Origin of the sequence: Stenomitos frigidus ULC18 (genome assembly GCF_003003795.1) — a bacterium.
Lineage (GTDB): Bacteria > Cyanobacteriota > Cyanobacteriia > Leptolyngbyales > Leptolyngbyaceae > Stenomitos > Stenomitos frigidus_A.
Window position 1 is genome coordinate 1 of the sequence record NZ_PVWK01000101.1, and the last position, 46,008, is coordinate 46,008.

Genomic DNA, 46,008 nt, shown 5'->3' on the forward strand with positions numbered 1-46,008 from the left:
AAAGGGGCGTCCTGGCATGACCCATGACCTCAAAGGGGACTCCTTTAGTTTGGCGCAACTTCATATTTAATTGGTATTAGGAGCTTTCTAGCAAACAAAAGATCCGTAGAGGCAGGTTTGATACCAACGCCAAACGATCGCACTACAGATGACTGTGTGTAGGGACGGACGGCCATACACTCCTACGAGGATATGTCAACGGAATTGAGCGAATGGGTATGACACCAAAGTGATCGGCTGGAGGTAAAGACGCTGGCAAAACCTGCACTCTACCAAGCGGTACCTTTTTTCTCGGAATCACCTTACAGCCGTTTTCATTTGCATTCACCACACCCGACACCCGACACCCCACACCCGTCTTGATCGAACTGTGGCTTACTCGATTGAGAACCGCTGTAATTGACAGTTCCGAGTCAGCGCGTACAAAGCGAGGGCGATCCGATACAATGCGTTTGCAATCCCTGACATTGCCATTGTTCGTGTTCACCATGCCATTGCGCCTCGATCGACTACCATTGTCAGGGCTCATCATTGGCTTGTGACCCATCACAATGCTATATTCCTGACTCCCATGCCATTGCGACCCATCACAATGCGATTGCCAGTGCTCTACATCGCATGGCGCTCTGATCCATTGGCCTCGCAACGGGTTGCGCTGCATCAAGCTTGATACGCCGTTCCAACGTAGTTAATGAAACGACTCTTCTCCCCATTCCCCACTCCCTACTCCCTACTGCCCCTCTGCAGCATCATGGCCTGTATCGTCGCTGCCGCACCGACCCATGCCGCACAGCCGCTGTATGTCTCCTATCCGCCAGCAAAGCATGAGACGGTGGCCGATCGCATCTTTCTCATCGGGACTGCGCCACCGGGAGGAACGGTCTTGGTGAATGGGCAGGCGATCGTGCGGAACACGGCCGGACATTTCGCACCCAGTTTTCCGCTGCACGTTGGGGAGAATCGGTTTGCCTTACGCTACGGCAAGCAAGCGGTCACGCTGACAGTCACACGCTTAGCAGCAACAGCCGCACTACCAACGGGCTTGGCGTTTGGCAAAGACTCGCTTAGCCCTGCTGTTGATATGGCGCGGTTGCCTGATGAGTTGATCTGCTTTACGGCGATCGCGCCGCCCACGGCCAGAGTGTCTGTCAAACTGGCTGAGCAAATCATGCCGCTGGTGCCACGTCCGCAGCAAATCGAACTACCGGGAAATGCGTCTGTCCTAACTCAGCAAAACCGTCCTGTCGCGATCGCCGGACGGTTTGAAGGCTGCGCTCATACGGTACTGTTGGGCGATCTCGGTAAACCGGAATTCCAGCTCGCTCAGGATGGACAAACCATCAAGCAGTCTGGGTTTGGCAGCATCAAAATTTTGTCGCCCACACGTCTAGAAACCGCCGTCGTGACCGCAGAAACCGGCACTGCTCGCACAGGCCCTAGTACCGATTATTCGCGTCTCACCCCTTTGCCCAAAGGGACGCAAGCACTCGTAACAGGCTACGAAGGCGATTGGGCACGACTCGATTACGGTGCCTGGATCAAGCGCAGTGAGGTGCAAATTCTACCAACTGGCGCACCACCAAAATCAATTATTCGCAGCATCAAAGCCAGGCAGGTAGGTGACTGGACAGAGATTGTCTTTCCGCTTCAAGTGCCTGTCCCCGTGAGCATACAGCAGGGCGATCGCACCTTCACGCTCACCCTTTACAACACCACCGCTCAGACCGATATTATTCACCTGGATGACGATCCGCTGATTGAACGCTTGGACTGGCAGCAAAATAATCCAGGGCAGATCCAGTACACCTTTAACCTCAAGTCCAGCCAGCAATGGGGCTATAAGTTGCGGTATGAAGGGACAACGTTAGTGCTGTCGTTAAAGCATCCGCCGGGAGTGAGGGGAGAGGGGGGAGGGGATGAGGGAAAAAGTGCGAAGCAAGGGACGATCGCAGACTTGGAAAAGGCTCAAGCTCAAAACTCCAGACCTCAAGCTGAAACAGTCTCAGCCCTCCGCACTGCGACAGCCTTAGCTGGCATCAAAATTCTTCTCGATCCTGGACATGGTGGGCCAGAAGATTTAGGTTCCAGAGGGCCAACGGGCTATCCTGAAAAAACGGTAGCGTTGGTCATCACAAAACTGGTGCGCGATCGACTCCAGCAACGAGGCGCAACGGTCTATCTCACCCGCGAAACCGATGTTGATGTGCCGTTGCAAGACCGGGTTGCGCTGATCGATAAAGTGCAGCCCACGCTGGCTCTCAGTCTGCATTACAACGCACTACCTGACGATGGGGATGCCATCAAAACGAAGGGCGTTTCTGCCTTCTGGTACAACACACAGGCACATAGTCTGGCAGTGTTTTTGCACAACTACCTGACCAAGACCTTGAAGCGATCGTCCTATGGCGTGTTCTGGGACAACCTGGCGCTAACTCGTCCCACGACCGCACCGTCAGTGCTCTTGGAACTTGGTTTCATGATTAACCCCGATGAGTTTGAGTGGATTACTAATCCAAAAGAACAGCAGCGATTAGCCACCGCGATCGCGGATGGTATTACAAGATGGCTACAAAAAAGCCAACCTTAAGGATCGTGGCATAAATAAAATCGACAATTTTTTTTCCCGTAGGGGCGCACGACCGTGCGCCCCTACGGGAAATGATGGATTCATTCAATTTGTGTTCCTAAACTTTACCCCTCACTTCTGCCACCTGCCGCCTCACCGCCAGCGCTCGCTCTTGTGATTTGGCTTTGCATCCTGTAACGCGTTACCGATGCCTTTAATAATGCCGCGACCAATGAGCCCGATACCGCGACCAATGACTTCTGTCAGCACATAAACAACGCCTCTACCTAAGAATGAAACTGCTGCACGGACACGAGGGACGATCGCGTCTCGTACTTCGAGTAGCAACGTCACCAGAAAAGGAAGACCCGATAGTGCTGCTAGCTCCTCATTGCGAGGCGCATAAATTGTTGTTCTACTGATGCCGTTGCCTGTTAGAGTCAGCAAACTATACTGACTTTCAAAAATAGCGGCGGGTTCTGTAAACACACGATTAGTCCGATACTTCCAGGACAAATCATTGCGAAAACGCTCAACTTCACGGCTGGAAAGTAACCGCTTATCGTAAAAGGTTTGCTTGATCTCAGTCACATTGCCAAACCGATTAAGGAGGGGTTGTATGACAGCATTGGCGACTTGAAGCATCACATTTTGTAGCAGCAGTTCCATCTGTGCCATTGCCTCTACGGTGCCAGCCGCGTAGGTCGCATCTTCAACCGTTAAGGGTGTTTGAAAAAGCAGATGAGCCAAAAACTCTGTAAACAAAGGGATTTTGTCAAGAATTTCGGCCTCAATAAGGTCTACATCCTGTAGCAAAACTGAGACAACCTCGATCGGCTGCATATCAACTTGCACCGTGTAATATTTACCCAAAAAATCCGTTACGGTTGTCTGCCACAAATCTTGCAAAATCACATTACGCTTTTTTTTAAGCTGGTCTAAGGACAGTTGCGATCGCAAAGTATCCAAAATAGCTTGCAGTTGTCGCAATACAAGCTGAAGCAATGCTCGTTTTTTTGCGTCCTTTAAAATGTCGATTTCGAGCGGAGTGGCAGTGAGATTTTGCAGGTTTCCTTGCAGTTGAGTAAACGTTGCCAAAAAGAGCGCCGCTTGGGGTGATTGGATGCTGCCTGCAATCGTCTCTGTTAACGCAGTCGAGCTCTCGTTTGAGGCTGTTTCTAACGTCGCTCCCGTAAAATCTGCCGAGGTTGGTTGGCGACGATCGGCACCCAATGCCCGTCTCGTCTCCAGCGGCTGGGCTGGCAATGTCGGTTGGGCTGGTTCGTTGGAAGCGGCTAACAGGCGATTGACCAACCAACGTGCCGTGCGTAGCTCGCGGCGCTGCCCTGCCAAAATTAACTGATCGATGACTGACCGTTCGGCTTGCAGTTGGCTCTCTAGCTCTGCGATCGCCCGCTCAATTTGCCGTACCCCAGACAACCGTAGATTACGTCGCCAAATTGCTAGCCAACCGTCGTTAGTTTGGGTCAGGGACGTTTTGCTGCTTGGGCGACTGGTTGCAGTTGCGTCAACACTCGATTGCCGAGTTAGTTGCGTCCCCGGTCGTGCAATTGCCTGAATGCCCTCCGCCCAATACGACTGCCCAGACGCGACCTGCCGGATCGCAGTCACCAACTCCGCAACGCCCGTTCCTTTGAGGCAGTAGCCGCCCGCACCAGACTGAAATGCGGCTGCCAATCGCGTTAGCTCTAGCGTAGACCCCAACAGCAGCAAGGGAAATTGAGTATACTCCATTCTTAGCTGCTGGCAGAGCGCCAACCCAAGGCCCTGGCTTGCTCCTTGCCCCAAATCTAGATTGAGAATGATTAAATCGGGCGATCGCTCCGTCCCATTAGCAGCCTCGTGGGCGATCGACGGGTTGGCGATCGTCTCTGCCGAAGTAGACAACGCTTGCAGTACTTGTAACGCTCTAGTGGCAGAATCAGCCTCTTGAACAAGCTGCAAATCAGGAAACGGTTCTAAGCACGCCGCTAGACCCAGGCGAAAGACTGGATCATCCTCAATCAGCATGAGTTTGAGTACTCGATTTTGCTGGCGTGCCTCACGCGCATAGCTCATGCAATCCTCCGACCAACCCAAACCGAAATACATTCATCCTGACAAGATACAAGGTAAACGGCAGAAGTCAAAGGGCAGAGGGCAAGAGGCAGGAGGCAGAGGGGCAGGAGCGGCGGAAGAAGCAGAGGGGGCTAAAGACTAAAGCTGACTCTTTCTAACCCCCTTCTTACGGCGGCGGCAACTCTGGCGGCAGGGATGGCGTGCTCACTGGCGGTTCATTGTAGGGTTCTGGAGTGGGACGATACGGTTCTGGTACGGACGGCGCTTCATAACCGGGGAAGGAGCGGCGGGGTCTCAGTCGCTCACTGCGTTGAGCCGACCAACGGGCGATCGCCTGTTGCGCCTCGCCATATAGCGCTCGTCCCGCACCAATTTTGGAGGCAAGATTGATGGCATCGGACAGGCTCCCCCGGTCTGCCAGCGCTCTGGCTTCATCCAGTAGCGGTTGATCTTCGGCAAGCTGAAGTTGAGCTGTCCAATTGTTGATCAAGACCTGAGTCTCTTTGTAAAGCGCCCGTCCTGCGCGAATTTTGGTTGCTGACTGGATGGCTTCTTTCAGCTTTTTCGCTTTAGCAAAGGCTTGCGCCTGGGTCAGCAGCGGTTGATCTTCAATGGTTTGTATTTGGCGAGTCCATTTGGCGATCGCGCTTTGAGCCTCTAGTCGTAGTGCTCGTCCAGGGGCGATTTGCTGTGCCTGAGCGATCGCGGCCTTGAGTTTAGGGATCGTGCCAGTGGCTGCTAGCTGCCGTGCTTGCGCAAGGTATGGTTGATCTTCAAGCTGTTGGATCTCTTTACGCCACTGGGCAATCAACGTTTGAGCATAGAGTCGCTGGGGGTGATCGGGCGTTAAGGTTTGCATCAGTGCGATCGCGGCTTGAAGTGTTGGCATTTGCTTCAGCCGGGCAACAGACGTAGCCATTTGGATTTGCAGTAAATCCTGTGACTGCTGCTCTAGCCGCAAAAGGAGCGGTTTTGTTTGAGAATAGAGGGGGCTGTCGGCTCGAATCTGCTTCACCTGCGCTAGGGCAACCCAGAGTTGCCTAAACTGCTCATCGGGTGAGCGGGTCAACAGACGATTGGCCGCTAGCGGTTGAGCCCGACTGACCCACACCAAATCGCGGGCGACAGAAGGCAACGGCAGACTGAGCGGTAGTGCCCCAGCCGTCGCGATCGCACCCGGCAGGTCAGACTGCCCTAGCTGTTCTGTCAGACGGTTGAGCAGCAGTTGACCCCAGGCTTGCATGTCATTTTGGGCGTCCACATGGGCATAGGTACGAGCATCAATCTGCTCAGCCAGGGCGATCGCGCGTCCGATAATGGTCACATTTCCAGGGGCACTCTCCGCGACCTGACGCGCTTGCTGGAGCTGCTGACGGGCGGCACGCTCTGTAACCAGTTGCTGCCGCAAGCGGCTGATGTTCTGTTGCGCGTACTGGTCATCTAAACCTACAAGCGCCTGGAGTTTCTCGGTTGCTGTCTGCCAATCTTGCTGCTGGAACGCAGTTTGGATCACAGCCTCGATCGCCTGCCCACGATTGGCACCTTTCTGCCAGTCCAGCAGGGCCGTTTGAACTTCGGCATGGATTGAACTGTTTGCAGGAATTTTCTTTGCCAGAGCGATCGCACCCGCGAGATCACCCCGATCTGCTTTGGTGCGTGCGATCGTCAGGAGCGCCTTCGACCACTCTTTGACAGCACGGTTAGCGCGAATGTGCAGCGGATGATCAGCCGACCAATTTTTTACCAGCGCTAGCCCTGCTAAGAGCGCTTCCACTTTGCCCGATCGCGCGGCTTGCTCAGCACAGTAAAGCTTATCGGTATCGGCAGATGCAGGGATCAGTTTTTGACAGTTGGCGACGGGTGGCAACGTTGTGAGCCAGAGAAACGCGGCGACACCTGTACCACCACAAAACGCCAGGAGACAAAGCCAAATGAGCGGTGCCGCCAAAAGCCGTAAGCCTCGCGTCACTTTGCCAGGCACACGGCTGCGTCGCAATGGGTTAACGGCTTTAGACTCCGCCTGGCTGTGCGCGCGATCGCCATTCTCCCCCTTGCCAGGCTTGACAGCGAGCACAGTCGGCACTCCCACTGTTGGCGCTTGGGCCGCCCGGTCGGGAGCGCGCCTGTCCGTAACGTTAGAGCTTCTGGCTGTCTGTTGAAAGCGAAATTTAAAGGCTTGTGCCCGCGCCCGATTCACTGATTTTCCTGCCATAACACTAGCTTCCGCAATATAAAAATCTAGCGGTTAGCCCAGCACCCCTACTAGAACCAACACCTACGGCTCAAACAGCCAATGGCTGTTTGATAGCCATTGGTTAACAACTGCCGTGATCGCCCATGTTGAGTCTGAAACTGACTCCATTCACGCTCCATCGAAGCCGATGCCACAGAGCTGTCATTGACCTGCGGCTCTGTGGCACTGTGCCGATATTGTATTAGCTTCGACCTGTTTTGCAGCGATCAGGCAAAAATCTTGTGCAGATTTGCCACAATTGAGACGATCGCCAGCACATGGAAAATTCTGCGATGCATAATTCTGCTGCTATATCCATTCCGAGCCATCAACTGCAGGCCACATCGAGCAAAATGGCCTTTGCACTGAATTGGGTCGATGAGTCGATCGCCTGGACAGACGAGTGTGGGCGCATGCAGTGGTGCAACTCAGCCTTTGAGCAGCTGGTACACCAACCAGCAGCAGACATGGCAGAGCGGCTGTTGACAGAGTTAATGCCCTTAACGTTAGAAGGCGAACCGCTGCCACTGTCCCTGCATCCTGTGTATGGGGCACTGACAACCAACCAACAACAAAATGGGGCATATGGCTTTCAGGCGCACGATCGCAGCTTGATGCTTGCCGTTACTGTTGTGCCGCTGCCAGGCATGGAAGATAATCACACGGCAAACGGCGTGATGCTAGTAGTGCGCGCTTCGACGACGCAGCGCTTGTCACCACGATCGCAGCAAAACGTGTCATTAGAAGAAAAAGTAACCGTCAATGACCACACCGCTGCACCGAGCGAGCCTAGCCAATGGACGACAGCTCAATTCGAACAAATCAACCAGCAGCTAAGGAACGAGATCGCAGAGCATAAACAGACCGAGGCGGCCTTACGTAAAAGTAAAGAGCGATTTTGTTGCATTTTTGACAATGCCCCCATTGCCATTAGCCTTGCTGATGCTCACACCTATCACATTGTTGAAACCAACTACGCCCATCGAGCGTTACTTGGCTACAGCAGCGACGAACTAGCCAAGATGACCCATGTTGATATCACCCACCCCGATGACGTTGGTAACAATCTAGAGCAGATTAAGCAACTGCTTGATGGCGCCATTCCTCAGTTCCAAATTGAAAAGCGCTTTGTGAAGAAAAATGGGGATTGGATTTGGGCCACCCTGACGGTTAGCATCATCCGCGATCCGGATGGTCGTACTTACAGTCTGGGGATGATTGAAGACATTACCGATCGTAAGCAAGCCGAAGAGGCCTTGCTCGAAAACCAGCAATTATTGCAACTGGTGATCGATAGCGTACCCACTGCCATTTTTTGGAAAGACAGAGCCTTACGCTACCTGGGTTGCAATCATCGGTTTGCGATCGACGCAGGCTTAGCAACGCCCAAAGACATTATTGGTAAAGATGACTTTGAACTTCCTTGGGCTATTTACGCAGAACGCAGCCAAGTCGAAGATCGGCAGGTGATTACGTCAAAGCAACCCAAACTCGGCAGAGAAGGACTTTTACTGAGGGCAAGGGGAGAACAATGCTGGATCAAAACCAGCAAGGTGCCGTTATATGACAATAGGGGCGCGGTCGTCGGTGTTTTGGGCACTTATGAGGATATCACTAAGCGCAGACAAGCCGAGAAGTCACTCAGACTCACTCAGTTTTCCATCGATCGTGCGACTGATCCCATGTGGTGGGTCAAACCGGATGGGTCAATCTATTACGTTAATGATGCCGCCTGCCGCGATCTGGGTGATAACCGTGAGTCGATTATCGGTAAGCAGGTTTCTGACTTTAGTCCAGACTTAACTGCAGCAGAGTGGGACGCTTATTGGCTACGGATTAAGGCAGAAGGTTCAAGTACGTTTGAAACACTCCTTCAAGCTAAAGATGGCTCCATTTTCCCAATTGAGGTAACGGCCAATTATATTAAGTTGAACGATCAAGAATACCAATGTAGCTTTGTTCGCAATATTACCGATCGCAAGCAAACTGAAGATCAGCTTCGGTCATCTCTGAAAGAGAAAGAAGTTCTTTTAAAAGAAGTTCACCATCGGGTTAAAAACAATCTGCAGATGGTGTACAGCTTACTGAATTTGCAAGCGAATGCTATTAGCGATCCCAACATATTGGCTCCATTTAGAGATAGCCAACATCGTATTAAAGCGATGGCCTTACTTCACGAAAAGCTCTACCAATCTGAGAGTTTAGCCAAAATCGACTTCTCTGACTATGTTCATAATTTAGTAACGGATTTACTCCATTCTTACAGTGCTAAGCCTGCTAAGATTAGCCTGAAGCTTGAGATCGCTGAACGAGAGCTAGCGGTTGACGTGGTGATTCCCTGCGGTTTTATGATCAATGAGCTAGTGACTAATGCATTGAAGTATGCGTTCCCAGGTGATCGCACGGGTGAAATTCAAATCTGCTTCTTTTCATTGGCGAACAATCAATGTCTCTTAGTCATTGCGGATAATGGTATCGGCATGCCAACGTCAATCGCTTGGTCTCACACAAATAGTTTGCCCGCTCTAAATTCACTTGGTCTCCAGCTTGTCCATGCTTTTGCCCATCAGCTAAGAGGCACATTAACGCTCGATCGCACCCACGGCAGTAGATTTGAGCTTTTATTCCCAACCCAAGGTAGAAGCAATGAGCGCTAAAATTCTCGTTGTGGAAGACGAGCCCATTATTGCCTTAGATATTCAACGACAGTTGATTCAATTGGGTTATACCGTAGTGGCAATTGCTGACTGTGCCGCCGTAGCCCTAAAAGCGGTTGAGCGCTGGCGGCCTGATCTCGCCTTAATGGATATTCGCCTTCGAGGAGACAAAACGGGCATTGAAACGGCAGTTCAAATACGCCAGCAACATCCCATTCCGATCGTCTTTCTCACGGCCCATGCCGATCGGGCAACCATTGAGCAAGTGAAGGCTGCACAGCCCTATGGCTACATTGTTAAACCCTTTGAAACCCATAATCTCATCACTGCCATTGAAGTGGCCCTCAATAAACACCAGGCAGAAATGGTCACCCAGGCGGGGCTAGAAAAAGAAAAAAAACTCAACGAGATGAAGTCCAACTTTATCGCAACTGTCTCTCATGAGTTTCGCAACCCGTTGAGTACGATTCTCTTGTCGCTTGATTTGCTAGAACGCGGCGGTGAGCAGTTAACGCCAGCCAAAAAGCGGCTCTTTTTGCAACGAGCCAGGGTCTCAGTCGATCGCATGGAGCAACTGCTTGAAGAAGTGCTGCTCATTGGTACCGTTGAAGCAGGCGAGTTGCAATGCCATCTAGCACCGGTTGATAGCGTCGAATTTTGTCGCCAATTAGTGGCGGAATTTCAACACAACGGCTGCACGACCACTGACCCTCAGCACGTGCTTGTCTTGACTCAAGCGGAAATGGCGATCGACTCCACAAGGTTCTATGATCTGGATGAAAAACTGCTGCGCCATATTCTGACGAATCTCCTGTCAAACGCGATTAAATACTCTCCAGACGGTGGCAAAGTGCAGCTTGATTTGAAATGTACACCCGATGGCGTAACATTCCAGGTCTGCGATGATGGCATTGGCATTCCTCCAGATGACTACGCCCAATTGTACGATCGCTTCCATCGTGCCAGTAATGTCAAAATGATCCCTGGTAGTGGCTTAGGGCTATCGATCGCCAAACAGTGCGTAGACCTTCATGGTGGCACCATCACCTTTAAGAGTGCTGTTGGCATTGGCACAACGTTCACAGTTAGCCTTCCTGCAACCCTGAGCCCGAACAACTCTCAATAAGAAGTCCAAGCAAGAAATGACCCTTGGTGAGGGACAGGTTTTGCCGGAGTCTTGACAGCCAGCCGCGAATCATGTGGTTGAAGCGGCCCCTACGAGTCTTTGGTTTGCGAGCAATCTCCGTCGGACTAGGGAGTGTTTTAAAGTCTTTTGGTCATTATACCGACTGATGCTGATCCCCCTCAATCCCCCTTCAAAAGGGGGGCTTTGGATGGTTTGGCTCCTTCGTAAAAAAGCAGGACTTTGTCGCTGCTGATCACTACACTCCTTCAAAAGAGGGACTTTGGATAGTTCGGCTCCCTCCTTTTTGAGGAGAACTGGGAGGATCGAAGGGCTTTCAAACACGACTTAGTAGTGAAGCGTGTCTTCTGGAGCGGCTGTTTGGGCAATCATCTCTTTTGTCACAAAGCCCGTTGTCTGAATGATGCGCGCTATACAGCCTGTCCAACCTGTTTGATGGCTGGCACCAATGCCGGCACCATTGTCACCGTGGAAGTACTCGTAGAAAAGGATCAAATCTTGCCAATATGGATCGGTCTGAAACTTCTCGGCACTCCTATAAATGGGGCGTCGTCCCAACTCATCTTTCAAGAAAATTTGGGTAATTCGATCGCTCACTGCTTGCCACACATCAAACAGCGTCTTTTGTTGACCTGAGCCTGTTGGGTACTCGATCGTGAACGCATCGCCATAATAGCCATAGAGATAGATCAGTGCTCGTAGCAGCAGGAAGTTGACTGGCATCCAAATGGGGCCGCGCCAGTTGGAATTACCACCAAACATGCCCGTGTTGGAATCACCTGGCAAATAGTCAACGCGGAACTCCTGCCCGGCGTGGTGGAAGATAAAAGGATGGTCGTGATGGTGGCGGGACAGCGCTCGAATACCATAGTCACTGAGAAACTCAGCCTCATCCAACATTCTGGATAAAACCCGGCGTAGCTTCTGCTCATTCATGATGGCAAGCATTAGCCGTCCATTAACACCTGGAGTCGTGGGTAAATGAATATTGGCGGTTAGTTCAGGATGCCTCATGAGAAACGATTGCGCCCGTTCTTTGAATTTAGGTAGTTTCTCAAACACGTGCGATGGAAACACTGCGATCGCCATGAGTGGCAACAAGCCCACCATCGATCGCACCTTCAATCGCTGGCAGTCGCCATTGGGCAAGCGCAGCAAATCATAGAAAAAACCATCTTCTTCATCCCAGAGTTCATCGCAGTTTTCGCCAATCCGATCCATCGCTCCGGCAATCCACAGTGTATGTTCAAAGAACTTGCTTGCTAGGTCTTCATAAAGCGGATCGTGGATAGCCAACTCCACAGCAATTTGCAGCATCCGTTGACTGAAAAACACCATCCAGGCAGTGCCATCAGCCTGTTCTAGAATGCCGCCTGTGGGTAACGGCGCACTGCGATCGAACACACCGATGTTATCCAACCCCAAAAAGCCACCTTCAAAGACGTTGTTGCCAATGGTGTCTTTGCGGTTCACCCACCAGGTAAAGTTAATCAGCAGTTTGGAAAAGGCATATTTCAGGAAGTTAACGTCGCCTACACCCTTGTTTTGTTCACGATCGCGCGTATAGATTTCCCAGGTTGCCCAGGCATGAACGGGTGGATTCACATCACCAAAGTTCCACTCATAGGCAGGCATCTGACCGTTGGGATGCATGTAGTCTTCCTGCAACATTAGCTCCAACTGGCGCTTGGCAAAGTCTGGGTCAACGATGCTCAAGGGAATCATATGGAAGGCTAAATCCCAGGCAGCAAACCAGGGATATTCCCATTTGTCAGGCATGGAAATCACATCATCGTTATACATATGGTGCCAATCGCTGTTGCGTACATGCTGCCGTTGATCAGGACGCATATAGGGGTTGACGTTGTGCTCCTCTAGCCATTTGTCTACGTCATAGTAAAAGTATTGTTTTGACCACAACATTCCTGCCAGTGCCTGCCGCATCACATTGGCGCGATCGTGGTCAGCCTTGACTGCTGCTGGTGTAAGCGCCGCATAGAATTCATTGGCTTCCTGCTGGCGATCGATTAACACCTGGTCAAACGCATCAAATGGGTTACCCATCTGATTGGGGTGAGTGGCCGCAAGGCGTAAGCGGACAGTCTGTGTTCCTCCCGCTTCTACTGTGACCTGGTAATGAGGAGCAACCTTCGTTCCCATGGCTGCTGGATTGACCGCTTCAGTTTGACCATGCACCACGTAGTGATGAATCGCATCCTTAACGTAAGGGCTGTCGTTGTCAGTGCCAAACAGCCGCTCATTGTTGGTTTCGTTCTCCGTAAAGAGTAGCGGCACCACCTGATCGCAATAGAGATAGTAATCTCCTAGCTTTTCTTTGAAGAGTGGGTTGGTGTGATAAGCATGCACAACGCTATACCCTGTGCCTTCATACTTTTGCAGGATGGGTTTAGAGCCACCATCTTGCCAACTCCAGGTATTGCGGAACCAGAGCGTTGGCAACAGGTGCAGAGATGCAGCTTCGGCACCACGATTGCAAATTTTAATTTGGATCAGAATGTCGTCAGCGCTTGCTTTGGCATATTCGACAAACACATCAAAGTAGCGATCGTCATCAAAGATGCCGGTATCCAGCAGTTCATATTCCAACTCATCACGGCTACGACTGCGGTTCGTCTCCAACAGATCGGCGTACGGAAACTCGGTGTGGGGATACTTGTAGAGGTACTTCATGTAGGAATGAGTCGGCGTACTGTCTAGATAGAAGTAGTACTCCTTGACATCCTCGCCGTGATTGCCTTCACTGTTGTTGAGCCCAAACAACCGCTCCTTGAGAATGGGGTCGTTGCCATTCCACAAGGCTAGAGCAAAACAGAGCAGATTATTGGCATCAGAAATGCCGCCCAACCCATCTTCGCCCCAGCGATACGCCCGCGATCGAGACTGGTCATGCGTCAAATAATTCCAGGCATCGCCGTTATCGCTATAGTCTTCTCGCACCGTACCCCACTGCCGCTCACTCAGATAGGGACCCCAATGTTTCCATGCTGTGCCATCACGACAGTCCTGCAAGCGTTGGTTCTCTGAAGTCATTATGGCTTCTCCTGAATTTTGGTTTGGATGCAACGCACTCAGTATCATTTATAGCTGTTGCCACAACTCTTAGGAAGGCGAATTTAATCAGGTGCAATTCTTGCTGTAGGGACGTGATATGGAACGTCCCTTGTCGCTTCAGCGGTCGGTAACCGGTCGTCCCTAAGGGCATCAAACACGGCTCTGTGGGTGCCTGTATTTTTAAGAAGCGCGTGGCCATCCAGTTCGCCCCAGGGACACCGTTTGGTAGCGTTTGGCGCCACGCGCATAGGCCCATGAGGCCAACTCGAACGATCGCTAGAGCGCGTGCGAGCGCACCTGTGCAAGGACGCGTTGTCAAAGGGCCACCCCAAGCGACCGCCGCCGAAACGCTGCTTGGAGAAAAAACAGGGGTTGGTATTGATGTTTGTCCCGCCCGTTTGGATGTGTACCTGCGGCCCCAAGGGCCAACCTTAAAAGTGCCCCACACCGAAGCTGGCGTCCGCACCCTGCTGGGGCAACGCCAACCAACGCCACCCCCTCGGCGCTCAACCGATTTTTCCATTCCCCTTGACTCCCAAGACAATCGCTACAAAAGGCGCAGATAATCTAGAACAGACCCCAGTTAAGGATGGATATCATTCAATTGGCATAAGCTTACTCGTTCCCAAACGGGCAAATCGTCTGGTCGATCGACATCGGTAAGCGTTGGAAGATTGGTCAGAGACAGATTCAAGTTGCTGGCAATGTCTACGGTTTGCTGAAACACGCGATCGGTGCTCCAGGCGATTGTTTTGAATAACTCAGGTACAAACAGTCGCAGCCCAATCAAATAATAACCACCGTCTGTAGCCGGACCCAACACCAAATCAGTTTGCTGTAACGCTTGAAAGGCTTGTTCTAATACTGCGCCAGTCAACTCTGGACAATCTGTGCCGATGATCACCGTCGCCTTTACGCCGCTCTCCAGCGCTATTTGGAATGCTTGCGCCATGCGATCGCCCAGATCCCCTTCCGGCTGCGGTTGATAGGTTAGATCGTCACCTAACCAGGTTTGCATTTGGGCACGATCGCCACCCACAAACCAGACTTCCACGGTCAATGGACGATTTTGCTGTAGTGGTTTGACCTGAGCCAGCGTGTGTTCAGTCATGTGGCGATGGATATCTGCCGCTGCCTCAGCTCCTAGCGCTGGGATCAGTCGGGTCTTTGCCTTTCCTGGCTCTGGGTAACGAGTAAAAATGATGAGGCGATCGCTCACGAGCTTATCTTTGTAGGTACCGTTGTCAGCATACTCTGAAACTTTTTGAGCCGAGTAACCGTATGGAAACCACCGTGCGCGACCAGTACAACCAGATGGCAGAGGCCTACGATCGCCGCTGGAGTCGTTATTTGTCTAGAACGCTGTCGTTGCTCAAACAATGGGCAGAGCTTGCACCAGAAAGCACGGTGCTTGATATTGCATGTGGCACTGGCGAATTTGAACGCCTGGTATTGTTGGAGCAGCCGACACAAGCGATCGTTGGCATTGATCTTTCAGAAAAAATGTTGGAAATCGCTCAACAAAAGTGTCGCGACTATCCTCATGTTTCGTTTCAAAAGGCCTCTGTAGCCGCCTTACCCTTTGCCGATCGCAGCTTTGATGTGGTGGTGTCTGCTAGTGCGTTGCACTACTTTGACGACCCGATCGCGGCCCTCATCGAAGTGAAGCGGGTACTCAAGCCGGATGGTGAACTAGTGATTCTCGATTGGTGCAAAGATGACTGGCTGTGTCAGCTCTACGACTGGGTCTTGAAGCGGCTCGATCCAGCGTATCAACAGTGCTACACCCAAGCCGCGTTTCACAGTTTTCTAAGCGCAACAGGCTTTACAATTCAGCGTGCTACCAGAGTTCGCATCAGCCTGGCATGGGAAATGATGATCGCGACTGCGAGACCCGCTTGAGTTTTGAGTAGCGCTTCGCGCCTCTACGCTAGAGAGTTTTGAGTTTTGGGTTTGAGCCCTCATCCCTCATCCTCCAGACCTCATCTCCCATCCAAGCCCTGCTTTATGGATTGATTGCCTGGACAGACCAATCTGCACCATCGCGTTGATGCAGCCAGCGATTTTGGGGATTGCCACGAAGCTCCAGATGGTCTACTTCATGAGGGTCAAGCAGCAAAAGACAAAAATGGGGCAGAGGCGTTGTGGCATCAGGGACGGGTACGTTGAAGCCGTCCTTGTCAGTTTGAGGCTTACCAGGATGAGCCCAAGCAAACTGAGTCCGGGCGGCGTCCGACAGTGCCTGCCATACAGCTTGCCTAGCGGTCTGTAGTGTTGGATCGGTGTGTTCAGTTCTCACCAAAAGCAACGCACCTGCCAGACGGAACTGTTCGCGCGTTTTCGGAAAATACCAGCAGGCTTCACCCCAGGGGCGGTGATCAATCTGGTCTGCCTTCGCATTGCGAGCATCGGTAACAAATTGCAGTTGGTTTGTGCCGTCGAGAAACCCCCGAAACACGATCGTTCGGTTGGCAGGGCGTTGATCCACACTTACGGTTGCAAGCTGAAGATAACGGGCATAAGCCAGAGAGCGATTGCGATGGAGGGCATGGGAAAGCGGCGATCGCCAGGTAGCCAAAGACATAGAGGAAAGGCTAAAGGCTAAATGATAAAGGATAAAAGAGGCCGTCAGCAGAGCGACTTCTCTTTTCATGTCCGACTTTAGCCTTTAGCCTTTTCCTTACGCTTCCATCCACAGCGGCACATGGTAGCGTGCGTCTCGTAGACCCGCATCAAGCTTCTGATAGGCAGGTTCATAGTGAGCGACTAACGACCAGAAGGCTGCCGAATGATTTAAATGCACTGTATGGCACAGTTCGTGAATGAAGACGTAGCGCACCAACTCGCTCGGCAGAAACAGTAATTTGCAGTTAAGGCTAATTGTTTTGCGGCTAGAACAACTGCCCCAGCGAGTTTTTTGCACTCGCACAGACGCAGTTTCGAACGGTAACTCTACTTCTTGGCTCACTGTTCGCAGCCACGGGAGGAGATGTTTGTGAGCCTGAGCGATCACCCACTGTCGCAGAGTCGCAGTACAGGCGTTTTGGTCAGTAGTCTGTCCAAAAAGGGTCAGCTTTAAGTCGGCTTGCTCGACTGCCCGCAGTCCTGGTAAAGGAGTTGGGCAATAAGCGATCTGCCAATCTTGTTCGATCGCGCGCAGGCAAAGTTGCCCTGGTAGCTGATCGGCTGGTTCTGCTCCTACTAACGCTTGACGCGTCTCAACCTGTTGTGTCACTCGGTTAATCCAGCGCTGTTTACGCTGCAAGATTGCAGGAATGGCTGTCTGATCGTATCCCTGAGGCACGACAACCTCCAGACTACCTGCCACTGAGACCTTGAGAGAGACATGCTTTGCTTTGAGGCTTTCTCGCACGGTATAGGTCGGTAGCATGAGCACCATCGGTTCGCTGTCTGTGTTTCGACATTCCCATTAACGCACTCTATTGCCAAAGTGTCACCCCTCCGAATAGCAAAGACTCATACCCTTTTCATGGTTTGGAACGCTTATAATCGACGAAGCCTTTTAAACTTGAGGCAATCTGCGATCGGTTCACCAAGATTTGAGCCACAAGGACGATTCAGCGATCGGACTGTCTGACTGATTCTCTGCTTTAGAGGACTGAACTTTAAGCTTAGGTTTGCTCGAAAGGTGCCTCAAAGGAAATGACCAATGCCAGCCGCACTGGTTCGTCATTGTAGCCAACATCGGTATACTGAGTGACGGATAGAGCCTAGACATGTTAGTGCAACAGTTCTCACAAAATATCACTCTACGTCCAGCGATCGCTGACGACGTGGCTTGGGCTGCCCCACTGTTTTTCTCGGCAGGGCCAGCGGTATTCAGCTATATCTTTGCCTCCCCCTTTGAGGAATCAAAGGCCATTTTTTGTCAGGCGTTTGCCTATCCTCAACATGCCCTCAGCTACGAACATGCTCAGGTTGTTGAAGTGCTCAACCAGCCGGCTGGCGTCATGATTAGTTATCCGGGCTCTTTAAAACGCCAAGCCGATGAAAAAGTGCATCAAGTGATGGCACGCATTCTGCCACTCCGCAAGCTACCCAAGATTTTGGTCAATTTGGCAGACCTGACTCGGATCAAACAGGATGTTTCGGTTCAGGACTATTACATCTTGGGTCTCAGCGTCTTCCCAGAGTTTCGCAGTCAAGGTTTGGGCACCTACTTACTTGACCAGGCAGAAAAGCAGGCGCTGTCCCATCGCTGTCAGGCAATTTCGCTCGACGTGACCTATAACAATACGCCTGCCAGAGAGTTATTTGAGCATCTTGGCTATCGAGTCACCTGTAGTAAGTCAACCCAGCGTTTTGAGCAGTTGACTCGTTCGGGTGGCTTACATCGCATGGTCAAAAGCTTAGATCAAAGTCCGCCAATCGATTGATTTCGCTGACGCTTTCTAGCACTTCACGTTAGGCTCAAACTATCGACTGTGCTTATTGCTGGTGCTATATGAATTTTCCAGAGCTTGATACTGAAACGATCGATCGCATTCTCGAAATGGCGTGGGAAGACCGTACACCGTTTGAGGCGATCGAACGGCAGTTTGGTTTGCTAGAAAAACAGGTCATTGCGCTCATGCGTCGAGAGATGCAAGCATCGAGCTTCAAAATGTGGCGCCAGCGAGTGAGTGGACGCCAAACCAAACATCTCAAAGAGCGCGAATTCGTCGCTGGACGCTTTCGATCGCAGAACCAGAAGGGCTCTTAAACGTTTTAGCTTTAGAGCTCTCAGCGGTCAGCCATCAGCCATCAGCTTTTTACGGACTACCGACCACTAACGACTAACTTCTCTGCTGACCGCTGACTGCTGACTCCTAGCTCCCCGGCTGCCTGCGCCCCTTAACCCACACGTGATGCCTCTCGACACCCAAATTAAGCAAAAGGCTCTGGAACTAGGCTTTCACAAGGTTGGGATTGCCGCGATCGCACCTGACGCAGCTGCACCAGAAACCCACCTGCAAACCTGGCTAAACAACGGCTATAACGCCGATATGACCTGGATGGAGAATCCCAAACGACAGGATCTCCGACAGATTATGCCCGATGTCCAGTCGGTGATTTGTGTGGCGCTCAACTACTACACGCCTGCGTCACGGCCTGACAGTCATACAACGGCGAAAATTGCTCGCTATGGCTGGGGGCGCGACTACCATAAGGTGCTGCACAAGAAACTGAAAGCGCTTACTGTCTGGCTATGCCATCAGGGAGAAGCGATACAGGCTCGTTATTATGCTGATACGGGTCCCGTGCAAGATAAAGTTTGGGCGCAACGAGCAGGCATTGGTTGGATCGCCAAAAACGGTAATGTCATTACGCGAGAATACGGTTCGTGGGTGTTTTTGGGTGAAGTGCTGACGAATCTAGCGCTGCCGCCCGATCGTCCACACACCGCACACTGTGGCACCTGCACACGTTGCATGGAGGCTTGTCCTACCAATGCTATTCCAACGCCGTACGTGGTCGATGCCAATCGCTGCATTGCTTACCACACGATCGAAAATCGGGCAGCAACCTTACCAGAGGCGATCGCTCCTCATCTCCACGGTTGGGTCGCAGGCTGTGACATTTGTCAGGATGTTTGCCCCTGGAATCAACGGTTTGCCCAGCCTACCAATGTGGCTGATTTTCAGCCACACCCCTGGAATCTTACCTCAACTCTCCCAGCCTTAGCCACGATTACAGAGGAAGACTACGATCGACAATTTACAGGTTCTGCTCTGAGGCGCATTAAACCCTGGATGCTACGACGGAACGCTCAGGCGAATTTGGAAAGCCTTCAGTAGCAGCAGCTTGTTTGTCAACCTCAAAGGGCGTCAATGACATTAAAAAAACGGTAAATCCGTTACCTTTCTTAACAAGACAGGTTATAACTGTCACTAGAAGCACCATTTTTCGGGACGGTATGCCCCAAGCACACGCTGCTACTCAGAGCCAATCCAGTACGCTACAGCAATTGCAGCTCGAAAGTGAGCAGCTAAGCAAACATCTAGTCGCTCAAAAAGCGGTGATCGCCTCACTCGAGAGACGCGTTGGGCGATCGTTGGAGGCCCTAGATGTTCACCTACAGTCGTTAGTCAGTGTTCGTCAAGCAGTGCCGGTTTGGTATCACCATTTGTATGCCATGCAGAACGAGGTCAACAGCCTTTGTGACTTGATTTCAGACACCATGTTGCTGCAAAAGCTAGAGGCTGGCAAAGTAGAAGTAAAGCTAGAGCCGTTGACACTGGAGCCGCTCCTGGTCGGCGTAAGCCGCCATCTGCTTGATCCCAAAGACGGCAGCCCTACTCGTTTGATGTGTGAAATTGAAGCAGCGCTGCCACCGACCTTAGCGGATCAAGAGTTGATGGAAGCTGTGCTGACTGACCTTTTAGCCAGGGGGTTGAAGTATTCTGATGCTGCTTCACCCGTCATTTTAGGTGCGTCGCGTCGAGCCGATCGCGTCGTGCTACACATTACAGCGCAACGGTTTGCCCCGATCGGTAATCGAGATTTTGCCACCGAAATCGTCCTTTGCTGTCGCCGTATTGAAGTACAGCGAGGCGAAGTAACGTGTCAGCAGCGTGCCGATGGGTTGCAGATCGTGACGATCGCGCTTCATCTTGCCTCTTGATCCACTGCTTGAATGGAGAAAAGTACCTCTGAGGTAGAACGATCTCTCCAGATCAAAGGGGTTTGGTAAGTTGCTTGAATTTTTGGCTGCCGTAAGTTTAAAGATTTGATAGGCATTGGGCTGCAAGAGTAGAAGTAACAGTATGGTTCTGGTACTTTGGGCTGCATTGCTTCCCTGAAAGTGGTTGCTCGATCGTTTTAGTGGCAAAGACAACGAAAAATAATGTGACCTTTGCCAACCTGCTCTTTGCCAACCATAGAATTCTTGGCAAGTGAGTCAGTCACAATATTTTCTAGCTAGGCCAGCGATGAATCTTACACACCTGTTTTTTCTTACTTCTGGCTAGAGCGTACGATCGGAAAATGCTTCCCTTCTCAAGCAGTTAGAAAATCGCCTCGGAACGACTGGGTACTTTATTTAGAACAGCGATGCATCTTTACTCCAGTACTACTATCAATCCCTATTTCACCGACGAACAGAAGCCATTAGAACGACTGCCACATCCGGTTTACTTCGTCACTAAAGAGCCGAAATGGCAAGGTTTGATCAGCAATCCTGAGCAGCCGATCGACAGCGCTCTTTACGAACAGTGCGTGGTCTCGGAAGATATCTGGTCAGCACAGACGTTCATGAATCTGAAAAAACGGGGCTTGAACGTACATCTGGTACCAAAGCTTGTGCCTGGGAGTATTTGTATCGTTCCGTTTGATTATATTTACCTGTCGGATCTCTCCTACCGTAGCTATGTAGTAGTGGTTCAATACGATCGCCCGCACCCTGAAATTTGTGAGCAACGTATTGTCTTAAACAAAGTGGGCGCGATCGATCCAACACACCACTTTATGCCGCACTGGCCTCAACCAAACTTAGAGCCACGTGATCCGTTGCGGGGCACGCGAGTTGAAAACATGACCTTTAAAGGCAATAGCTATAATTTGACTGAAGAATTTAGGGACGCAGCCTTTTTAGAGTCGTTAAAGGCGCTGCAGATGAAGCTTGTTCTCAGCTCAGAAGAGGTAGGCTTTAACGGCTGGCGTGATTACAAGACAGCCGATGTTGTGATTGCGGTGCGAAATATTACAAAATACGACAGCACACTCAAACCAGCCTTGAAGTTAACGAATGCCTGGTTTGCTGGTTGTCCAGCCATTCTTAGCCCTGAGCCAGCTTACCAGGCGTTACGGCAATCTGAGCTCGATTACATTGAAGTCAAGACGGCCGAAGAAGCGATCGCCGCCCTTAAGCGGTTGCAAGATGAGCCAAAACTATACGCTGCTATGGTTGAAAATGGCTTTCGACGTGCCAGCGAATTTACAGAAGCTAAGGTGGCACTTTACCTGCGTCATTTGCTGGCCGATCCCATCGCTCAGGGTTACGAGCAGTGGCTGCGTCAATCCCCGCTCCAAAAATTTGTTGGACGACCCCTTCAACATGTTGGCCGTATTCTTAAACAGCGGCAGGAGCGTGACTATTACCGCACGCATATTTACAACGGCCCTCGCTTACTCGATCGCGATTAACGATTCTGGTAGGGCCATGACATTGCCATGCCCCTACCGGAGTTTGCCTTCTTGAAATGATTGAATCAGCGTTGAATGGTTTTGGCTGACTGGTTAAACAGCAGCTCTCGCGACTGATCGGGACTAATGGCCTGGTCTTTAAAGGCCTCAGCCTTGGCGTATGCACGAATAGTTGCAGGGCGAGATTGAATTGCTTCAAACCAGCGTTTTAGGTTAGGAAAGTGGTCGAGGTTTTGCCCCTGCCGTTCGTAGGGCACAACCCACGGATAGGAGGCAATATCCGCGATCGAATACTCGCCGGCTAGAAATTCGCGATCGCTGAGTCGCTTATCCAACACGGCATAGAGTCGTCCGGTTTCGTTGACATAGCGATTGATAGCATAGGGAATTTTTTCGGGTGCGTACTGGCTGAAATGATGGTTTTGCCCTGCCATTGGCCCCAAGCCACCCATTTGCCAGAACAGCCATTGCAGTACGTCAGCCCGTCCTTGCAAATCGGTTGGGATCAGTTTGCCAGTTTTTTCTGCCAGATACAGCAAGATTGCGCCGGACTCAAAGATTGAAATGGGTTTACTGCCTGTCGCTGGATCGTGGTCAACGATAGCGGGAATGCGATTGTTCGGCGCGATTTTCAGAAATTCTGGTTTGAACTGATCGCCAGCACCAATATTGATGGGAATCACGGTGTAAGGCAAACCGACTTCTTCCAAAAAGATCGTAATTTTGTGACCGTTGGGCGTTGTCCAGTAGTAGAGATCGATCATGGTTTTAAAAGGGGAGTGGGGACGGAGAGTTTTGAGTTTTGAGTTGGGAAAGAGGGATGAGGGCCGTGTTGGAAGGGATGAGAGAGGCATGAGTTGACAGCGCACGGTTGGCAATAGGTTAGTCGTAGGCGGCACCGTTGACTAAGCCGATTTTGAGGTGAGTGAGATCGGCAGCTTCGAGGCAGGCGACGTTAATGCGATATTTTTCGGGCGCGATACGAGGGCGATGGAAAGTGTAGATGCCGCAGACGTTGCAGAAGTAGTGCTTTGCCGTTTGCGTGTGGAACTGATAGAGGGTCAGGAAAGCTTCGTCAGTCAGCAACTTGAAACGATCGGCAGTCACGCTGTGCATGATGGCACCTCGCCGGGAGCAGAAGGAACAGTTGCAGCGATCGCCCCGATCAAGCACCGTGGTCACTTCAAACTGCACCTTACCGCAATGGCACTGCCCCCGATAGGTCTTCATCTCATCCATATTGAATTACCGACTACTGACAGCTGACTACCGATTACTGACTATTCACCTAACCACCGATCGCTCCTATCACTGCCCCTTCAAAAGCAGTATCAATGCTGACCTGTTTCCAGGCATCAAGTTCGGTTTTAACAGATTCGAGCTTGGCCGCGATCGTCTCTACAGCATCGGCTCCTAACGCCAGTCTCAAAGGTGGATTGTCGCTTTCCACAACTTGAATCATGGCAGCAGCAGCTTTGTCAGGATCACCTGGTTGCTTGCCGTCCATGTCTTTAAGCCATTGGAGCATCGCACCACTGGTGGAGGCGTACTCATCCATGAGGGTAGCGGGTGCTGCCAACGATCGTCCGTTGAAATCAGTCCGAAAGGCACCGGGTTCAATAATTGTGACCTTGATACCCAAGGACTCAACTTCTTTTGACAGCGCCTCAGAGATTGCTTCTAGCGCAAACTTTGTGGCGCAATAAATGCCAGATGCCGGGAAGGATACGAAGCCCCCAACAGACGAAATGTTGAGGATGTGACCACTGCGCTGTTGCCGGAAGGTGGGCAGCAAGGCCCGTGTTAAATCGAGCGCACCGAAAACATTGGTGTCGAACTGGCGGCGAATATCGGTATCGCTCACCTCTTCGATCGCGCCCACTGCTCCATAGCCAGCATTGTTCACCAGCACATCAATCTGCCCAAACCTATCAAGAGCCACCTTAATGACATCACGCACGTCCTGTGGGTCGGTGACATCCAGTCGGACGGCTTTCGCAGTTTGGGGATATTGCCTCAGCAAAGCATCGAGTTGTTCGGGCTTACGAGCAGTGGCAACGACGCGATCGCCATGGTTGAGTACCGCTTCGGTGAGCGATCGCCCAAAGCCAGTCGAGCTACCTGTAATGAACCAAACTTTAGAGTGTTTGTCAGACATAGGAACCTCTGTTTACGACGAGATCTAATTAGCCTGCGTAAGGATTACTGACACGAGCAACAAAGACGTTGTAGTGAAAGTTCTCAGGTGAATCAAAGCCTAGAGAAGATCAAAGACTAGAGAATGGAGCGGATCACACCGCCATCAACCCGAAGTGCAGCACCATTAGTAGCGGATGATAAGGGACTAGACACATACGTCACCAGGGCAGCGACCTCTTCAGACGTGGCAAAACGCTTGATGAGTGAGGAAGGACGCACGGACTCAAAAAACTCTTTTTCGACTTGCGCGACATCGACCCCGCGATCGCTAGCCATCTTTTCCACAAAATCGCCCACCCCTTCCGAGCGAGTGGGGCCTGGTAGCACCGAATTGACCGTCACGCCTGTACTAACCGTCATTTCAGCCAGACCACGGGCGATCGCCAACTGCGCGGTTTTAGTCATGCCGTAGTGGATCATCTCTACCGGAATTTGGACGGCGGATTCGCTAGAAATAAAGATAATCCTTCCCCAGTCTTGCTTCAGCATGGCGGGCAAATACTGACGGCTCAGGCGCACACCACTTAAAACATTGGCCTCAAAAATCTTGAGCCAGTCCTCGTCTGAGATATCGCCAAACGCTTTTGGCTCGTAAACGCCCAGATTGTTCACCAAAATATCCACAGCAGGTAGTTGCTGAAAGAGCTGTTCAGTACCTTCACGAGTGGACAAGTCGAGAGCAATGCCGGATGGTTTACTCTTTGGAGCCAGTGCATTGATTTTATCGATCGCCTGCTTGACCCGTTCCTCCGATCGCCCGTTGATGATCACCGAAGCACCCTCTTGGGCAAGTGACTGGGCAATCGCAAAGCCGATGCCACCGGTAGAGCCGCTGACTAAGGCTGATTTTCCTGCTAACTTCAAGTCCATCGTCAATCGTCTCCAAAAATATGGGAAGGAGACAGAAGACAGAATGCAGGAGTCAGAAGGGGGTGTATATTCTGGCTCCTGACTCCTGACTCCTAACTCCGAGCCTGTCTTCGTACTCCAATTACTGACTGACCGACTGCAGCTCAAGTGCTGGATAGTCGGTATAGCCCTTTTCATCGCCCCCGTAAAAGGTAGAGACATCAGGCTCATTCAACGGGGTATTCAACCAGAAGCGCTCTGGCAAATCGGGATTGGCGATGAAAAGCTTGCCAAATGACACCAGATCAGCATTACCACGAGCGATCGCAGCGTTGGCTTTGTCGCGATCGTAGTCCCAGTTCGTCATGAACAATCCCTTGAAAATGGGACGGAAATAAGCGGTGGGAATGAGCGTACCGCCATAGCGTTCATCGGCCTCGCTAGGCTCTAGCAGATGTAGGTACGCCAGCCCAAAGCGGTTGAGCGCATTGATGGCGTAACCAAACGTCACTTTGGGATCAGAGTCAGACATGCTGTTGAAGGTGCTGCTGGGCGAGAGGCGAACCCCCACTCGAGCGGCTTCCCAGACACCAATAACGGCTTCGGTTACTTCTAGCAGCAAACGCGCGCGATTCTCGATGCTGCCACCATAAGCATCGGTACGCTTGTTCGTACCATCGCGCAAAAACTGATCGAGCAAGTAGCCGTTTGCACCGTGGATTTCAACCCCATCAAAGCCTGCTGCCAGAGCATTTTCGGCACCTTTGCGATACGCTTCGACAATGCCTGGAATTTCATCGCTTTCCAGGGCACGTGGTGTGACATAGGGCTTGGCACCTTCATAGGTTGAAGCTTCTCCAGCAGTAGGCGCGATCGCGCTGGGCGCAACCGGCAAGGCCCCATCAGGAAGCAACGAGGGATGCGAAATCCGTCCTACGTGCCAAAGCTGCAGGAAGATGCGACCACCACGGGCGTGTACCGCTTCAGTGACTCGTTTCCAGCCCTCAACTTGCTCCGGTGAGTGGATACCCGGAGTAGCGGGATAGCCCTGCCCATACGGTGTTACCTGAGTTGCCTCTGTAATCAGCAGTCCTGCCGATGCACGTTGAGTGTAGTACGTCGCATTTAACTCAGTGGGAACATTGCCTGCACCAGCGCGGTTGCGAGTTAGAGGTGCCATCACAATCCGATTTGGTAGTGTGTAGGGACCCACTTGAAGCGGCGAGAAAAGATTCACATCAAGACCCATAGTATATTCTCTCCAGAAGCAATGAATCGTTTAGACAACCATCAACCCAATCAGTGACTCAATCAGCGAGCCTTGAGGGAGGTAGCAAGCGCACAAAATAAATTTAGGAATCGACAGGGGTTGCCATAAATGACTGAACGACGCCTTTAGCTAATAGTTCGAACTCCTCGAACTATTAAACTATACAGTGGGAGATTCGATCGCGCAAGTAGTTTGAGGCTCTCCTCGCTTTGAAGAGTGCCAGACGCTTTTCATCAATAGAAGGCAGTAGTGATTGCACTCAAGCAGGCTTGGGTAATTGACACGTTCGGCTTCTGCAGTCAACGGAGAATAACGGCGCAATCGCATCTAAACGTTGAAATCTTTGTAGTCAGGGCGCTGTTCAGTAGTTTGGCGGACTCGCTGCCACAACACCTCATCCTTTTGGTAGAGGCTGAGTGCCGCGATCGCATCCTTTGCGTCTGGTGATCGACCTTCTGCGATGAGTGATAGCAGAAAGTTGAGCGGTTCGTCTTGGCGCAGCATCGCGATCGCCAACAAAGCCGTTTTGCGTTGTTCAGGATCGCGCGATCGTTCCCACCAGTGTTGCAAGGGCTTGAAGGCTTCTGGTAACCGTGATTCACCCAGCGCTAGAGCAACTGTGGACGCACGTTCTGCGGCTGACGATAGCGGTTGCGACGGCTCAAGAAAGCGTGTTGCCAGTGGTAAAGCTTGCCCTGGAGTGAGTTTGAGCAACGCCAGCAAACATTCGGAGAAAACTGGCAGGTCATCGTCGATTTGGACTCGCAAACGCAGTAGTGGTGCAGCGGCAGGGTTGTTGGTATAAGTGATCGCCCGTACGGCTCCAATGCGTGCCTCCGCTTCAGGATCAGCGAGTAAATCAGCCAGTTCGCTCAGCACCAGTGAATAGTTCATGCGAACTAAGCTCAGTGCACAGACACTTCGCAGTGCTGGTGCGGTATCCTGTTTGCCGCCCCAGGCAGACTCCCTTTGGACATGCCGAATGCCAGCAAGAAAGAGTCCTTCCTCGCTATATTCCAGATGATAGAGCGCTTCCGCAATCGCCGTTTTGGCAAGGCAGCCTGGGTCAGTCGTTTCAGGCTTGACCATACAGCGCTCAAACGCAGCAACAAGATCAGGCATCAACGCCTGGATCTCAGCCTTGCGAATCAGGCGACTTGCTTGGGCAATGGCGATCCCCTCTTTGCTTGCCAATACTTTTTGCAGCGTCGCGATCGCAGCGTCAGAGGTGGGGTCAGCAATCTGATTGAGTGCCGCGAGGGTCTCTTCTAGCTTGCGTGATTTTGCCATCAATCATTCACCTCAAAACTCTGCGGATGTACCGGAACCAACTTCCACGGTTGGTCTGGTGCTAGCTGGCTTGACTAATGATTAGCACAAACGGTAACGGCAGCGATCGGCAAACTAAGCGTTGAACCTACGATCAGCAGAGAGGCGATCGCTGAAAAGACGATCGCCCCTCTGCTTTCTGATCTTTTGGATTATTGATTCAGATTGCCTGTTTCAGTTGACAATCCTACTGTCTGGGCGCTCGGAATCCAGCTTTTTCAGCCGTTGCTGTGTCCTTGAAACAAATTTCAGGTTTGACTCTGGCAAAGTCAGGCTCTTTGGCAACGTGATAGATGTTGCCCCGTTTCTTTGTTACCTTGCCTTTGACAGGTGCATTTGAAGGACAGGTCGTTTCATTGCTTGGCTTGACGCCCAGAGTTGATGCATTCGCTGAAAGCGTTGGTGCTGCCTGTGGTGCCATGCTTGACATTGCAGATGGAGAGGCGGCAGGAGTATTAGCTACAGTGCTTGGAGTCGCCGACATCGCCGGAGACGGTGCTGTTGCGATCTCGTCTGGCTTTTTGGAGCAACTGGAAAGCGCTATCGCTACTGAAAACGCAACGAAGATCGCCACTGGGCGTAGTTTAATTTTGGTGTTCATATTAATCGTTTCTAAAAGAATGGATCACGATGGTAGTCCGGCAGAGCGAACAAACAGTGAATGAACACAGAACTTAAGTATCTTATTGTTTGAGACTCAGCGCTCTGTTAATTTTGAGCCTTCGCGTTTCGTCAACGAGCGATAAGCGATCACTTGCACCGTCAAACATAGTAGGAATGAGAATTAAACAACATCGGCTTTTGGTAAGATGTGTTAGGCACTAGCCGTGACACATCCTCCCTAAATGTCCGGTTTGATTAAATCCACGCTCCTTGGGACTGACGCCTTGGCGTCAGGCAGTCTTGATAGTCTCACCTCACGTTTAAACAACTACAGGCAAGCGATCGACGCATCAATCCCTTGCCTGTAGCTTTTTTTAGCTGTAGATCACACTCGTTAGAGGCGACGGTGATGACACTAACCGACGTTGACTTCGGCAGTTGTCACATCGCTAGCGCCGTTTACACTTCTTGCAATCTCGATCGCTGTATTCAAAACATCCTGGCTCGGAACCTTTCCCTTCAGCACAACCGTTGTACCGAGTTGTGCGACCCACAACGTCTCAACGTCGTCAAGAGTGGAGTCTTCGTCAAACGCTAGAGCAACCCGCTTAGCCAGACCGCTTTGGTCGTATTCACCATTCAACCCCACCCGCTCAGGTGCGATCGCGCCTGTTTCAGTTTTTTCTGCTTCGGGTACTTCTGCTGATGCAGGAGTCGGTGTAGGGTTCACTTGTGCACCCTCAGGCTTTTCTTTCCCAAAAATTCGTTGTAGCCAACCCATAATTTTTCTCCAAAAAACAGTGTCTTCTTAACCATCAGACAGCCAACTGAGCCTGAGTTAAGTAAGGATTCTCTCGAAATCAATCGATTCCTTCGTCACCCTACAGGGAGAGGAGTTTAATTTCAAGAAAGAAAGCATTAAGGTCGTGTGTAAAAGAGGTTCACTTTTATACAATACAGCAATGCCAAATTCAAAATTTAGGAGGAGTCAGTTGCTAAAGAGGGGTCAGAATCAGAGAGCATGAAGTCAATCAAATACTGCCAACTGTTGAACAGGAAATACTTGGTGAGACTGAGGACTGGTTGACGGCTCTAATCTTCTCAGATCAGGCTTCAGAGCCCTTTTACCCACTTCCGTCAGTGACATTCAACTACAAAGCCTCGTAGGGGGGTACAACCGTACCTCCCTACGAGGCTTTGTAAATGAGATGAAGAGAATTGATCTATAGCTGTTGTCACAAAGCTTAGGACATTGGGATCAAAGGGGGAGTGGGGGCGTGCCCCCAGCCAGGGGTTCCACCCCTGCACCCCGTCCTAACCAGTATGGCTATAGCTATACCCCTCAAAAACGTCTGACAAACCATCAGGTTAGATGCACCCACTTTGCGACTGATGGTACGCCATTTGTATCTGTGATGAAGAGCATGTACCAACCGGGAGGAGCCAGATTTGGGTTTGGTGTAATCGTTGCCCGAATCAGACCCTGAGCTTGAGAAACGATCGTCAAATCTACCAACCGTTGCCCGCTGTCGAAGGAATGTGTGGTTACACCATTCTTGACCAGACTTACCCAGCGAAGTGTTCCTGCTTGGGGAGAGGCGATCGTGATGGTTTGACCGTATTTCCATTCTGTTACCACGTCACCAATCACTGGACGGGCGCCTTTGAAGAGGTACGGTGGACTAAACACTTCCAGCCGCATTTCTTCTTCAGGGTCAGGGGGTTCCCATGTCACAGATTGTCCCCCTTCAGGATTGCCGCCCGCTGCGACCACTCTTCCATCAGGCAGCAAGAGAGCCGTCGAGTGATAGAGACGGGGGACGATCGCGGGTGCCATCAAGTGCCAGGTATCGGTGGCTGGGTCATAGATCTCTGCCTGCAATCGGGATAGCGGTTCATCCTCTTGCTTGAGAGCACCACCGCCCACGAAAACGGTGTGGTCCGGCAGTAAGACAGAGTTGAGATGTAAGCGCGGCAGTTGCATAGGGGCAGCGGCAACATACTTAGGATTCGCTGCCTTCAAATCGACAATGCTGACTTTATCGGTCGCATCCGTTTTGTCTTCTTTGCCGACGGGGCCTCCACCCATAATCATGACTTTTTGATCCTGGGCGGGTGGCAGCAGCACGCTTGCCGATTGGTTGCGCAGTACTGGGTCGAGCAGATCGGGAACAGGCTTCACTGGCACCGGATTTTGCTTCAAATCGAAAATACAGGGCTGTACCTGAAGCGGGTCATCCATCCGACCACCGGAGAAGAAGATTCTGCCGTCTTGCAGCAAAAACAGATGGGCGTAGAGCGGTAACCCTGGAAAGCCTGGTGCAAATTGTAATGTTTGCCAGGTGTTGGTTTTGTCTGAGTAGATTTCCAACGCCTGGTTATGAGCATTTCCAGCTTCATTCAAGCCAGTGGTAGCCAGAATGCGCCCATCACCTAGCGGAATGAGGGTTGGATACCAGCGACCATGCGCCATTGGTTTTATGAACGACCATTGCTCCGTTTGGAGATTAAAAACAGTGGCGTCTGCTCGTCCCATAAACGGATTGTAGTGTGAGGTGCCTCCAGCAGAGAGCAAGCGACCATCGGCTAGAAACGCATCACCACCGCAGAAGAAATCAAAGGGTTTACCTTGACCATCGCGGATGGTTTTGGGGTGCGTAAAGTTGGGCGTTCCACTATTAGGGCTTACAGTCGGGTCCCAAACAACACTGGTGAAAATACCCTTGGCTTCGTTACCAAAATCGTTGCTGGCAAACCGTTTGGCGCTGCTGCCTGACCCTGCAAAGAAGAGCACTTTTCCTTGAGGCAACAACGCCGCATGAACGGCCAGGACACCAGAGTTGAAAGGCAATAACTCCCATTTGCCCTGGATCGTTGGATCGTGTTCCAAATCCAACACTTCATAGAATCCTTCATTTTTGTTAGGTGGGTTATCCACCATGAAGGTAAAGAGTTTGTGCTTCCCATTCAACTTGGTGGCTGCGATGCCACCACCCTGGTTCTCCCACGAAAACCAGTTGGGTACACCGAGCCAGTTACTCCAATCAGCAACGGTGCCATTGGCGTTAATGCCGCTGCCGATACGGTAGAACGCTTGATTCTGACCGATCGCATTATCAATTTGAAAGATCAGAAGATCTAGCACGCCGTTGTTTTCAAGATCAGCGATCGTCACTCCAGCGCCTTGATTTTCCCACGAAAACCAGTCTGGTACAGGAATCCAATCGCTCCAGCCGCCTGTCACATTGCCATTTGCATCGAGCTTCTGCCCAATCTTATAGAACCCCTGATTCAGTTGCGGTGGATTATCAATCATGAAGACAATAAGCTCTGGCTGACCGTCTTTATTCAAGTCAGCGATCGCAATGCCAGCACCTTGATTTTCCCAAGAAAACCAGTTGGGTACAGGAATCCAGTTACTCCAACCACCCGTGACATTGCCGTTGATATCCAGGCTTTTACCCACTTTGTAGAAGCCCTGATTTTTACCTTCAGGGTTATCAACCATAAAGATAATGAGATCCGATTTTCCATCTTTATTGAGGTCGGCGATCGCGACACCGGCACCTTGATTTTCTTGAGAGAACCAGTCGGGTACAGGAATCCAATCACCCCATCCAGCCGTCACGTTACCGTTCACATCCAAGCGCTTACCAATGCGGTAGAAACCCTGATTTTGTCCTGGTGGGTTATCTATCATCAAAACAATAAGGTCTTGCTGTCCATCATTGTTCAGGTCTGCAACAGCGATGTTGCCACCCTGGTTTTCAGAGGAGAACCAATTTGGAATCTGTAGAAATGGTTTGGGCATGGTCAACAATTCCTGGGTAAACGTTTTCTAGCATCTAGACAGAATAGCCACTTACTTCGCAGTCAAAAAATGCAATTAAAAAGCACGCTTATACTGATGCAACCTAACGCGTAGTTTGGCGCGATCGACATCAATAAAAACGCCACATCTGCAGCATGAAACGTCTAGCTTTAAAGCACTAGAAGGCCTTCATAAAAAGGCATGAGGCCTTGAATTTAATGAGTCCTACCTCGCTTTCACAACATCTGAAATCTACTGAAATCGGCTTTGGGTTAAAATGAGCACTCAATTACCATCAAGATGTCGTTCTGAATCTATTGAAATGTTAAGCGAAGCCAAGAACAATGCATGGTACCCGTTAGGGTGATTTTATAGTTGCCGATTAAAAATAAAGAGATCCATGCCTTTAAAGGCCAAAAAACGCCAGAAGAGCTCTTAATAAGAGTCTTCTGACGTTTTTTAAAATGCTTTGTGATGGTTTAGGTATAGGTTGGGCTGAAGTATGAAACCCAGCCTATGCATAGGTTACGCTAAAAGCCTTCGACATGGCTGCGCCAACACTTTTTTGGTAGGCCGGAACGGCTTTATCCATCCTACAAACAGTTGTGTCTTCCTACTGATGGGATGGTTTAGTACACTGTTCCTAGCTTACGGCTTTAGAACAATCTTAATGCACTTGTCTTTCTTGTGCTTAAAGATCTCATAGCCACGTGGGGCATCGTCTAATGCCATGTGATGGGTAATCACAAACGAGGGATCAATGTCACCATTTTGGATATGCTCCAACAATGGTTGCAGGTAACGATGGACATGTGTCTGCCCCATTTTAAAGGTTAATCCTTTGCTGAAAGCAGCACCCATAGGCACTTTATCCAGCAAACCACCGTAAACACCTGGCATGGAGACGTACCCACCTTTGCGGCATGCAAGAATGAGTTGACGCAATGCCGTTGGTCGATCGGTCTCTAGCCGTACTGCCTGTTTTGCCTGATCATACAGTGCATCCAGACCGGTGCCATGAGCTTCCATCCCCACGGCATCAATGACAGCATCTGGCCCCCGACCGCCTGTCATTTCTTTCACGGCTTCACCTGCATCAACTTCTTCGTAGTTGATGGTTTCGGCTTTGCCCTGTTCTTTTGCCATTTGCAGTCGTTCGGGAACGCGATCGATCGCAATCACCCGTTCTGCACCAAGCAAGTAAGCACTGCGGATGGCAAACTGGCCTACAGGCCCACAACCCCAAACCGCAACGACGTCACCTGGCTGAATGTTGCAGTTTTCCGCTGCCATATAGCCTGTTGGAAAGATATCGGTGAGGAACAGCACTTGTTCATCGGTAAGGCCGTCAGGGATCTTAAACAGACCCACATCGGCAAACGGCACGCGTGCATATTCTGCTTGCCCGCCCGCATAACCACCGAATAGATGGGAATAGCCAAATAAGCCTGCAGCCGAGTGTCCATACAGTTTCTCTGCCATCCAGGCATTAGGATTGCTGTTGTCACAGAGAGACCATAAGTCGCGGTTGCAGAAAAAACAACTGCCACAGGAGATTGTAAAAGGAACGACCACGCGATCGCCAATTTGCAGGTTCTTCACTGAAGAACCTAATTCAACTACTTCTCCCATAAATTCATGACCCAAGATATCCCCTGACTGCATGGTGGGAATATAGCCATCATAGAGATGTAGGTCGGAACCACAAATTGCAGTAGACGTGATATTGACAATCGCGTCACGTGGATTGAGGATCTTCGGGTCAGGTACATTGTCAACCCGTACATCATTGGCACCATGCCAGCAAACAGCTTTCATTCAATCAAACTCCTAACAGCGGTAAATTAATACGTCGATAAGTTGATGGATGCGCATGCGATCGTTAACCGGGATCTAATGTGTCTTTGATCGCATCAGCCGTGCGTCCAAAGGCACCGCGAGTATTTTTGCTGACGTTTTTAGCTGCTTGTTTTGGGCTGTTGGTGCGATCCTTAGACGGTGTTCGTTGACCACTTGTAATGTCATCGCGAAAGTTCTGCCGGAAATCATGAGCCGCTTCCTGCAACTCGTGGTACGACCGATTGACATTGCTGCTGTCACCCTTGAAGTTAGAAACTTCGTTTGTTGCATGGGTATCACCAGCTAAAGCGCTTTGGGTTACAGAACTAAAAGCTGTGCCCATCAACAATGCCACAGCGAGTAGCGAAACAGTGAAAAACTTACGTAGTTGAGCAATATGATTCATGAGTCTGTCCTTTTGAAAAAGTAGGTATGTTCTAAACGTCACCAGACTTCAGTAGAGCTGCATTTATGGTTTGATGTCATTCAAGAAATCTTTAGTGCTTTGTGGCACGGGTTCATCCAGATTGAGCTTGTCTCGAACGTCATCAGCTGCCCGCTTAAAGGCATTCTTTGTCTCTGCAGTAGCTTTCTCGGTGGCCTGCTTAGTGTAGGCAGAGTTGTCTTGCAGTTCTTCTTTATAATCCGCTGCTTTCTGCTGAAGCCTTGCATGAGCGTCCTGTGGACTATTCGCTTGATCGATTTCATAAGTAGCCGCTTCGGGAGGCAACGGCGCTGCGATCGCAGTACGCTGAAAATCACCGATCGCTAGAGGGCCTAAAAGCAGCATGGCAGCGATCAAAAAAGCACTGAAGCACTTGCGTAATTGAGTGACGCACATCATAAAAACCTCGTTGCTTAAACATTGACGGTGGAAACTGTTGCTTTAGGGGTAAGCGTAAGGAAAAGCCCTTCACTGTTGCACCTAACCTCTACAGGTTGATTGCCCTTCGGTAGTGGCAATTTCACCTGCTTCCATCAATTGCTTAAAGCGGTTGAGTTCATCACCGATTTGCTGTTCTGGTTCTTCGCCAAACAGCTTGGCAAGAGCAGTGCCCAAAAGCCCGCCGGGTGGATTGTATTCAGTGACGACTTTTACTTCTGTACCCCGATCGCCCGCAGGCTTAAAGCGAACGAACCCAGAATGGTCGACATCAGCGCCTTCAACTGAGGCCCAGGCAATGAGCTCATTCGGGCGATCGTCAACCAGGTCGGCATCCCACTCAATACTTTGTCCCAACGGTGCTTTGGCAACCCAGTGCGACCGCCGCGCATCCATCACCGTAACCGCTTGAATGTGCTTCATAAACGCGGGCAGGTTTGCAAAGTCGTGCCAGTAGTTATAAAGCTCTTCGGCGGGCTTATTGATTGTGACGGTTCTTTCAGCCCGAATGACTTTATTCAAACCAACCGCTTCACCCACAGCCTCTGGAAGGCTCTTCTCACCCTGCATGCCGTGATAGGCAAGACTGCCACCCGCTAAGGCGGTTAGTACCCCACGCAGCGATCGTTGCTGTAAGCCAAACAAAACCATTGCGCTGCCACCAATCACCGATGCCCAGCGTTCAGCATCACTTTGAGTGGGAGCTGATTGTTGGGCACTTTGCGGTGTTGTAATTTCTTCCATAACCTAAATGCCTCCTGCGATCGTTTACTATCTCAATCGTTGTGCTTATGGGCGTTCTACTCGCTAAAAAACGCTGATCTACTGGCTTGATCTACTGGCTTGATCTACTGGCTTGATCTACTGGCTTGATCTAATGGTCACTGTTGAATGCTTGTGCTGCCAACAAGGCTAGAAAAGCTGCGCCTACGGCAGAGCCAGCAACTCCCCAACCCAAGGCAGGATGGCGATCGAGCCAATCGGTAACGCTAGGAATGGTGAGATTGCCAAAGTCCCCTTCGACGCGATCGTTTTCTGGAACTGGCTCATAAAGATTGTTAGGTGCATCCGCAGACTTCAATTCATTGGTCTGCTGACCTTGAAAACCTGCCAGCACCAAAAAGGAATCAACCAACGCGGGTGAAAGTCGCTGCAAGATATCCAGGATTTTACCAACATCACCCACAATGAAATCACGTGTGGGATGCTCAGCCGTGTAGAGTACCGCGTCAGTAACTAGGCTGGGTGCATAGTAGGGGGGTAGCCCAGTGGGCTTGACACCCAACTTGGTCAACGCATTGTTATAAAATGGTGTGTTGATTACCGCTGGCTTGATACTGGTGACACTAACGGCACTACCTTCATGCTGCAACTCAACCCGCAGTGATTCGAGAAACCCTTCTACACCATGCTTTGCTGATGAATAGGAGCTTTGTAACGGCAGTGCGCGTCGCCCTTCCATCGAAGAAATATGGATTAATGCCCCCTGTCCTTCACGCTTGAGGTGAGGCAATGCCACCATCGCTCCATAAACTTGTCCCATTAGGGTGACATCAATGACACGTTTGAACTCTTCTGGTGTGACTTGTTCAAACGGCGCAACGATAGCCGTCGCAGAGGAATGTACCCATGTGTCCAAGCGACCATAAGTAGCAACCGTTTTGTCAGCGATCACCTTTACCTGTTCATACTCGGAAACATCAGCCGTGATTGCGGTTGCGTCCCCTCCTAACTGATGGATTTCGTTTACTAGCGATGCCAGTCCTGGTTCGCTGCGTGCTGCAACGACCACTTTGGCACCGCGCGCTGCAAATCTAAGGGCGGCTTCGCGTCCAATGCCGCTTGATGCTCCGACGATCGCAACAACCTGTTGCTCTATTCGCTTGAGTTGCATTTCTCTTCCTTACAACGGGTTTTAACTGATGGACGCAATGTCATGTATGCTTTGCTGCAGTCTCATCGCCTCAAGAGACGTTCTAAAAGATTGAGCCATCAACACTGGAAATCACCTCTTAAAGCTACTGACGATAGCAATTCCAGCCTTCCATCACGAGACAGAGCCTGTGTCTATCTTGAGAGGGAGTCCGTGTGCAGGCACTTTGCAGCAACGTTGATTTGTAAGTAATAGTGCCAACCGCTCACTCCACTTCGCATGATCCAGGTAAAGAAGATTCCAGCTATGACAACTTCTGAGCCAAGTATTCGTTCTCTACATCGGGTTCTGGTTTACACCGATGCGATGGGTCTGGGTGGTGCAGAAATTAGCCTTGGGCATCTGATTGCACAAGTAGCAAATGACCTCTCGCTGACCGTAGTGGGCGTTTCACCCTCGGTTGTGAGCGCGATCGCCTCCCATCGTCCCGGTACTACAGGAATTGTTTTACCTGCAACGGGGCTATCCACGATCGTGGCGCATCTAACCACCTTTCACTACCTGCAACCAGACAAGCCACGCTCCAGTCAGGCACAGAACCGATAACATTTAACATTTGGGTTCTGTGCCGTTTGCGCCGCATCGTATGTTGTCATGACCACCGATTGAACGCCCAGTTTATTCAAGTGGGTGCGGAGGCGATCGGTATCGTTAGCCACACCACATTGGGTCGGTTCATAGGTGCCTGCAATGAGCGTGACGTGAATCATGTGGAAAAGGAACGGATTGTTAATGAATCGCTTGCACCAACGGCAATAAGCACCCTGCAATGAATTGCATGCTAATCGGTGAAATCCGTTAAAACGGACTAAAACACCGCTCAGTTGTCTCCTAGTCCACTACCCTTCGGGAAGGCAAAGCCTACAGTGGGCTTTCCTCGATTAGCCTGTTCGCATCGCGTTTCCGTAGCTTTGGCTTCCCGCAGGGTAGGAATTACTTAAGTTCAGGGCGGAGCGATGCAAGCGTCACAAGACCTGAAAAATGCCTTCTTGAGAATGGTGCAAGATGTGAGCTAACCCTACCAGAGTGATTTTCGCTTGCGGTAAGGCAACACGCAGCGATCGTAAGGCTGGGATAAGACAAAGAAAATCGCCCAGTCCCGCTAGCGATCGCAGCACTGTAACCTGACCCAAACTAGCAACATGCTCGCTGCCGAACAACGCCTCATTTGAAAGCGATCGCTGATTCATATTAGTGTTAGCTAATCAGTTCACTTTGCTCAGCATTTTAACGGCTTCGCTTTTGTTACACGTCTATCTGTAGATTCAATATGGCTTTGCTGTCGGAAGTTTGAGGTGATTGCCAACAACTTTTCTAGCTTTTGGATGGGCCTTTTGTTTGTCAGAAAATGCTTGCTAAAGAAGATTGCTGCTTGAAAAAATCGTCAGGGAAAGCTACTTTCCCTGACGACAGCCAGTGTTGAACTAAACAATGGGATAAACTAAGCAGTGGGATGACCTGGAAAGTGTGATGGAAGCGAGATGGCAAACGAACCCTGCTTCGCGTTCCAAGTCACACAGTCAAGTCACATATTTAGGGTCTGTGATTGCTGCCATAGCCAATCACAGCAATCTTGTGGCGATAAACCAGTTCTGCACCATACCAGCCGGTTATACCAATGAGTGTAGCTACAAACAGAGAGATCACCAAACCCGTAGGAAGGACGGCACCTCCCTGATTGCCCCATCTCAAGACGAAGTTGACCAGCGATAAGGTTAAAACGGCAATATTGCCCGTCATGTGCACCCAACCTGCCTGATGTTCGCGAACGCGATCGATTTTCAGAAAATCCAGCATGCCGGTTGCGGCTGCCACCAGCCCAGCGGCAACACCTGCACCAATGAGCCAGAAAGAGGCACGTGCCCAGAACAGATCACCAGTCAGCCAATAACCAACATCGGTGCCTAAGGCACCAGTGAGAAACGCGATGGGAAAGGTAACAATCAAAGGATGGAGCGGATGGCCCGCGATAGCGACGGTGCTGGGCACGCCGCTATCACGGTACTCTCTCTCATCACTTTCAATTACGGGAGGAATATTCGGCGTTTGTGTCATAGTAGGTCTACCTCAAAGTTCATCCTGCAATCGGTTTGAATGATGGAACTAAAGCGCTCGATCCACCGCACGCTCAGCTGCATCAGCCGTATCATCCGCTTTGTCCTGAACAGCATCACCCGCACGATTAAAGGCTCTGCCAGCTTTATCGATTGGCTCTTTAACACCTCTAGTGATATCCTCACCAGCTGCTTTTGCATTTTGCTTTGCCTGATCGACTGTGCGTGAAGCCTGTCCAGGCAGCCCTTTCACATTGCGCTCTAAATTCTTTGAGCCGCGCTCCCCAAATTGCTGCAGATTCTCTTTAACGTCAGTCGCACTCTGACCCAAATCATCGCCAATATTCCCAATGCGCTCATTCAACGGTGTGCCGCTGCGAAAATTCTTGACGTATTGTTCAGGGCTATCGATGCCTTTCTGGGTGATGTTGCGTTCTACTTGATCCTTCAGCGCTTTGGCTTTAGCATCAACCTCGCCCTTATCGAGACGGGTCGTGTCAACGTCGTCAAAGTTGTTCATGCCGCCCTTGTAAGGTTGAACCTGACCAGGCGGGTTAGGACTAGAGCCACTCAAATCTTTCATTGTTGCCGTGTCTGTTGCATTGGCACGACTGCAAGCCGTACCAAACAGCATGAGCAGACTGGCAGCGACAATGATCAACATTCGATCCAATTGCATGCCTTTGAAAAAAGAGAGAAATTTACTCATTTGTTCACTCCAAGTAAGTCTAGTTTTGGTTAATCAATTACTGTGATCGACCTGCTTTAAGGAGTATCCCAAAAGCCAAAATGGGCAACCTATAGCCAGCTTCTCGAAACAGAAAGGGAAGCACGCTCAAATAATCACAATGGGTTATTCCAAGACATTGCGATCGTTCTAAACAGCGTTACATATTCCTCAGACGAGCTATTAACCTACATTAGCCAGTTTTGAGGCTTTGCAGAAAACAGAATGTCTATAGTTTGCTAATAACAAATCCAACGAAAGACGGTTAATCAAGCAAATTTAACCATGCCTTCTTTACGCTGTTCAAACGGTAGTTCCATATTGCTGCTCACAAATGCTACCGTGCGAACGCTGCTCATACCTCTAACTCAGGTTAGAGGTGGTAAGACAGACCTTACTTTTTCTGCGTTTGCTGATGATGCGCCAAACGAGAAACGACGTTATAAGCATCAGCTCCGGGTGGTAAAACTTCGTCAGGGCCTTCGGTAGAACCCTCGATCGCTTTCCAACCTTCCAGCCCGCCTTTCAGCGTTGCCACATTGCGGAAGCCTGCTTCTCTTAATTTGGTTGCTGCCTGATTGGTTTCTTCATTGGTGGCACCATAGACATAAATGTCTCGTACCTGATCAATCGATTTAGCACTATCAACCAGGCGGTCGAGTGGCATCGGCATTGCACCCATAATGTGACCCCGATTGAAGGATTCACGATCGCGCACATCAAGGATTGTCAGTGCAGGCTCGCCCCATTCTAAGCGTGATTTAAGATCATGAGCCGAAGATTCGGCCTTTAAGCCCGGTGGCGTCGGGATTATATCTGGTAATGCGTCTTTTGCATCCTTGATCGCGTTCTGAATGTTTTCCATGACTAGTTTTCTTACTTGCAACAACACCGTCGAATGTAACAACAAACTTTATACAATCACTCTTCCTAGAGAAGGAAGGTGTTTCTGACAAAATATTGATCTACTCATAAAAATTTGCGATCGACAAAAAGGGCGCAAACAAATGCGCCCCAGAAGCTCAGACAAGAAAACTCATTAAGCCCTTATCTAAAGGAAGCTTTCAACTCTTCTTGTAATTGGCTTTTTGCTGCTTTAAACTGGCTCGCTAGTTGCTCACTTTGTTCACTGCTGCAGTTATTGCGGATGGCAATAAACATGGTGCTTTCTTCCTGGCGAACGTGATCCATTACCATGTCCTTAAGTTGATTGACCTTGACTTTAAACTCAGAATGAGCAGGATCGATCGCTTTAATTTCATCCAGTAGTACTGCCATTTGGGCCTGTTCATCGTACAGCTCTTGCGTGTTGTCATCACCATAAAACGAACGGATAGCAGGATATACCACTTGCTCTTCTGCTTTTGAATGCACCATTAGATCTTTGTAAATCTGCCCAAAATACTCTTGAATCTTCTGCGGGTCATTCGATTGGTTCAGCTCAGTAAACAAGGTGCTCACTTTTTGGTGATCCATGCGGATCACATCCTGAACGTTCATATCGGACTTATCAGACGTTTGAGTGACCACGCTACCAGCAACACCTGTTAACGCTGCAACTGCATCTTGCACACGTGCCCACAATCCTTGATCGGCTTCTTGACCAGTCAATTCACGAACACCTAACACTTCAAGCATGCCTTTCCATTGCTCTTGGTGAGCACGATTCTCAAAATTGACGGTGTTTAGTGGAGTGATCGCCGCTTCAACATCTGCACCAACCTTTTGCGCTGCTTTATGCACAACGATGCCACTCATTGCTTGCTGATGCTTGAGCAATTCATGCTGAAATACTTTTTCATACAACGACAGTTCTGAGCCTGCCATCAGTTCTTTAACCTTTTTGATGAATTCAGTTACCGTCTTTTTGGGCTCCTCTGGGTTGCCATACTGGACGATAACTGTATCCAAAACGCCCATGTTTTTTTGGTCGTCATCTAACATTTTTTGGAAACGCTCGCGAATCTCAGTATCTGAGATTAAAGGAATCAGCGCTTGCTCATTGCTGATCAGCAACTCTTGCATTGCTTTGATGCTAGAAAGCTGCATGCCGATCGCGGCACGTTTTGTGTCGTTAAGTGTTGATGCCATAGGTCAGTCTCCAATCAGAAGGATTACAAAATTTGGACGTAGTCAAGCGGCTTACTAGTGTTGAGTTCACTAATGTTGAACAGTGGTGGTAGTCGTCGCGTTTATCCGAGGACTCCGCGTACCAATGGAAGAGCCAATTAATGAGGCTGCTAATCCCAGTAAAGAATCGATCGCAACCGACCAACCGACCTTAGCCGCATTCCCGGCAATGTCGCGCGTCTGCTGAGCAGTCACATTGGGAATAGCGGTTGGATTTGGAATGTTAGCAGCATTCTGCTGAGCCTGATTAAGTACTTCTCCGGCATTCGAAGCTGTAATCCCAAGGGCTCCGGAAACACCGCTAGAAATTAACCAGGCACTGATGGCTAAGGTGGTTGCCCAAAGAATGGCACCATTCAGCAAACCAGTGCTGCGGTTCATGGGGCCGCAGGCGCGAGTGGTCGTCCAACCGCCTAGAAAGAGCGAAAGAAACAAGCTAATGATCGCCCAGCTGCCTACCGCAGAGCCAACATTCCACAAGTCTTGCTTGAGAGTAGAGGTCTCTCCACTTTAACTAACCCACCTTAATTTGATGCACTACCCCCCGTATCAAGGCAGCGTTGTTTACCTACCGGTATGTAATGATATTTAGTTCGGAAAGCTCACCTTGTATTTGTCCCGCTGGGTAGATCAAAGTAGAGAAGCGTGGTGTTTAACTAGAGAAAACATACCTTTATACAAGGTTTTGTCGAAGCACTGGTGCTTGAGATCGCTGCCAAACAACAGTTGCTAACTCTAAAAGGCTGAAGACTTTCAGTTGCTTAAGGCTTTAACGACAGGCGAACGCAAAAACTGTTGTTACAATATATTACAACCGCTCTTACCCGGCTGCAAGCTCATGAATGTCAAGACCGCCCCACCTCAATCAGTCTCGTTTCCAGAGCCTACCACTCTGGGCTCTGCAAGGCGGTTTCAGGACGGGGTAGACGGTAGAATCACGCCGACGACCGTGCTGGATGAAGGCAGTGAAATTGAAGTTGAGGAACGTTCGCTACTAGCTGATATGCTTCCGCCTGACGAGGATGATGGTGCTCTGAGGTATGACGCTGAAGCGATCGCAGCTCATTATCGCCAGCAGCCCTTTCAGGTCTGGGGAAGAGTTTTTAATATCTTTTTTCCGTTCCTTACCTTTGGGTTGATCTGGTGGTGGAACGCTCGCTTTGGCTTCACTGAAAGCAAGCACAAGCAGCAAGCAGTCCGTCTGCGTGAAATCTTGACGCGTATGGGGCCAGCCTTCATTAAAGTTGGACAAGCATTGTCTACACGACCTGACCTTGTACCACCTGACTATTTAGAAGAACTGACCCGTCTACAAGACCAGTTGCCGCCCTTTGAGAACGCAGTTGCCTATCGGTTTATTGAAGAGGAGTTAGGTGACTCGCCTGACGCCATCTATGCCGAGTTAACGGTCGATCCGATCGCAGCAGCATCTCTCGGACAGGTTTATCGCGGCAGACTCAAGACGGGTGAAGAAGTTGCCGTCAAAGTGCAACGCCCTGGTCTCGCGCAAAGCATTGCCCTGGATACTTACATTCTGCGCGGGCTGGCTGCCCTTGCCATGCGGTATGTGAAGCGGATTCGTAGCGACCTGGTCGGCATTATGGACGAGTTTTCCGCCCGCATCTTCGAAGAGATGGACTACAACCAGGAAGGGCGAAATGCAGAGCGCTTTGCCAAACTCTACGGGCATATGCAGGATGTTTACGTGCCTAAGATTTACTGGCAATATACTGGGCGGCGCGTCCTGACAATGGAGTGGATCACCGGTACGAAGCTGACTCAACCAGAAGCGATTCGGGTACAAGGCATTGATGCAGGCTATCTGATCGAAGTCGGTGTGCAATGTTCGTTACGGCAGCTTTTAGAAAATGGCTTCTTTCATGCTGATCCCCACCCCGGCAACCTGTTAGCAACACCCGATGGAAAGCTGGCATACCTGGATTTTGGCATGATGAGCGAGGTCAAACCAGCTCAGCGTTACGGCTTAATTGAAGCGATCGTACACCTGGTTAACCGCGACTTTGAAGGTCTGGCGAAAGACTACGTGAAGCTGGAATTTCTCACTCCTGAGACTGATCTGACACCCATTATTCCTGCCTTTGCCACCGTCTTTAACGATGCATTGGGAACCAGTGTCGCTGAGATTAATATTAAAAGCATCACTGATCAGCTATCGGCGTTGATGTATGAGTTTCCATTTCGCGTACCGGCATATTACGCGCTGATCATTCGCTCGCTCGTGACCCTCGAAGGCATCGCTATCAACGTCGATCCCGATTTCAAAGTACTCAGTAAAGCCTATCCTTACGTTGCCAAGCGCTTATTGACAGACCCGGCTCCCGAACTGAGAGCCTCTTTGAAAGATCTACTGTTTAAAGACGACAGCTTTCGTTGGAACCGTCTGGAGAACTTGCTGCGAAATGCCCGTAGCAGCAGCGATTACGATTTGAGCAAGGTGGTTGATCAAACGCTCGATTACTTATTCTCTGAGCGGGGTGATTTGATTCGCCATCAGATCGTGGAGGAAGTCATTAAAGGGGTCGATTCGATCGGCAGCAATGCGCTCAACAGCATCCGCTACATTCTAGCAGAACGGATTGGTTTGACTGTCAATCGTACAACAACGGTGCCAACAGAAAGCCAGCAAACTCTGGAGCACCTCAAGCGCATTTGGGGCATCTTGCAGGAAACGCGTGGCTTTGATGCCACAAAACTCTTACCCGCCATTCCTAAACTGTTGTTTAAACCAGAAGCACAGCAAATGGGGCAGCAAATTGCCGAAGGTCTGGCACAACGGGCGATCGCTCGCTTCATTCGCGAGTTTCTCCTCACCGACGATCCTGAGCGTACCAGTCCGTCACCAACGAATCGGCCGCGTTTACCGGCTGCACGCACCTGAGATGCAGCCTTTTTCAGGCGTTACGGTCTCAAAGTCGCAAACTACACCAAACCTCGCAGTAACCCAACATAGACACCCTGAATCTCTAGCTCTTCAACAGTCGTATCAATGACTGTCGGTTCGTAAGCAGGATTAGCAGGCTGGAGCGTAATTTGTTGACCGCGACGATAAAGATATTTGAGGGTGGTGGCACCGTTTCGCCGAGCGGCCACGATCGTGCCGTTGCGGATCGAGCGGGGATTGCTTTCGCGTCGCATAATCACGACATCATCGTGATCAATCATCGCTCCCGTCATACTGTCGCCTCGCACTTGCAGCGCAAAATGTTGCGATCGCTCGTGCTGGGAAAGATGCGCTAATTTTGGCAAACAGGAAAGCTCAAGGTGCTGTATCTCCTGATCAGAAAACGTTTCGACCAGACTGTGCGCTGCGATCGCCCCTACTAACGGAATCCCATCGCTGGGTCGCAGAATTTTGAGCGATCGAGATTTACGCGGTGCATGGCTAATGAGCCGCTTCTCTGTCAGTGTATCAATGTGGAGTTGTACTGACGCCAGTGATCGATAGCCCAAACCTTTCTGAATCTCACGGTAGGTCGGTGCCATGCCATGTTGGGCAACGAAATCCTCAATCCAGGTAAAGACCCGTTGCTGAGAGGGTGTTAGTGGAGATTGCATAAAGTTACAAAGAGCGTTTGTACTACTTTACAGCGTCTCTCCACTGATTGCACCTGTTTAAGGATGAAATTGTAATTAGCTATCAGCTACAGCTATCAGCTATCAGCTATCAGCTATCAGTAAAAACTAATCTTTAACTTATGGCCAAGCACCGACAGCTGAACGCTTAGACAAAGCATTTAGGAACGCGAATTTACAGCCGTTTGCAAATGGATCAGCCACAGTGCGAGCTTCTTGCTCGCAGGTGTGAGCGAGACGCTCATACTAAGTTGATGTGGCTTATTCAAACGACAATTGCTGTAATAAGATGCAATTCTTGCTGTAGGGACGTGATATGGAACGTCCCTTGTCGCTTCAGCGGTCGGTAACCGGTCGTTCCTAAGGGCATCAAACACGGCTCTGTCGCTTGGGTGCCTGTATTTTTAAGAAGCGCGTGGCCATCCAGTTCGCCCCAGGTGCTTGACACCGTTTGGTAGCGTTTGGCGCCACGCGCATAGGCCCATGAGGCCAACTCGAAGGCTCGCTAGAACGTGTGCGCGCGCCTGTGCAAGGACGCGTTGTCAAAGGGCCACCCCAAGCGACCGCCGCCGAAACGCTGCTTGGAGAAAGAACAGGGGTTGGTATTGATGTTTGTCCCGCCCGTTTGGATGTGTACCTGCGGCCCCAAGGGACAACCTTAAAAGTGCCCCACACCGAAGCTGGCGTCCGCACCCTGCTGAGGCAACATCGGGTCGTGGCCGCAGCGACGGGTGGCTGGGACGAACTGCAGGGTGCGGCAAAGCAGCGGCGCTCGCGGGCGGCGCCAACGGTGCGGGCTGACAGCGAAGACCATCTCCAGGCGTTGGCGCCACGTCTGGACGCCTTGAAGCCGCAGATGCAAGCCCTCGCTCACCAGCAAGCGGATTGGCA

The 46,008-nt window shown here is 50.6% G+C and carries 42 protein-coding genes and 1 pseudogene; 14 read left to right on the forward strand and 29 right to left on the reverse strand.

The genetic code is table 11. From position 1 onward, the window contains the following. Positions 1 to 142: 142 nt before the first annotated feature. Positions 143 to 547 (reverse strand): hypothetical protein, encoded by a 405-nt coding sequence (locus C7B82_RS31545; RefSeq protein WP_181357562.1) that lies wholly within the window; start codon positions 545 to 547, stop codon positions 143 to 145. Between the two features lie 144 nt (positions 548 to 691). Between C7B82_RS31545 and C7B82_RS18950 the strand changes: the two genes are divergently transcribed. Next, positions 692 to 2,587: an N-acetylmuramoyl-L-alanine amidase family protein gene (locus C7B82_RS18950; RefSeq protein ID WP_245939987.1), complete on the forward strand. Its 1,896-nt coding sequence runs from the start codon at positions 692 to 694 to the stop codon at positions 2,585 to 2,587. A 132-nt stretch (positions 2,588 to 2,719) separates the two neighbouring features. On the opposite strand, the gene C7B82_RS18955 is transcribed toward C7B82_RS18950, so the two are convergent. After that, complete coding sequence (locus tag C7B82_RS18955; protein ID WP_181357563.1) at positions 2,720 to 4,645, reverse strand: DUF3685 domain-containing protein; 1,926 nt, start codon at positions 4,643 to 4,645, stop codon at positions 2,720 to 2,722. On the opposite strand from C7B82_RS18955, the gene C7B82_RS32485 reads away from it, so the two are divergent. Next, positions 4,644 to 4,787, forward strand: a complete 144-nt coding sequence (locus tag C7B82_RS32485; protein ID WP_181357564.1) for a hypothetical protein — start codon at positions 4,644 to 4,646, stop codon at positions 4,785 to 4,787. The two genes, C7B82_RS18955 and C7B82_RS32485, sit on opposite strands and share 2 nt — an antisense overlap. Before the next feature lie 24 nt (positions 4,788 to 4,811). On the opposite strand, the gene C7B82_RS18960 is transcribed toward C7B82_RS32485, so the two are convergent. Further along, complete coding sequence (locus C7B82_RS18960) at positions 4,812 to 6,857, reverse strand: hypothetical protein (RefSeq protein WP_106257844.1); 2,046 nt, start codon at positions 6,855 to 6,857, stop codon at positions 4,812 to 4,814. A gap of 314 nt (positions 6,858 to 7,171) precedes the next feature. Here C7B82_RS18960 and C7B82_RS18965 point away from each other — a divergent pair, with 314 nt between their 5' ends. Together C7B82_RS18965 and C7B82_RS18970 are read left to right on the forward strand one after the other, a co-directional pair. Next, positions 7,172 to 9,535: a PAS domain-containing sensor histidine kinase gene (locus C7B82_RS18965; RefSeq protein ID WP_181357565.1), complete on the forward strand. Its 2,364-nt coding sequence runs from the start codon at positions 7,172 to 7,174 to the stop codon at positions 9,533 to 9,535. Then, the gene (locus tag C7B82_RS18970; RefSeq protein ID WP_106257846.1) at positions 9,525 to 10,661 is read left to right on the forward strand and encodes a hybrid sensor histidine kinase/response regulator; all 1,137 of its coding nucleotides are present in this window, start codon (positions 9,525 to 9,527) and stop codon (positions 10,659 to 10,661) included. The genes C7B82_RS18965 and C7B82_RS18970 overlap by 11 nt, the downstream gene beginning before the upstream one ends. Before the next feature lie 345 nt (positions 10,662 to 11,006). On the opposite strand, the gene C7B82_RS18975 is transcribed toward C7B82_RS18970, so the two are convergent. Next, positions 11,007 to 13,730 (reverse strand): MGH1-like glycoside hydrolase domain-containing protein, encoded by a 2,724-nt coding sequence (locus tag C7B82_RS18975; RefSeq protein WP_106257847.1) that lies wholly within the window; start codon positions 13,728 to 13,730, stop codon positions 11,007 to 11,009. Between the two features lie 275 nt (positions 13,731 to 14,005). Here C7B82_RS18975 and C7B82_RS18980 point away from each other — a divergent pair, with 275 nt between their 5' ends. Continuing rightward, on the forward strand, positions 14,006 to 14,317 hold the full coding sequence (locus C7B82_RS18980) for a hypothetical protein (RefSeq protein WP_146141195.1): 312 nt from the start codon (positions 14,006 to 14,008) through the stop codon (positions 14,315 to 14,317). 17 nt (positions 14,318 to 14,334) lie between these two features. Here C7B82_RS18980 and C7B82_RS18985 read toward each other — a convergent pair whose 3' ends face one another. Then, the gene (locus C7B82_RS18985) at positions 14,335 to 14,970 is read right to left on the reverse strand and encodes a TIGR04282 family arsenosugar biosynthesis glycosyltransferase (RefSeq protein WP_106257849.1); all 636 of its coding nucleotides are present in this window, start codon (positions 14,968 to 14,970) and stop codon (positions 14,335 to 14,337) included. A gap of 62 nt (positions 14,971 to 15,032) precedes the next feature. Between C7B82_RS18985 and C7B82_RS18990 the strand changes: the two genes are divergently transcribed. Beyond that, positions 15,033 to 15,653, forward strand: a complete 621-nt coding sequence (locus tag C7B82_RS18990; RefSeq protein ID WP_106257850.1) for a class I SAM-dependent methyltransferase — start codon at positions 15,033 to 15,035, stop codon at positions 15,651 to 15,653. 103 nt (positions 15,654 to 15,756) lie between these two features. On the opposite strand, the gene C7B82_RS18995 is transcribed toward C7B82_RS18990, so the two are convergent. Together C7B82_RS18995 and C7B82_RS19000 are read right to left on the reverse strand one after the other, a co-directional pair. Then, positions 15,757 to 16,335, reverse strand: a complete 579-nt coding sequence (locus C7B82_RS18995; protein ID WP_106257851.1) for an Npun_F5749 family FMN-dependent PPOX-type flavoprotein — start codon at positions 16,333 to 16,335, stop codon at positions 15,757 to 15,759. A 96-nt stretch (positions 16,336 to 16,431) separates the two neighbouring features. Continuing rightward, positions 16,432 to 17,151 (reverse strand): M48 family metallopeptidase, encoded by a 720-nt coding sequence (locus C7B82_RS19000; protein WP_245939988.1) that lies wholly within the window; start codon positions 17,149 to 17,151, stop codon positions 16,432 to 16,434. 337 nt (positions 17,152 to 17,488) lie between these two features. Here C7B82_RS19000 and C7B82_RS19005 point away from each other — a divergent pair, with 337 nt between their 5' ends. The 5 genes from C7B82_RS19005 to C7B82_RS19025 all read left to right on the forward strand — a co-directional run bounded on the left by C7B82_RS19005 (position 17,489) and on the right by C7B82_RS19025 (position 21,896). After that, positions 17,489 to 18,148 (forward strand): GNAT family N-acetyltransferase, encoded by a 660-nt coding sequence (locus tag C7B82_RS19005; protein WP_106257852.1) that lies wholly within the window; start codon positions 17,489 to 17,491, stop codon positions 18,146 to 18,148. Positions 18,149 to 18,216: 68 nt separating this feature from the next. After that, complete coding sequence (locus C7B82_RS19010; protein ID WP_106257853.1) at positions 18,217 to 18,474, forward strand: TIGR03643 family protein; 258 nt, start codon at positions 18,217 to 18,219, stop codon at positions 18,472 to 18,474. Positions 18,475 to 18,619: 145 nt separating this feature from the next. After that, positions 18,620 to 19,549, forward strand: coding sequence for a tRNA epoxyqueuosine(34) reductase QueG (gene queG / locus C7B82_RS19015; protein ID WP_106257854.1), 930 nt, complete (start codon positions 18,620 to 18,622; stop codon positions 19,547 to 19,549). A 119-nt stretch (positions 19,550 to 19,668) separates the two neighbouring features. Continuing rightward, the gene (locus C7B82_RS19020; protein ID WP_106257855.1) at positions 19,669 to 20,376 is read left to right on the forward strand and encodes an ATP-binding protein; all 708 of its coding nucleotides are present in this window, start codon (positions 19,669 to 19,671) and stop codon (positions 20,374 to 20,376) included. Positions 20,377 to 20,804: 428 nt separating this feature from the next. After that, positions 20,805 to 21,896: a glycosyltransferase gene (locus C7B82_RS19025; RefSeq protein ID WP_106257856.1), complete on the forward strand. Its 1,092-nt coding sequence runs from the start codon at positions 20,805 to 20,807 to the stop codon at positions 21,894 to 21,896. Between the two features lie 65 nt (positions 21,897 to 21,961). Here the strand turns inward: C7B82_RS19025 and C7B82_RS19030 are convergent, their stop codons facing one another. The 14 genes from C7B82_RS19030 to C7B82_RS19100 all read right to left on the reverse strand — a co-directional run bounded on the left by C7B82_RS19030 (position 21,962) and on the right by C7B82_RS19100 (position 36,573). Then, complete coding sequence (locus C7B82_RS19030) at positions 21,962 to 22,660, reverse strand: glutathione binding-like protein (RefSeq protein WP_106257857.1); 699 nt, start codon at positions 22,658 to 22,660, stop codon at positions 21,962 to 21,964. A 118-nt stretch (positions 22,661 to 22,778) separates the two neighbouring features. Continuing rightward, a complete protein-coding gene (locus C7B82_RS19035) occupies positions 22,779 to 23,135 on the reverse strand; it encodes a GFA family protein (protein ID WP_219904584.1) in 357 nt (118 codons plus the stop codon). Positions 23,136 to 23,184: 49 nt separating this feature from the next. Then, complete coding sequence (locus tag C7B82_RS19040) at positions 23,185 to 24,054, reverse strand: oxidoreductase (protein ID WP_106257858.1); 870 nt, start codon at positions 24,052 to 24,054, stop codon at positions 23,185 to 23,187. 116 nt (positions 24,055 to 24,170) lie between these two features. After that, positions 24,171 to 24,965, reverse strand: a complete 795-nt coding sequence (locus C7B82_RS19045) for an SDR family NAD(P)-dependent oxidoreductase (protein WP_106257859.1) — start codon at positions 24,963 to 24,965, stop codon at positions 24,171 to 24,173. A 121-nt stretch (positions 24,966 to 25,086) separates the two neighbouring features. Continuing rightward, the gene (locus C7B82_RS19050; protein WP_106257860.1) at positions 25,087 to 26,193 is read right to left on the reverse strand and encodes an alkene reductase; all 1,107 of its coding nucleotides are present in this window, start codon (positions 26,191 to 26,193) and stop codon (positions 25,087 to 25,089) included. Between the two features lie 348 nt (positions 26,194 to 26,541). Next, positions 26,542 to 27,504 (reverse strand): HEAT repeat domain-containing protein, encoded by a 963-nt coding sequence (locus tag C7B82_RS19055; RefSeq protein ID WP_106257861.1) that lies wholly within the window; start codon positions 27,502 to 27,504, stop codon positions 26,542 to 26,544. Positions 27,505 to 27,730: 226 nt separating this feature from the next. Beyond that, positions 27,731 to 28,144: a sunset domain-containing protein gene (locus C7B82_RS33250; RefSeq protein WP_146141196.1), complete on the reverse strand. Its 414-nt coding sequence runs from the start codon at positions 28,142 to 28,144 to the stop codon at positions 27,731 to 27,733. 417 nt (positions 28,145 to 28,561) lie between these two features. Beyond that, the gene (locus C7B82_RS19070; protein WP_106257864.1) at positions 28,562 to 28,927 is read right to left on the reverse strand and encodes a BON domain-containing protein; all 366 of its coding nucleotides are present in this window, start codon (positions 28,925 to 28,927) and stop codon (positions 28,562 to 28,564) included. 582 nt (positions 28,928 to 29,509) lie between these two features. Beyond that, complete coding sequence (locus C7B82_RS19075) at positions 29,510 to 31,957, reverse strand: galactose oxidase-like domain-containing protein (RefSeq protein WP_106257865.1); 2,448 nt, start codon at positions 31,955 to 31,957, stop codon at positions 29,510 to 29,512. Positions 31,958 to 32,605: 648 nt separating this feature from the next. Further along, positions 32,606 to 33,775: a zinc-dependent alcohol dehydrogenase gene (locus C7B82_RS19080; RefSeq protein WP_106257866.1), complete on the reverse strand. Its 1,170-nt coding sequence runs from the start codon at positions 33,773 to 33,775 to the stop codon at positions 32,606 to 32,608. A 64-nt stretch (positions 33,776 to 33,839) separates the two neighbouring features. Further along, on the reverse strand, positions 33,840 to 34,202 hold the full coding sequence (locus C7B82_RS19085; protein ID WP_106257867.1) for a hypothetical protein: 363 nt from the start codon (positions 34,200 to 34,202) through the stop codon (positions 33,840 to 33,842). Positions 34,203 to 34,265: 63 nt separating this feature from the next. Beyond that, positions 34,266 to 34,637 carry a nucleotide exchange factor GrpE gene (locus C7B82_RS19090; RefSeq protein WP_106257868.1) on the reverse strand — a complete coding sequence of 124 codons (372 nt, stop codon included), beginning with the start codon at positions 34,635 to 34,637 and terminating at the stop codon, positions 34,266 to 34,268. An 84-nt stretch (positions 34,638 to 34,721) separates the two neighbouring features. Then, positions 34,722 to 35,423: an SRPBCC family protein gene (locus tag C7B82_RS19095; protein ID WP_106257869.1), complete on the reverse strand. Its 702-nt coding sequence runs from the start codon at positions 35,421 to 35,423 to the stop codon at positions 34,722 to 34,724. Between the two features lie 130 nt (positions 35,424 to 35,553). Next, positions 35,554 to 36,573, reverse strand: coding sequence for an SDR family oxidoreductase (locus C7B82_RS19100; protein ID WP_106257870.1), 1,020 nt, complete (start codon positions 36,571 to 36,573; stop codon positions 35,554 to 35,556). 285 nt (positions 36,574 to 36,858) lie between these two features. Here C7B82_RS19100 and C7B82_RS19105 point away from each other — a divergent pair, with 285 nt between their 5' ends. Further along, positions 36,859 to 37,158: a hypothetical protein gene (locus C7B82_RS19105; RefSeq protein WP_106257871.1), complete on the forward strand. Its 300-nt coding sequence runs from the start codon at positions 36,859 to 36,861 to the stop codon at positions 37,156 to 37,158. Here C7B82_RS19105 and C7B82_RS19110 read toward each other — a convergent pair. The 7 genes from C7B82_RS19110 to C7B82_RS19140 all read right to left on the reverse strand — a co-directional run bounded on the left by C7B82_RS19110 (position 37,140) and on the right by C7B82_RS19140 (position 42,003). Then, positions 37,140 to 37,322, reverse strand: a complete 183-nt coding sequence (locus C7B82_RS19110; protein ID WP_106257872.1) for a hypothetical protein — start codon at positions 37,320 to 37,322, stop codon at positions 37,140 to 37,142. The two genes, C7B82_RS19105 and C7B82_RS19110, sit on opposite strands and share 19 nt — an antisense overlap. 255 nt (positions 37,323 to 37,577) lie before the next feature. Next, positions 37,578 to 37,802, reverse strand: coding sequence for a hypothetical protein (locus C7B82_RS19115; protein WP_106257873.1), 225 nt, complete (start codon positions 37,800 to 37,802; stop codon positions 37,578 to 37,580). Between the two features lie 343 nt (positions 37,803 to 38,145). Further along, complete coding sequence (locus C7B82_RS19120; RefSeq protein ID WP_106257874.1) at positions 38,146 to 38,667, reverse strand: DUF2231 domain-containing protein; 522 nt, start codon at positions 38,665 to 38,667, stop codon at positions 38,146 to 38,148. Between the two features lie 48 nt (positions 38,668 to 38,715). After that, positions 38,716 to 39,375 carry a hypothetical protein gene (locus C7B82_RS19125; protein ID WP_106257875.1) on the reverse strand — a complete coding sequence of 220 codons (660 nt, stop codon included), beginning with the start codon at positions 39,373 to 39,375 and terminating at the stop codon, positions 38,716 to 38,718. A gap of 412 nt (positions 39,376 to 39,787) precedes the next feature. After that, positions 39,788 to 40,258, reverse strand: a complete 471-nt coding sequence (locus C7B82_RS19130; RefSeq protein ID WP_106257876.1) for a rhodanese-like domain-containing protein — start codon at positions 40,256 to 40,258, stop codon at positions 39,788 to 39,790. A gap of 182 nt (positions 40,259 to 40,440) precedes the next feature. Further along, positions 40,441 to 41,484: a hemerythrin domain-containing protein gene (locus tag C7B82_RS19135; RefSeq protein ID WP_106257877.1), complete on the reverse strand. Its 1,044-nt coding sequence runs from the start codon at positions 41,482 to 41,484 to the stop codon at positions 40,441 to 40,443. A gap of 69 nt (positions 41,485 to 41,553) precedes the next feature. Further along, on the reverse strand, positions 41,554 to 42,003 hold the full coding sequence (locus C7B82_RS19140; RefSeq protein WP_106257878.1) for a hypothetical protein: 450 nt from the start codon (positions 42,001 to 42,003) through the stop codon (positions 41,554 to 41,556). Between the two features lie 358 nt (positions 42,004 to 42,361). Here C7B82_RS19140 and C7B82_RS19145 point away from each other — a divergent pair, with 358 nt between their 5' ends. Continuing rightward, positions 42,362 to 44,422 carry an ABC1 kinase family protein gene (locus C7B82_RS19145; RefSeq protein WP_106257879.1) on the forward strand — a complete coding sequence of 687 codons (2,061 nt, stop codon included), beginning with the start codon at positions 42,362 to 42,364 and terminating at the stop codon, positions 44,420 to 44,422. A gap of 41 nt (positions 44,423 to 44,463) precedes the next feature. On the opposite strand, the gene lexA is transcribed toward C7B82_RS19145, so the two are convergent. Further along, the gene (gene lexA, locus C7B82_RS19150; RefSeq protein WP_106257880.1) at positions 44,464 to 45,099 is read right to left on the reverse strand and encodes a transcriptional repressor LexA; all 636 of its coding nucleotides are present in this window, start codon (positions 45,097 to 45,099) and stop codon (positions 44,464 to 44,466) included. A gap of 544 nt (positions 45,100 to 45,643) precedes the next feature. Here lexA and C7B82_RS19155 point away from each other — a divergent pair. Then, a pseudogene (locus tag C7B82_RS19155) lies at positions 45,644 to 46,008 on the forward strand (phasin family protein); the annotation flags it as partial.

Excerpts from the sequence above, each read along its gene's own strand:
- C7B82_RS18965 (WP_181357565.1), top strand. The coding sequence starts at position 7,172 with ATGCATAATTCTGCTGCTATATCCATTCCGAGCCATCAACTGCAGGCC.
- C7B82_RS18995 (WP_106257851.1), bottom strand. The coding sequence starts at position 16,335 with ATGTCTTTGGCTACCTGGCGATCGCCGCTTTCCCATGCCCTCCATCGC.
- C7B82_RS18980 (WP_146141195.1), top strand. The coding sequence starts at position 14,006 with ATGAGGCCAACTCGAACGATCGCTAGAGCGCGTGCGAGCGCACCTGTG.
- C7B82_RS19130 (WP_106257876.1), bottom strand. The coding sequence starts at position 40,258 with ATGGAAAACATTCAGAACGCGATCAAGGATGCAAAAGACGCATTACCA.
- C7B82_RS18955 (WP_181357563.1), bottom strand. The coding sequence starts at position 4,645 with ATGAGCTATGCGCGTGAGGCACGCCAGCAAAATCGAGTACTCAAACTC.
- C7B82_RS19085 (WP_106257867.1), bottom strand. The coding sequence starts at position 34,202 with ATGAATCATATTGCTCAACTACGTAAGTTTTTCACTGTTTCGCTACTC.
- C7B82_RS19020 (WP_106257855.1), top strand. The coding sequence starts at position 19,669 with ATGCCCCAAGCACACGCTGCTACTCAGAGCCAATCCAGTACGCTACAG.
- C7B82_RS19040 (WP_106257858.1), bottom strand. The coding sequence starts at position 24,054 with ATGTCTGACAAACACTCTAAAGTTTGGTTCATTACAGGTAGCTCGACT.
- C7B82_RS19045 (WP_106257859.1), bottom strand. The coding sequence starts at position 24,965 with ATGGACTTGAAGTTAGCAGGAAAATCAGCCTTAGTCAGCGGCTCTACC.
- C7B82_RS19050 (WP_106257860.1), bottom strand. The coding sequence starts at position 26,193 with ATGGGTCTTGATGTGAATCTTTTCTCGCCGCTTCAAGTGGGTCCCTAC.
- C7B82_RS19095 (WP_106257869.1), bottom strand. The coding sequence starts at position 35,423 with ATGGAAGAAATTACAACACCGCAAAGTGCCCAACAATCAGCTCCCACT.
- lexA (WP_106257880.1), bottom strand. The coding sequence starts at position 45,099 with ATGCAATCTCCACTAACACCCTCTCAGCAACGGGTCTTTACCTGGATT.
- C7B82_RS19125 (WP_106257875.1), bottom strand. The coding sequence starts at position 39,375 with ATGAGTAAATTTCTCTCTTTTTTCAAAGGCATGCAATTGGATCGAATG.
- C7B82_RS19000 (WP_245939988.1), bottom strand. The coding sequence starts at position 17,151 with ATGGTGCTCATGCTACCGACCTATACCGTGCGAGAAAGCCTCAAAGCA.
- C7B82_RS19025 (WP_106257856.1), top strand. The coding sequence starts at position 20,805 with ATGCATCTTTACTCCAGTACTACTATCAATCCCTATTTCACCGACGAA.
- C7B82_RS19135 (WP_106257877.1), bottom strand. The coding sequence starts at position 41,484 with ATGGCATCAACACTTAACGACACAAAACGTGCCGCGATCGGCATGCAG.
- C7B82_RS19115 (WP_106257873.1), bottom strand. The coding sequence starts at position 37,802 with ATGAATCAGCGATCGCTTTCAAATGAGGCGTTGTTCGGCAGCGAGCAT.
- C7B82_RS19105 (WP_106257871.1), top strand. The coding sequence starts at position 36,859 with ATGACAACTTCTGAGCCAAGTATTCGTTCTCTACATCGGGTTCTGGTT.
- C7B82_RS18990 (WP_106257850.1), top strand. The coding sequence starts at position 15,033 with ATGGAAACCACCGTGCGCGACCAGTACAACCAGATGGCAGAGGCCTAC.
- C7B82_RS32485 (WP_181357564.1), top strand. The coding sequence starts at position 4,644 with ATGCAATCCTCCGACCAACCCAAACCGAAATACATTCATCCTGACAAG.
- C7B82_RS19010 (WP_106257853.1), top strand. The coding sequence starts at position 18,217 with ATGAATTTTCCAGAGCTTGATACTGAAACGATCGATCGCATTCTCGAA.
- queG (WP_106257854.1), top strand. The coding sequence starts at position 18,620 with ATGCCTCTCGACACCCAAATTAAGCAAAAGGCTCTGGAACTAGGCTTT.
- C7B82_RS19075 (WP_106257865.1), bottom strand. The coding sequence starts at position 31,957 with ATGCCCAAACCATTTCTACAGATTCCAAATTGGTTCTCCTCTGAAAAC.
- C7B82_RS19030 (WP_106257857.1), bottom strand. The coding sequence starts at position 22,660 with ATGATCGATCTCTACTACTGGACAACGCCCAACGGTCACAAAATTACG.
- C7B82_RS18960 (WP_106257844.1), bottom strand. The coding sequence starts at position 6,857 with ATGGCAGGAAAATCAGTGAATCGGGCGCGGGCACAAGCCTTTAAATTT.
- C7B82_RS19120 (WP_106257874.1), bottom strand. The coding sequence starts at position 38,667 with ATGACACAAACGCCGAATATTCCTCCCGTAATTGAAAGTGATGAGAGA.
- C7B82_RS19145 (WP_106257879.1), top strand. The coding sequence starts at position 42,362 with ATGAATGTCAAGACCGCCCCACCTCAATCAGTCTCGTTTCCAGAGCCT.
- C7B82_RS19055 (WP_106257861.1), bottom strand. The coding sequence starts at position 27,504 with ATGGCAAAATCACGCAAGCTAGAAGAGACCCTCGCGGCACTCAATCAG.
- C7B82_RS33250 (WP_146141196.1), bottom strand. The coding sequence starts at position 28,144 with ATGAACACCAAAATTAAACTACGCCCAGTGGCGATCTTCGTTGCGTTT.
- C7B82_RS19070 (WP_106257864.1), bottom strand. The coding sequence starts at position 28,927 with ATGGGTTGGCTACAACGAATTTTTGGGAAAGAAAAGCCTGAGGGTGCA.
- C7B82_RS19090 (WP_106257868.1), bottom strand. The coding sequence starts at position 34,637 with ATGTGCGTCACTCAATTACGCAAGTGCTTCAGTGCTTTTTTGATCGCT.
- C7B82_RS18975 (WP_106257847.1), bottom strand. The coding sequence starts at position 13,730 with ATGACTTCAGAGAACCAACGCTTGCAGGACTGTCGTGATGGCACAGCA.
- C7B82_RS18950 (WP_245939987.1), top strand. The coding sequence starts at position 692 with ATGAAACGACTCTTCTCCCCATTCCCCACTCCCTACTCCCTACTGCCC.
- C7B82_RS18970 (WP_106257846.1), top strand. The coding sequence starts at position 9,525 with ATGAGCGCTAAAATTCTCGTTGTGGAAGACGAGCCCATTATTGCCTTA.
- C7B82_RS19080 (WP_106257866.1), bottom strand. The coding sequence starts at position 33,775 with ATGAAAGCTGTTTGCTGGCATGGTGCCAATGATGTACGGGTTGACAAT.
- C7B82_RS31545 (WP_181357562.1), bottom strand. The coding sequence starts at position 547 with ATGGGTCACAAGCCAATGATGAGCCCTGACAATGGTAGTCGATCGAGG.
- C7B82_RS19110 (WP_106257872.1), bottom strand. The coding sequence starts at position 37,322 with ATGATTCACGTCACGCTCATTGCAGGCACCTATGAACCGACCCAATGT.
- C7B82_RS19035 (WP_219904584.1), bottom strand. The coding sequence starts at position 23,135 with ATGGATGAGATGAAGACCTATCGGGGGCAGTGCCATTGCGGTAAGGTG.
- C7B82_RS19005 (WP_106257852.1), top strand. The coding sequence starts at position 17,489 with ATGTTAGTGCAACAGTTCTCACAAAATATCACTCTACGTCCAGCGATC.
- C7B82_RS19100 (WP_106257870.1), bottom strand. The coding sequence starts at position 36,573 with ATGCAACTCAAGCGAATAGAGCAACAGGTTGTTGCGATCGTCGGAGCA.